General features: G+C 53.3%; 46 protein-coding genes, 2 tRNA genes and 1 other RNA gene (1 of these 49 cut by a window edge). 32 read left to right on the forward strand and 17 right to left on the reverse strand.

Annotated elements, in window-relative coordinates:
- The first annotated feature begins 147 nt into the window (after positions 1-147).
- The 7 genes from Pla144_RS15220 (at position 148) to Pla144_RS15250 (ending at position 5493) form a co-directional block, all read left to right on the forward strand.
- Positions 148-531, forward strand: a complete 384-nt coding sequence (locus tag Pla144_RS15220) for a transposase (protein ID WP_197530716.1) — start codon at positions 148-150, stop codon at positions 529-531.
- 506 nt (positions 532-1037) lie between these two features.
- Positions 1038-1739, forward strand: coding sequence for a zinc ribbon domain-containing protein (locus tag Pla144_RS15225; RefSeq protein WP_146451530.1), 702 nt, complete (start codon positions 1038-1040; stop codon positions 1737-1739).
- A 189-nt stretch (positions 1740-1928) separates the two neighbouring features.
- A complete protein-coding gene (gene greA / locus Pla144_RS15230) occupies positions 1929-2408 on the forward strand; it encodes a transcription elongation factor GreA (protein ID WP_197530717.1) in 480 nt (159 codons plus the stop codon).
- Complete coding sequence (locus tag Pla144_RS15235) at positions 2408-3187, forward strand: TatD family hydrolase (RefSeq protein ID WP_146451531.1); 780 nt, start codon at positions 2408-2410, stop codon at positions 3185-3187. The genes greA and Pla144_RS15235 overlap by 1 nt, the downstream gene beginning before the upstream one ends.
- 194 nt (positions 3188-3381) lie before the next feature.
- Positions 3382-3642 carry a hypothetical protein gene (locus Pla144_RS15240; protein WP_146451532.1) on the forward strand — a complete coding sequence of 87 codons (261 nt, stop codon included), beginning with the start codon at positions 3382-3384 and terminating at the stop codon, positions 3640-3642.
- Between the two features lie 351 nt (positions 3643-3993).
- Positions 3994-4395: a VOC family protein gene (locus Pla144_RS15245; RefSeq protein WP_146451533.1), complete on the forward strand. Its 402-nt coding sequence runs from the start codon at positions 3994-3996 to the stop codon at positions 4393-4395.
- A 36-nt stretch (positions 4396-4431) separates the two neighbouring features.
- Positions 4432-5493, forward strand: coding sequence for a M42 family metallopeptidase (locus tag Pla144_RS15250; protein ID WP_146451534.1), 1062 nt, complete (start codon positions 4432-4434; stop codon positions 5491-5493).
- A gap of 3 nt (positions 5494-5496) precedes the next feature.
- Here the strand turns inward: Pla144_RS15250 and Pla144_RS15255 are convergent, their stop codons facing one another.
- Positions 5497-5928 carry an RrF2 family transcriptional regulator gene (locus tag Pla144_RS15255; protein WP_146451535.1) on the reverse strand — a complete coding sequence of 144 codons (432 nt, stop codon included), beginning with the start codon at positions 5926-5928 and terminating at the stop codon, positions 5497-5499.
- A 130-nt stretch (positions 5929-6058) separates the two neighbouring features.
- Here Pla144_RS15255 and Pla144_RS15260 point away from each other — a divergent pair, with 130 nt between their 5' ends.
- The 4 genes from Pla144_RS15260 (at position 6059) to ric (ending at position 9670) form a co-directional block, all read left to right on the forward strand.
- A complete protein-coding gene (locus Pla144_RS15260) occupies positions 6059-8281 on the forward strand; it encodes a nitric-oxide reductase large subunit (protein WP_146451536.1) in 2223 nt (740 codons plus the stop codon).
- Positions 8281-8616: a cupin domain-containing protein gene (locus Pla144_RS15265; protein WP_146451537.1), complete on the forward strand. Its 336-nt coding sequence runs from the start codon at positions 8281-8283 to the stop codon at positions 8614-8616. The genes Pla144_RS15260 and Pla144_RS15265 overlap by 1 nt, the downstream gene beginning before the upstream one ends.
- 12 nt (positions 8617-8628) lie before the next feature.
- Positions 8629-8871, forward strand: a complete 243-nt coding sequence (locus tag Pla144_RS15270) for a hypothetical protein (protein ID WP_146451538.1) — start codon at positions 8629-8631, stop codon at positions 8869-8871.
- Positions 8872-8944: 73 nt separating this feature from the next.
- Positions 8945-9670 carry an iron-sulfur cluster repair di-iron protein gene (gene ric, locus Pla144_RS15275; RefSeq protein WP_146451539.1) on the forward strand — a complete coding sequence of 242 codons (726 nt, stop codon included), beginning with the start codon at positions 8945-8947 and terminating at the stop codon, positions 9668-9670.
- Positions 9671-9807: 137 nt separating this feature from the next.
- Here the strand turns inward: ric and rsgA are convergent, their stop codons facing one another.
- Together rsgA and Pla144_RS15285 are read right to left on the reverse strand one after the other, a co-directional pair.
- Complete coding sequence (rsgA, locus tag Pla144_RS15280) at positions 9808-10935, reverse strand: ribosome small subunit-dependent GTPase A (protein ID WP_146451540.1); 1128 nt, start codon at positions 10933-10935, stop codon at positions 9808-9810.
- Positions 10936-11028: 93 nt separating this feature from the next.
- Positions 11029-11520 carry an FHA domain-containing protein gene (locus Pla144_RS15285; protein WP_146451541.1) on the reverse strand — a complete coding sequence of 164 codons (492 nt, stop codon included), beginning with the start codon at positions 11518-11520 and terminating at the stop codon, positions 11029-11031.
- A 66-nt stretch (positions 11521-11586) separates the two neighbouring features.
- On the opposite strand from Pla144_RS15285, the gene Pla144_RS15290 reads away from it, so the two are divergent.
- Positions 11587-12693, forward strand: a complete 1107-nt coding sequence (locus Pla144_RS15290; RefSeq protein ID WP_231936380.1) for a TIGR01212 family radical SAM protein — start codon at positions 11587-11589, stop codon at positions 12691-12693.
- Here the strand turns inward: Pla144_RS15290 and Pla144_RS15295 are convergent.
- The 4 genes from Pla144_RS15295 to Pla144_RS15310 form a co-directional block, all read right to left on the reverse strand.
- Positions 12675-12758, reverse strand: a tRNA-Leu gene (locus Pla144_RS15295). The two genes, Pla144_RS15290 and Pla144_RS15295, sit on opposite strands and share 19 nt — an antisense overlap.
- Positions 12759-12837: 79 nt before the next feature.
- Complete coding sequence (locus Pla144_RS15300; protein ID WP_146451542.1) at positions 12838-16344, reverse strand: UvrD-helicase domain-containing protein; 3507 nt, start codon at positions 16342-16344, stop codon at positions 12838-12840.
- Positions 16345-16422: 78 nt separating this feature from the next.
- Complete coding sequence (locus tag Pla144_RS15305; RefSeq protein WP_146451543.1) at positions 16423-16755, reverse strand: transposase; 333 nt, start codon at positions 16753-16755, stop codon at positions 16423-16425.
- 116 nt (positions 16756-16871) lie between these two features.
- Complete coding sequence (locus Pla144_RS15310) at positions 16872-20084, reverse strand: PD-(D/E)XK nuclease family protein (RefSeq protein ID WP_146451544.1); 3213 nt, start codon at positions 20082-20084, stop codon at positions 16872-16874.
- Between the two features lie 375 nt (positions 20085-20459).
- Between Pla144_RS15310 and Pla144_RS15315 the strand changes: the two genes are divergently transcribed.
- The 5 genes from Pla144_RS15315 (at position 20460) to galK (ending at position 25660) form a co-directional block, all read left to right on the forward strand.
- Positions 20460-21761 carry a DUF1559 family PulG-like putative transporter gene (locus Pla144_RS15315; protein WP_146451545.1) on the forward strand — a complete coding sequence of 434 codons (1302 nt, stop codon included), beginning with the start codon at positions 20460-20462 and terminating at the stop codon, positions 21759-21761.
- 134 nt (positions 21762-21895) lie between these two features.
- Positions 21896-22231 carry a rhodanese-like domain-containing protein gene (locus Pla144_RS15320; RefSeq protein ID WP_146451546.1) on the forward strand — a complete coding sequence of 112 codons (336 nt, stop codon included), beginning with the start codon at positions 21896-21898 and terminating at the stop codon, positions 22229-22231.
- Between the two features lie 108 nt (positions 22232-22339).
- Complete coding sequence (locus tag Pla144_RS15325; protein ID WP_146451547.1) at positions 22340-23572, forward strand: CCA tRNA nucleotidyltransferase; 1233 nt, start codon at positions 22340-22342, stop codon at positions 23570-23572.
- A 167-nt stretch (positions 23573-23739) separates the two neighbouring features.
- Positions 23740-24471 (forward strand): 3-keto-disaccharide hydrolase, encoded by a 732-nt coding sequence (locus tag Pla144_RS15330; RefSeq protein ID WP_146451548.1) that lies wholly within the window; start codon positions 23740-23742, stop codon positions 24469-24471.
- The gene (galK, locus tag Pla144_RS15335) at positions 24446-25660 is read left to right on the forward strand and encodes a galactokinase (RefSeq protein ID WP_197530719.1); all 1215 of its coding nucleotides are present in this window, start codon (positions 24446-24448) and stop codon (positions 25658-25660) included. Before Pla144_RS15330 ends, galK begins: the two co-directional genes overlap by 26 nt.
- Here galK and Pla144_RS15340 read toward each other — a convergent pair whose 3' ends face one another.
- From Pla144_RS15340 to Pla144_RS15360, 5 genes are all read right to left on the reverse strand, one after another.
- Positions 25661-27136 carry a TolC family protein gene (locus Pla144_RS15340; RefSeq protein WP_146451550.1) on the reverse strand — a complete coding sequence of 492 codons (1476 nt, stop codon included), beginning with the start codon at positions 27134-27136 and terminating at the stop codon, positions 25661-25663.
- A gap of 63 nt (positions 27137-27199) precedes the next feature.
- Entirely contained in the window at positions 27200-28780 is a 1581-nt protein-coding gene (locus tag Pla144_RS15345) for an adenylate/guanylate cyclase domain-containing protein (RefSeq protein WP_231936381.1), read from the reverse strand.
- 32 nt (positions 28781-28812) lie between these two features.
- Positions 28813-29526, reverse strand: a complete 714-nt coding sequence (locus Pla144_RS15350; RefSeq protein ID WP_146451551.1) for an HAD family hydrolase — start codon at positions 29524-29526, stop codon at positions 28813-28815.
- Positions 29527-29626: 100 nt separating this feature from the next.
- A complete protein-coding gene (locus Pla144_RS15355; RefSeq protein WP_146451552.1) occupies positions 29627-30139 on the reverse strand; it encodes a peptide chain release factor family protein in 513 nt (170 codons plus the stop codon).
- Positions 30140-30607: 468 nt separating this feature from the next.
- Positions 30608-30892, reverse strand: a complete 285-nt coding sequence (locus Pla144_RS15360) for a response regulator transcription factor (protein ID WP_146451553.1) — start codon at positions 30890-30892, stop codon at positions 30608-30610.
- A 287-nt stretch (positions 30893-31179) separates the two neighbouring features.
- Between Pla144_RS15360 and rnpB the strand changes: the two genes are divergently transcribed.
- An RNA gene (gene rnpB, locus Pla144_RS15365) (RNase P RNA component class A) lies at positions 31180-31554 on the forward strand.
- Between the two features lie 114 nt (positions 31555-31668).
- On the opposite strand, the gene Pla144_RS15370 is transcribed toward rnpB, so the two are convergent.
- Together Pla144_RS15370 and Pla144_RS15375 are read right to left on the reverse strand one after the other, a co-directional pair.
- On the reverse strand, positions 31669-32253 hold the full coding sequence (locus Pla144_RS15370) for a hypothetical protein (protein WP_146451554.1): 585 nt from the start codon (positions 32251-32253) through the stop codon (positions 31669-31671).
- A 352-nt stretch (positions 32254-32605) separates the two neighbouring features.
- On the reverse strand, positions 32606-33544 hold the full coding sequence (locus Pla144_RS15375) for a sugar phosphate isomerase/epimerase family protein (RefSeq protein ID WP_146451555.1): 939 nt from the start codon (positions 33542-33544) through the stop codon (positions 32606-32608).
- 223 nt (positions 33545-33767) lie between these two features.
- Between Pla144_RS15375 and icd the strand changes: the two genes are divergently transcribed.
- Positions 33768-35015, forward strand: coding sequence for an NADP-dependent isocitrate dehydrogenase (gene icd, locus Pla144_RS15380; protein ID WP_146451556.1), 1248 nt, complete (start codon positions 33768-33770; stop codon positions 35013-35015).
- A 152-nt stretch (positions 35016-35167) separates the two neighbouring features.
- A complete protein-coding gene (locus tag Pla144_RS15385; protein WP_146451557.1) occupies positions 35168-35581 on the forward strand; it encodes a hypothetical protein in 414 nt (137 codons plus the stop codon).
- Positions 35582-35598: 17 nt separating this feature from the next.
- Here the strand turns inward: Pla144_RS15385 and Pla144_RS15390 are convergent, their stop codons facing one another.
- A complete protein-coding gene (locus tag Pla144_RS15390) occupies positions 35599-36582 on the reverse strand; it encodes a hypothetical protein (protein WP_146451558.1) in 984 nt (327 codons plus the stop codon).
- A gap of 92 nt (positions 36583-36674) precedes the next feature.
- Between Pla144_RS15390 and Pla144_RS15395 the strand changes: the two genes are divergently transcribed.
- A tRNA-Val gene (locus tag Pla144_RS15395) sits at positions 36675-36748 on the forward strand.
- Here Pla144_RS15395 and Pla144_RS15400 read toward each other — a convergent pair.
- A complete protein-coding gene (locus tag Pla144_RS15400; protein ID WP_146451559.1) occupies positions 36749-37096 on the reverse strand; it encodes a hypothetical protein in 348 nt (115 codons plus the stop codon).
- A 480-nt stretch (positions 37097-37576) separates the two neighbouring features.
- Between Pla144_RS15400 and Pla144_RS15405 the strand changes: the two genes are divergently transcribed.
- The 11 genes from Pla144_RS15405 (at position 37577) to Pla144_RS15455 (ending at position 57187) form a co-directional block, all read left to right on the forward strand.
- Positions 37577-38599, forward strand: a complete 1023-nt coding sequence (locus tag Pla144_RS15405; RefSeq protein WP_146451560.1) for an AAA family ATPase — start codon at positions 37577-37579, stop codon at positions 38597-38599.
- Between the two features lie 59 nt (positions 38600-38658).
- On the forward strand, positions 38659-39570 hold the full coding sequence (locus Pla144_RS15410; protein ID WP_146451561.1) for a DUF58 domain-containing protein: 912 nt from the start codon (positions 38659-38661) through the stop codon (positions 39568-39570).
- Positions 39567-41576 carry a BatA domain-containing protein gene (locus Pla144_RS15415; RefSeq protein ID WP_146451562.1) on the forward strand — a complete coding sequence of 670 codons (2010 nt, stop codon included), beginning with the start codon at positions 39567-39569 and terminating at the stop codon, positions 41574-41576. Before Pla144_RS15410 ends, Pla144_RS15415 begins: the two co-directional genes overlap by 4 nt.
- Positions 41573-43768 carry a hypothetical protein gene (locus Pla144_RS15420; RefSeq protein WP_146451563.1) on the forward strand — a complete coding sequence of 732 codons (2196 nt, stop codon included), beginning with the start codon at positions 41573-41575 and terminating at the stop codon, positions 43766-43768. The genes Pla144_RS15415 and Pla144_RS15420 overlap by 4 nt, the downstream gene beginning before the upstream one ends.
- Positions 43769-43847: 79 nt before the next feature.
- A complete protein-coding gene (locus tag Pla144_RS15425; protein WP_146451564.1) occupies positions 43848-47111 on the forward strand; it encodes a hypothetical protein in 3264 nt (1087 codons plus the stop codon).
- Entirely contained in the window at positions 47108-47956 is an 849-nt protein-coding gene (locus tag Pla144_RS15430; RefSeq protein WP_146451565.1) for a hypothetical protein, read from the forward strand. The genes Pla144_RS15425 and Pla144_RS15430 overlap by 4 nt, the downstream gene beginning before the upstream one ends.
- The gene (locus Pla144_RS15435) at positions 47953-48723 is read left to right on the forward strand and encodes a hypothetical protein (RefSeq protein ID WP_146451566.1); all 771 of its coding nucleotides are present in this window, start codon (positions 47953-47955) and stop codon (positions 48721-48723) included. Before Pla144_RS15430 ends, Pla144_RS15435 begins: the two co-directional genes overlap by 4 nt.
- 30 nt (positions 48724-48753) lie before the next feature.
- On the forward strand, positions 48754-49776 hold the full coding sequence (locus Pla144_RS15440; RefSeq protein WP_146451706.1) for a squalene--hopene cyclase: 1023 nt from the start codon (positions 48754-48756) through the stop codon (positions 49774-49776).
- Between the two features lie 19 nt (positions 49777-49795).
- The gene (locus tag Pla144_RS15445) at positions 49796-52735 is read left to right on the forward strand and encodes a TlpA family protein disulfide reductase (protein WP_146451567.1); all 2940 of its coding nucleotides are present in this window, start codon (positions 49796-49798) and stop codon (positions 52733-52735) included.
- A 1115-nt stretch (positions 52736-53850) separates the two neighbouring features.
- The gene (locus Pla144_RS15450; RefSeq protein WP_146451568.1) at positions 53851-54759 is read left to right on the forward strand and encodes a LamG-like jellyroll fold domain-containing protein; all 909 of its coding nucleotides are present in this window, start codon (positions 53851-53853) and stop codon (positions 54757-54759) included.
- Positions 54760-54889: 130 nt separating this feature from the next.
- Positions 54890-57187 carry a metallophosphoesterase gene (locus Pla144_RS15455; protein WP_146451569.1) on the forward strand — a complete coding sequence of 766 codons (2298 nt, stop codon included), beginning with the start codon at positions 54890-54892 and terminating at the stop codon, positions 57185-57187.
- A 4-nt stretch (positions 57188-57191) separates the two neighbouring features.
- Here Pla144_RS15455 and Pla144_RS15460 read toward each other — a convergent pair whose 3' ends face one another.
- A protein-coding gene (locus Pla144_RS15460; protein ID WP_146451570.1) for a metallophosphoesterase crosses the window boundary here: on the reverse strand, positions 57192-57671 show its 3' end. Its footprint extends 1512 nt past the window's final position; 480 of the gene's 1992 nt are visible here — the last part of the coding sequence; its start codon lies off the right edge, out of view — the gene reads right to left on this strand; its stop codon occupies positions 57192-57194.

Consider the following 57671-nt stretch of genomic DNA (forward strand, 5'->3'; position numbering starts at 1 on the left):
TTCAGACATTTCTACGCAAGAAAAGTCCCCGATAGAGTGACTAAAGAAGAACTGCTATATCTCCTCCTTGGGTTTTGTCATCTTAGGACGGAGTAGCCGTAGCGTGCAACGTGACAAAAAGTATCCTTGTGATCTGTTGGACGAGCAATGGCGAAATATCTAGCGACTCTTACCAAACTGGAGCGGGTTAGGACGAGAGCCGCTCTGTCGCCGATGGGTGTTCGACGCGATACTGAACGTCGCCAGGACCGGCTGCCAGTAGCGGCGGATGCCCCACGATTTTCTTCATTGGAAGACAGTTTACATCATCTTCTGGAATTGGCGGAACGAAGAGACTTGGGAGCGTATTCACCGTCAGGCAATAAGCTCACTGATGTCATGGCAATTGTTGACAGCCAATCGGTTTGTTCGGCCGAGGGAGGTGAAGAAAGAGGCTATGATGAAGTCAAGAAAATCACCGGACGCAAGCGGCACATCGCAATCGATACCCTCGGGTTGGTCTTGGTGGTGGTCGTGCATGATGTGGAGTGACAAGATTAATATGTAGCAGAGTGGGAGATGGACAAACCTGGTGAGCAGTTCAATCGACTGAAGGCCATCTTCGGTGATATCGTTTACGGTAGTTCGGGATTGCCAGAATAGGCAAAGGCAACCTTCGGTTTGGTGATGCAATCAGTACTGCGGCCAGTGGGTGTGAAGGGGTTCGTAATGCTATCCAATTGGTAGATCGTCAATAAACTGGATGAGAATTGGTTGTTCCCACTGCACTGAAATCTCTTGGTTCCCGACGCGACTGTCCCAGCATACGAATTGTGCCTGCCCGATAAGAGTTGGGCACGAATAGACGCCAATCTGCGGGATAGCGACCACAATTCGGACATTCTGCAGTCAGTTTCCGTTACTTCCGTGCCTGCTGTTGAGCGAGGAGATTCTCGCTACAATGGAAGCGGGGGTTGTCCCCAGATTATATTTGGCAAATCGATTTCAAGTTGCGGCGAATTGATCGTTGCAGTTTTTCATACTTACGGAGGCCCGCTATGTCGGTATCCGCAACGGTGTTGCGCGAGTTGCATCGGATTCATACTCAGCTTGGCGATTTGAACGAGCGGTTGTCCCGGGGACCGCGGCAGGTGCAGGCTCGCCAGTCGAACGTCACGCTCCAAGAGACGGCTCTCAGCACTGCCCAGGACAAAGTGCTCCAAACCAAAAAAGCGATCGATCAAAAACAACTCGATCTCAAGTCGAGCGAAAACAAGATTTTGGACTGGAAGGTAAAACTCAATACCGCTTCCAGCAACCGTGAGTATCAGACTTTTACGGAGCAAATTGCCGCTGCCGAGATGGCTAACAGTGTGATGGCAGACGAGATTCTGGAAGCTATGGAGAAGGCCGATCAACTTTCTTTGGAAGTCAAAGAAGTGGAGAAGGCGCTTGCTGCCGTGAAGAACGATCTTGCCACATTCCGCGATTCGGTTACTGCAGAGGGCGAATTGATCAAGGGAGACATCTCCCGACTCGAAGCGGAGTTGGCTGAGGTGGAAAAAAAGCTTCCCGCCACACTCAAGGACGAATATCAGCGCGTGATCCGTGGCAAAGGGGCCGATGGAATGTCACCTGTCGAGGACATGGTCTGCCAAGGATGTGGCAAGACAATCACACTTAATATGCAGAACGACTTGCTCCTTTCGAAGCCTATTTTCTGCATAAATTGTGGTTGCTTGCTGTATTTGACCGAGTGAATTCCAAAAAGCCCCGTTCGGTCTTTACATCATGCCAAGGCGGCGCAAAAATAGAGGACAGTGGTGGGTCTTCCGTAAGGGAGGCCCATTTTGTTTGTAAATCCCCCAAAGTTTGCTGGCTAGAACGAAGCCGAAAAGTTTCAACTCAGTTCGCCAGCTAAGAATCCTGTAATTCATGAGAGTGATGGTATGATCGAACGCAACCCCATGACCCGTGGCGGGTACGACAAACTTAAGGCCGAGCTATACGATCTTGAGAATGAACAAATGCCAGTCATCGAACAGCGGATAGCGACTGCACGTGCCGAAGGGGATTTGAGTGAAAACGCGGAGTACCACGGCGCTCGCGAGAGCCAAGGACTCTTACAGGCAAAGATCAATATGCTCCGAGACAAGCTGTCGCGGGCAGATATCGTCGATGTCTCAACTCTTCCCAAGGATCAAGTAGTCTTTGGCGTGACCGTCAAAGTGAAAGACCTCGACTTTGGCGATACCGAGGAATTCACGCTCGTAGGGTCAGGCGACGAAGATTACGACGAAGGCAAGATACTTATTACTAGCCCACTTGCTCAGGGCCTCTTGGGCAAGAAAAAGGGAGACAAGGTCGAGATCGAAGTACCGGCCGGCACGAATCGATTTGAGATTCTTGATTTGCGGTTTGAGGAATAATGTTCTTCGATACGCACACGCATCTCGACCAGGAAGAATTTGACGACATTCGTTCCGAGGTACTGGCGAGGGCGCGCGATGCTGGGGTCACCGAGTTAGTCGCCGTTGGCACAACCGCCACAGCGAGTGAAAAATGTGTTTCACTCTCGCAACAACACGCTGGCGTTTTCGCGGCTGTCGGCATCCAACCCAATTACGTTGCCGATGCGGCTCCCGACGATTGGCAGAAGATCACGCAGCTCGTGAAGGAACCGGGAGTCGTTGCCATTGGTGAGACGGGGCTCGACCGCTACTGGGATTTCGCCCCTTTTGACTTGCAGCAGGATTACTTTGATCGGCATCTGCGGCTGTCTCAGCAACTCGATCTGCCGTTTGTTGTTCATATGCGGGACTGCGATAAAGACATCATGGTGATGCTTCGCGAGGCCCGGCAGCGGGGTCCCTTACGCGGAATCATGCATTCCTTTACTGGCGGAATGGAAATGGCAGCGGAATGTGTCGAGATCGGACTGCACATCAGCTTTGCAGGGATGCTAACGTTTAAGAAGTCTCAAGCCTTGCGTGAGTGTGCTGTCACAGTGCCTGACGAGCGGCTGCTGATTGAAACGGATGCCCCTTACCTATCTCCAGAACCCGTACGCGGCAAGAAGCCCAATGAACCGGCAAATGTCGTCCATACCGCCGAGTGCTTGGCTCGAGTGCGAGGCGTGAGCACGAAGGAACTTGCAGGGATCACAACCAGAAATGCCCGTGAGCTTTTCCGAATCGATTCGAAGTGACACTTAGCGGTAGGTTGTTTCTTGTGTATCCGCGAAGCGAATCTCGTCGGACACGTTGCGACCTCGTTTCAACGGAGGACGCTTGGCTAGCACGGGACCGCTCTGGGCTCCGCTGTAGCTGCCGTACTGATTGCAGGTCGCGCAATTGCTGGAGGGTTCACTTTGCCAGTCACCGTAGTAACTCGGAGTCGGGCATGTGGCACAACTCTGACAACCGCAGAAGAACGTACGCAGACGTCTCAGGAGCGGACAGTCACAAAGTCTTTGATTGGGGTAGCATGACCCACATCCCGACCCACACACGGGCGTGCCGCATCCGCAGGGGACACCGCAAGAAGCTTCGCAGCCACAGCAAGGATCTGGACAACAGCAACTTGGCTCAGGGCAGCAGCAGCCCGGATCGGCCACACCACAGCTTACACAGTCGCAGCAGCCATCCGCACAGCCGCAACTAGGGCAGGCACAGGAAGCCTCTGGTACGCCACAGCACGGATCGCAGCAACTCCCGCAACGCATCCCACTCAGGCACCCACAACAACCAACGTGGCAGGTACAGGCAATTGCAAAAATCAGGCAGAGAAGATTTCTTGGGGACATGGTTACTGCGCTCCAACAAGTGCGTGTTCGAATCATTGATCGCTCAAGTTCCCGCCGAATCCAGCGATCGGTTCCAGGAAACAAGAGGATATTCGTAGTGGTTTATCGTCGAAGAGACTCGCGGTTGGCCAGAAAATCGTTAAAATCGTCAAAGATTACCATTGGTTTGCTAGCAATTCAGGCAGATTTGCTGACCTCGAAAGCACTTCATGACAGCGAAACCCCTCCAACTTGGCCCCATGGATCATGTGGCGTTGCTATCGACCGACCCCGCCAGGGGTGAGCGGTTTTACTGCGACGTACTTGGGTTTCATGCCGTACCACGTCCCTCATTTTCTTTCGATGGCCGCTGGCTCGTGCATGAGGAAGTCGGCGTGATGCTTCATTTGATTCACCGAGCGGATCACAAACCGAGTGGCGAAGGATTTGACACGCTTAATGGGCACTTTGCAATCGGTTGCCCCGATATTGACGGTGCGGTTGCCGTACTCAAGTCGCATGGCGTCGAATTCGTGGAGAAAAAACTACCAGACTATGGCTACCGACAACTGTTTCTCCGAGATCCAGATGGCAATTTATTGGAACTCGGCGAATGGCCTCGTCGGATCTAATCGAAAATTTTAGAACTTTCAGAAAGAAGAAATCGAATGGAAGCCTCTGCTAAACAGTTCTTTCAATTAATCCTGGAAACTCCGAGTCCCTCTGGATACGAGCAACCGGTGCAAAATATTGTCCGGAGTTACGCAGAAGAATTTGCGGATGAGGTCACGACGGATTTACATGGTAACGTCATCGCAGGCTGCAATGTGGGCGCTCCCTTGCGGGTGATGTTTGCCGGGCACGCCGACCAGATCGGACTCCTGGTCACACACATCAACGATCAAGGTTTTATTTATACCAACACGATTGGTGGGTGGGATCCCCAGCAACTCATTGGTCAACGGATGACCATCTATACGAACACTGGCCCAGTGCCAGCGATCATTTCTCGCAAGCCAATTCATCTGCTCGATCAAGAGGAACGTAAGCAGGTAGTAAAACCCAAGGACATGTGGCTAGACATTGGCGCTAAGTCCAAAGAGGAAGCTGCCGAGATTGTCCGCATCGGCGATCCTGTGACTCTTGAGCTTGGCTACCAGGAACTGCGCAATGGTTTGGCTAACTCTCCTGGCATGGACGACAAGACTGGCTTGTGGGTCTGCATGGAAGCGTTGCGGCGAGCAAAAAAACGCGGTCTTGAGGTGGCCCTTTATGCAGTTGCAACCGTGCAAGAAGAGATTGGTCTCCGCGGGGCTCATACGAGTGCCTACGGCGTGAATCCACAGGTGGGCATTGCGGTCGACGTGACGCATGCGACCGACTGTCCCACGATCGACAAGACCCAAGAAGGAGACATCAAGCTCGGCGGAGGCCCCGTCATCTATCGGGGCCCCAACATGAACCCCGTGGTTGTTGACCGTCTGAGAGAAGCATCCGAATACGGCGATATTCCCTGCCAATGGGCTGCTAGTGGTCGTGGCACCGGTACCGATGCAAATGCGATCCAGTTATCACGCGCTGGCGTGGCAGCGGGTTTGGTCAGTGTCCCCAATCGCTACATGCACAGTGCCGTGGAAACAATAGCCCTGGCAGACCTCGATGCTTGCGCCGATCTGCTAGCGACGTTTGCCCACAAGCTCACAGCCGATGCTGACTTTATTCCTCGCTAAGTCTCAAGTGGGTTGTTTGCATTCGCATAGCGGAGGGATGTTGCTCGATTTGTTGAGCAGCGCCGCAACAGTAACTCGCGCAAATGCGGCTTCCACAGTGGCAAACGCATTATCCAACTCGCGGTGTAGCGGACAGAGGCTCGTGTGGGACTCCAAGCCAAGCGGGCAGCTTTCGATCCGCTGGAGGGGGCCAACCGCCTTGATCACATCCAAAATCGTGATTGAAGCTGGATTGCAGTCAAGTTTGTATCCACCACCTGGCCCCGACTGGGATCGCACCAATCCAGCTTTCACCAGGTCTTGCAGTACTTTGTGAAGATATCGTCGAGGAACTTGAATTGACTCGGCAAGTTGGTCGGCGGATTCCGCCTTTTCAGGAGTACGAGCAAGCCAAACGGTAGCTCGTAGGGCATACTCGGCAGTTTTTGGCAACATGTTTTTACCTCCACGCTAATACTACACCTTGACATGGAGAATACAACCCGTAAGCTCATTCTATATGTAGGCATGCAGTATTTATTGGATGCGATAATTCAAAAAATTACATCAATTTACGAGGGTCATTATGAAGCGACTGTGGCTGCTTTTTGGCTTAGTTATGGTGGTCTCCTTTGCAGTGCTCGGGTGGATAGGGGTTCGAATTTATCAAGAAGTCCCGCCGCTGGTAGATAAAGTTGTGACGACGGAGGGCAAGGTTGTCATTGATGAAGGAGAGATTCAAGCAGGACAAAACGTCTGGCAATCGATGGGAGGAATGGAAGTTGGCTCGGTCTGGGGGCATGGAAGTTATGTCGCTCCCGATTGGACGGCTGATTGGCTGCATCGCGAGGCAGTTTTCATCCTTGATCGCTGGGCACAAGACGAATTCAGCACGGATTACGCTGAGCTAGACACAGAGCGACAGGCACAATTGAGCGGGCGGTTGGCGGACCTGATGCGAACCAGCACCTTTGATCCGGCAACCGGAGCGGTTACGGTTGATCCGATTCGAGAGGAGGCCTTCCAGTCAAACCTCCAGCATTATTCCAAGGTATTCTCCGACGGCAATGCGGACTACGCAATCCAAGCGGGTGCCATTACGGATTCTGAAAGACTCAAGCAGTTGTCGGCATTCTTTTTTTGGACCTCCTGGGCAGCTTCGACGAACCGTCCTGACGATCACGTCACTTACACGAACAATTGGCCCTATGAGCCTCTGGTTGGGAATCGACCCACGGGAGATGCCGTGGTCTGGACAGGCGTGAGCATCATCATGCTGTTAGCGGGAATTTCCGCCATGGCGTGGTGGTATGCGTCTCGCCGCAGTGAAGAGGAAGAACCACTGGCACCGGAGACGGACCCACTTGGTCAGTGGGAAGCCACTCCATCCCAACAGGCGACGATCAAATATTTCTGGGTCGTCTCGGCCTTGATTCTGCTGCAGATGTTGCTGGGTGTTATCACCGCACATTATGGAGTAGAAGGCGATGGGTTCTATGGATTCCCTCTCTCTGAATGGCTACCGTACAGTGTGACTCGAACCTGGCATATTCAGATCGGCTTGTTCTGGATCGCCACTGCCTGGCTGGCAGCCGGGCTGTTCATCGGTCCCCTGGTAAGTGAGCAAGAACCCAAGGGGCAGCGATTAGGTGTCAATATTCTATTCCTGGCTTTGCTGCTTGTGGTTGCCGGTTCGCTGACTGGCGAGTGGCTAAGCGTCCAAAACAAGTTGACCGACACCGTGTCCTTCTATTTTGGTCACCAAGGGTACGAGTACGTCGACTTGGGACGCGTGTGGCAACTCGCGCTTTTTGCCGGGTTGCTTTTGTGGCTCTTCTTAATGATTCGAGTTTTGCTTCCCGCGCTGAGAAAAGAAGGCGAGCAAAAACAACTCGTGGCTCTGCTGGCAGTTTCCACCACGGCCATTGCCTTGTTTTATGGAGCAGGCTTGACGTGGGGTCAGCATACTCACCTTTCTATCGTTGAGTACTGGCGCTGGTGGGTTGTTCATCTGTGGGTTGAAGGGTTCTTTGAGGTCTTTGCCACGACCGTCATTGCGTTCATCTTTATGCGACTGCATCTCATTAGACCAGGCATCGCTGCTGCAGCGGCCTTGTTGTCCGCAACCATTTTTCTCTCTGGCGGGATCATCGGCACCTGTCATCACTTGTATTTTTCGGGGACACCGACGGTAGCGCTAGCTTGGGGCTCAGTCTTTAGTGCTTTGGAAGTAGTGCCATTGGTTCTAGTGGGCTTCGATGCTACGGAAGATCTGCGTAGGTCAAAAACGACACCGTGGGTGCGTCACTACAAGTGGCCCATCTACTTTTTCATTTCTGTAGCCTTTTGGAACATGATCGGTGCCGGTCTGTTTGGTTTTATGATCAATCCGCCGATCGCGCTTTACTACATGCAGGGATTGAACACGACACCGCTCCATGGACACGCCGCACTCTTTGGCGTATACGGGATGTTGGGTATCGGTCTGATGCTCATCTGTCTGAGGGTCTTGATCCCAGGGGTTGAGTGGAAAGATGGCTTATTGCGATTCTCGTTTTGGGCGTTGAACGGCGGACTGATGGCGATGTGCGTACTCAGCCTGCTACCGGTCGGGCTAATGCAAACGTCAGCGTCGGTTGAGCATGGCTATTGGTATGCACGCAGCTCAGAGTTTATGCAATCACCATTGATGCAGAATCTACGGTGGATGCGGGTTCCAGGTGATACCTTGTTTTTCCTTGGTGCTGTTGCCCTTGTTGTTTTTGTTGCCGGGCTGAAAACCGGGCATTCCTTTAGGAGGAAATATTGATGGCCATTCCCCATGCAAAATCCGCAGAAGTTGTCGACATCCGTCCTCTGGACACGAAACTTCATACAGCGCAAACGACAACCTTGGTTAAAACCGATTCTCTGGAAGTGATTCGGCTAGTCTTGCCTGCTGGAAAAGAAATAGAACCGCACAGCGTAGTGGGTGAAATCACGGTTCAATGTCTGGAAGGCGACGTCCTCTTTCGCGCGGGAGGATTGGATTGCAAGCTGTCCAGTGGCCATCTGATGTACTTAGCTGGATCGGCCGAGCATTCGGTGCGAGCCATCGAAGATTCGTCGCTTCTAGTGACAATCGTTTTGAAACACGGGCATTAAGAAAGGGCACTTATGTATTATTTGTACGGATCAAAGAAGGGTGCTGAACATCGCCTAGTTGCTACGTTTGGCTCTGAACAACAATTGCTGGCTTATGTTCGCTGGGCGACGTTGAAAGACCTCGGCGAGCATAGCGGCAAGTTCGAACAAGGGAGCGCGCTAGCAAGCTACAGTGCTTGGGAGCATTCCACCGAGCCACAAACCGATGAGGATGCCAGTGGTGTCGTACACAACCCGACGCCGAGCATGTTGTGACACGACTAAAGATTATTGTAAGCATTCGACTTAATTGCGATTCCTCAACACACTAGCCAAAACAGAGCGAATCATGGCAAAAATCAACCTGAGTTCATCTATCGGCAGCTGGGTTGCCCAGCATCCACAAACTTCGCGGGTGTTCGAATCGCTTGAGATAGACTATTGCTGCGGTGGTGGAAAACCGCTAGAACAGGCCTGCTTGGATCGAAAGCTTGATCCTCTACAGGTCCTGGAGAATATCGAGCAGGCCATCAACCAGTTCGATGAGCCCACACGAGACTGGCTCACTACGTCGCTATGTGAACTTTGTGATCACATCGAACAAACGCATCATGCCTACCTCAAGAGCGAACTGCCACGATTGTCTGGATTGATCGCCAAAGTAGTCAACGCCCATGCCGCATCTCATAAGGAGTTGCCAAAACTCCAACAGGTCTTTGCCGAATTGCGCTCCGAACTTGAGCCACATATGTTCAAGGAAGAGCAGGTGCTATTCCCGGCCATTCGATTACTCGAACAGTCGAAAGAGAACCCGGCATTTCCGTTCGGTACAGTTGCTAATCCAATTCGAATGATGGAGCAAGAACATGACAACGCAGGTGACGGCCTGGCTCAAATACGCAAACTGACACTGGAGTATGCCGCTCCCGATGGTGCCTGCAATACCTATCGTGCGATGCTCGATGGACTGCGTGAATTGGAGCTCAACATGCACCAGCATGTCCATAAAGAGAACAACATTCTGTTTCCGAGAGCGATTTGCCTGGAAGAATCACGAGTTGGCGCAGCGAGCTGAACGCAATGTCGTAATAGCTTCCTTGTTGTCTGCTGACGGACAGTGCGCGCGAAGCTCTTTCGCTGCGTTGTCAAAATAAGTTGCACAGGCGAAAAAGGTTCGAGGAGATTTCTCGGTCCTCGCCAATCCGCTAGCGGCTATATCTCGTCCCCTGCGTGAATCTGCAAGTAACTCTCATACCGCCGCACATCGATGGCCCCTTCGGCCACGGCATCCTTTACGGCGCACGGCTCCTCATGGGTGTGCGTGCAGTCGGGGTAACGGCAGTGGCTCACGTAAGGGCGAAGATCGCGGAAGAACCCTGCTAACTCTTCGGGTACCACATCCCACAAGCGAAACTGTCGGATGCCAGGAGTATCGATAACAAATCCTCCCATTGAGAGGGGAATTAACTCGGATGTGGTCGTCGTGTGTTTTCCTTTCTCGGTTTCGGCACTCACTTGCTGAACGCGGAGAGCAAGTCCTGGATCGATGATATTGAGCAGACTCGATTTGCCGACGCCACTCTGGCCTGTCAGAACCGATGATCTTCCTCGCAGTAGTGAGCGAAATTCGGGTATTCCCCAACCTTCGGCGGCTGAAATTTGTAACACTCGGTAGCCGAGCTGGCTGTAGACACCGACGAGTGGTTGCAAATCGCCACGATCGACTAGATCCACTTTGTTGATACAGATTATTGGCTCGATACGGGCTCGCTCGGCAGTTACGAGATAGCGGTCGAGAAGATTCGGTTTCAATCGTGGCTGGGCCGCACTGGTGACAATCAATAATTGATCAACATTCGTTACCAGCACATGCTGACGACCACGACTATTGCGGCTTAAGACGCCAGTGCGCGGCTCAACGCGTTCGATGATTCCCTCGTCAGCGCCTGAAGGTCGCACCCACACGCGATCTCCGGCGGCCACCACATGCCGCTGATCTGTGCTCAGTGTCTTGAGCAGCCGACGGGTCGCACATTGTCGAAGCGTGCCGTCGGCGAATTGCACCATGCTCACTAATCCTTGCACTCGCAGCACGCGCCCATCGAGGCAAACTAATGTGTCCACCGCAGGTGAAATAATGCCTTCCTCATCAATCTCGGCATTAGCAACTGTTCGTTTGCGGGTGAGGTCTCCCTTGCCACTAACGCTTTGTCCCGAGGCAAGATCAACGACCGATTCCTCGTCGCTGGCAAAATCGCGAGTCAGGTCGTTGCTCCGTGTCCGGACATTACGATTCTTACGGAGATCGGCTCGAACCTTACGCTGTTTTTTTTTGCCCATACCAAAGGGAGGTTAGCTACTCGAAAAGAGAAACGCCCAAGGATTGCAGTCCTTGGGCGTTGAAGTGGAAAGTGATTATCGCGCGAAGAGTGCTCATACAGGCCGATCTGGCATCTTGAGTTGCTCTTCGTTTTCGAGAACGTCGTATCTGCGGAATGATCCATCGGCCTTCTTGCCCGCGTACTGCGGGGCCTTCTCCCGAGCATCGGAAGACTTTAGTCCGGCTCGAGAGAGTAACGATTCGGTCATGATTTCGTTGGGCATGTCGTCTGCAGGTGGCGGGCCAATAGCACCCAAGTCCGCAGGGGAATAGAACAACTCATAATCATGCTTTGCCACCGAGAGTGTATCTCCCGGATCAACACGCTTCTCTTGAACCCGAATACCGTTGACCTTCACTCCGTTGCGGCTCTGCATATCGCGGATAAACCAATATCCGCCATTGAGCACCAACCGACAATGGTGGGCCGAGACGTTAGCAAAACGAAGGACAATGTCACAACTTTCGCGGCGGCCAATCAACAACTGTTTTTTCAAGAGAGGGATGGGATCGCCGCCACCGAGCGGAGTTAGTTCACCATACATGAGATTACACTCTTGCGAAAAATTTCTTTTGCCCCAATGATAAACGAATACGCGGGGAGTTTTTTAGTGCACAGAGGGCGAAGCAATTCGCCGAATGCCGACCCTCGTGTCGAAGCCCTGGCCTGTTTGTTAGTCTACCTGGATCACCTTGTGAAGTCAACTAACTTGATACTGGATAGGGATTTACAGCCGACCTGGCGTGCCGCGGGCCTGCGTTATTTTTCCTACAACCATGCATTAACGCAGCGATTTCAGTGTCGTGTCCAGAAAGTCAGTCTCGACGCTGGATTTACCTGTCCCAACGTCGACGGAACCGTGGCCAAGGGGGGCTGTACCTTTTGCGATAACCGAAGCTTCAGCCCGAGCAGACGGCTCCCGAGAGCAGATATCCTCGGACAAATTGACCAGAGTATTCTCCGCATGCGGAATCGGTACAAAAGTTGCAACCACTTTTTGGCCTATTTTCAGCCCGCCACCAACACCTACGCCCCCGTCGAGCGTTTGCGGCCACTATATGAATCTGCACTCAGCCACCCCCAGGTCGTTGGACTTGCCATTGGCACGCGGAGCGACTGTGTTCCAAACGACGTCCTGGACCTGCTTCAAGATTTGGCCAGCCGAACTTACCTCTCGGTCGAGTACGGAATGCAAACAATGCACAATCGTTCGCTCGATTGGATGAATCGAGGCCACGACCACGATTCGTTCCTCGAAGCGGTCGAGAGGAGTCGCGGACGTGGGTTCGAGATTTGTGCCCATGTCATGTTGGGACTCCCTGGCGAGTCGCACGCCGACATGCTGGATACCGCACGGGAGGTTGCCCGCGTGAACATTGATTCTGTGAAGATTCACAACCTGTATTGCGTCAAGAACACCCCCCTGGCCGACCAGGTAGCTGCAGGAGAAGTGCAACTCATCGGCCGCGACGACTACGTGCAAACGGTCGTCGATTTCCTGGAGATACTCCCGCCGACGATTGTCGTTGAGCGGATCAGTGGTGACGCGCCGCCCGATTATTTCATCGGTCCCGATTGGTGCCTCGACAAGTCAGGGGTAAAACGGGCCATCGAAGCAGAATTCGCCCAGCGTGACTCGTGGCAGGGGAAGCAATATGAGAAAAAAATGGTCTGTGATAATGCTTCCAGAGAATCGAGTACCGGTGAGAGGATTTGAACCTCCACGCCCTTGCGGGCACATGGACCTGAACCATGCGCGTCTGCCAATTCCGCCACACCGGCTTAAGCAGTTTACAATCTCAGAAATGCCTTCGCTTGGCAAGGGGAGCCGACGAAAAACGGTCGCTTGCTTGGTTAGGAGTCACCCTTCAACTTCACTATCAAGGGCTTCGACTGCTTGCAAAACCTCTCGGATTAGGTCTGCCTGATTCGCCTCACTTTGGCGCCATTGAGATTCCGCAGGGGGCCGCAAGAAATAGAGCGTGCTTTCCACCGGTTGAACACCCAACGCTTTTTCGCAAGCCATTCCATAAACGAACATCTGTATGGCGTAGGACCGAGCAGCCGCTGGGACATCTGCGGCGGAGACGTTATTGGTCTTGTAGTCCAACAGGTGCCACTCTCCCCCATTATCCTGATAGAGGCAGTCAATGATCCCTTCCAGATAGCGGCCCGTCAGCGAATCGCTCAACAATTGGCCGGGAAGCAGAAACTCCACCTCCCGCAACAGACAGCGAGCCTCGGTCATGCTCTTGTATCGAGGTGACTGCAAGAAACGTGATACCAATTCGATTGCCTCAGACGCCCCCTCTTCGGCGTTGAATTCCAAATGGTTCGGTGCCAGAAAATCGCACAAGTCCTTCACGTCAGAGAATGAGACAGAGTTCCTGTTCTCAGTGATCTGTTCCAACACTTCATGCACTAGCGTGCCGAAGCCGCGAGGGTCTAATAGGGGGGTGGCAAGTTCTAATTCATCGTCCAGCGATTGGGATTGGATCAATCGTTTATGCAGTTTCCCTGATAGTCGCGAGAACGAGAAACTCTTGCGTGCTTTCAAGTCAACTGATATCGGTGCTACTCCGGGAGGTATCATGCCACCCCCAGACTCGGCCAGCTTGAAAGTCTTGTCGACCAACTTGATGAGGTCCGCCCCACGGGCGCGGCTGGCCGGTTTGCGTCCGCTTGTTGGTTCGCTGTTTGTCACACGAATTTCTGGCACCCCAAAGTCAGCGGGCAATTCCGCAAGACAATTTCCTGTTGAGATATCAAATCGCTTCGCAAGGAACTTCAACCAGTCGCTCTTGGGTTTGTCGAGGTCCTTGACGCTGCTCGACAAGAAGAGATAGTCGGCCGCTCGAGTACATGCCACGTAGAGCAAGCGAAGCCTTTCCGCGTTGTCTTCGAATTGCTCAGCCAGTTGATGCAGGTCCCTGCCGACACACGAATCATCGGTAGAGGAAACAAGTGGGCCGAGTCTTAGGTCAAAAACGGGCACCGAACTGCCCCCACGCTGTTGCCGTTCTAGATCGGGAATAACCACCACGGGAAACTCCAGCCCCTTGGCGTTATGGATCGTCATGATCCGAATGACGTCTCCTTCGGCAGTCGTCGAGGCCGCGGGTTCCTTGGGGTCACGGGTGACAAACTGTGTTAATTGCGTAACGAATCCAGCAAGATCACCTGGACTGAGTTTGTCGAGCGTGCGAGCTTGTTCGACCAGTTTGTGCAAATTGGCCAGCTTGCGCTCGCCCAGGAATTCACTTCGTAGCACGGCATCATAGCCAGTCAGCTCGATTGCCAAGCCAAGCAATTCAGCCACGAGTAAATTGTCCTTACGGCTGCGAAGTACTTCGAGAGTGGTCCTGGCGTGTACGACCTTGGCGTGCTCTTGGAGTGAAATCTCGTGGGGAAGTTCCTTAGCAGTCAATCCGGCGTGGAGAGATCCGCACTTCGTTGCGAGCCAATACAGCGTTTCATCTTCCACTGCAAAGATTGGACTCCGCATCGCACCTGCCAAACTCAGTTCATCTGCCTCGCTGCACACGCAACGCAGCAGATGCAGTATGTCGAATATTTCCTGCTGGGCGTAGAAGGCGTGTCCACCTGCCAAATAATAGTCCAGGCCCTGCTCGCGGAGCGCTTCCTCGTAGACCTGCACATCGCTCAAGGCCCGCAAGAGGATAGCGACATCTCCTTGCCGGACGGGGCGGAGCGAGTCTTTATTATTCTCTCTCTGCACGACGAGCGCCTGGCCTGAGTCGATCATCTCTGCCAGTCGCCGAGCAATAAAGCGGGCCTCACGGTAGCGCTCACGCTGGACTCCGCGCAGCTGTGCTGGGATCGAGTCGTCATGCCCAGCATCTGTAGGCGCCCAGAGAAATTCGACAGAGGGTGTAGGAGTAAGTTGAGGGCGACTCGGGCGCAGCGGTTTATACGCTTCTTCAAAGGCATCAAAGAATAGTGCATTCACGAAATCGAGGATGGCACCCTGACTGCGGAAATTTGTTGTAAGAGACAATCTACTTCCCTCAGGAAGTGACTCCCCCAATTGCTGGGAAACTATTGGTTGTGCTCCCCGAAATCGATAGATCGATTGTTTCGCATCGCCGACGACAAACAGTCCCTGCTCAGCCCACTGCTGGCCGCACAAGGCCTTCACAATAGCCACCTGCACAGGGTCAGTGTCCTGAAACTCATCGACCAGAAGCAGCTTGGTACTCTTGGCCAGTTCTCTCTGCTGGAGGGCGTATTCAGGTGCAGTCAACATCCGATGTGCTTTTTGCATCAAGTCGTCGTAGTCCAACACATTGCGGTCTTGCTTGGCCTGTTCGTAGCAGTGAGCAACATCGGCAGAAAGTTTTAACAACTCGAGTCCCGCTTGGGCTGTGTCTTGCAACTGCTCCTCGTTCCATGGCTTGAAAAGGATGGACTTCTTAATTATGTCGTCGCGAACTTTTTTACAGGTATCTCTAAACGAATTGAAATCCTCTTCGGATGCCCAATTCTTCTTCTTTGCGGCATTTCCCTGAACCCTCGCTAGCTGGATCAACTCTTCGAGCAACCTGACAGGATCGTCGCTATCGGGTAATTCCTGTAGGAGCACAAGTATCCGACCGCAATGTGCATGCAATTCATCCGCAGCAAAATCTCCTTTCACACAGATGGTCTGCAATTGCTGCACCGGTTCGGATGCGAGGATTTCCCGAGCTGCCTGTGGGAAGGTTTCCTGGTGATAGTACTCCCTCCACGTGGCAATCAGTTTGGCAGGTGTCGAGTCATGCCAGCCTTCATAGACTTCGCTCAGATTTTCACCAACAAGATTTAGCAGGTATTCACGCAGTTTTTCCAGACCGAACCGGGTGGCCAACTGAATTACCGCTTCATCGCGCTCCAACAGCAACTGTCGCAGGCGGTCATCGAGTGTACGTAATCGCAGGAGATCAGCACTTGCCGCGTCGAGTTGTTCGAAGCGTGGATCAAGATGGGCCTCGACGGCGTGATTTCGCAACAGTGCGCCGCAAAAAGAGTGAATTGTGCTGATGCGGGCCGAGTCAAGAATTCGCAAGAGCCGCCGCCAGGCCTGCTGTTCCTCGGGATCACTTGCCTGGGAAAGTCGTTCGTAGCAACTTCGCCGAACCCTATCGCGCATTTCCCTTGCGGCAGCGTCGGTAAATGTGATCGCGACCAGCTCGTCGAGTTCCGCTGTCGGCTGCAGCTGACGCGGATCGAGATAGGAGAGAAAACGCTCCGTCAGCACAAACGTCTTACCACAACCGGCACCAGCAGCCAGCGCGACCGAACGCTCATGCGCGGCCAATGCCTCGGCTTGCTCGTCGGTGAACTTTGCGTGGGGCACGGTGACGGTCATTGATTTCTATATCCCATATGTCTTTTGGCCGAAGGCCATATACACCGTAGCCTGGGGCATCGGCCCAGGAGAATGTTGTCACAATACACCGTTTGGCCAACGGCCATATTCACTCTCTCTCTTAATCTGTTCCACGAACTTAACGGGTGAATGCATTTTTCCCATATCGAATAAGATGTGAACATGGTCAGCTACGCTTCCTACAACCACATAGGGCGAATCGAGTCTACGAACAGTTGTCGCGAGGTATCCGTGAACTGAGGAACGGATTCCCTCGTCCAAAAAGGTCTCGCGATTTTTCGTACTAAATATCAAATGGGCATAGAGTCTTGTGAAAGACTGTGGCATTTGGAATTCTCCGCAGCAGCGAAAAACTTGGGTAGCAGTGAATATGGCCGTTGGCCAAATCATGATTGTTAGATTAATTCCTGGGGCGATGCCCCAGGCTACGGTAATGAAGGCCTTCGGCCAAATGTGGTTGAATCCATAAAGTGGTCGGTTCTACAAATGTCCTCATCTTCTTCAAGTCATCCTTGCTCTCCTGGATTCCACACTTTTTCCAAACTACGGATCTGCGCTATGCGACAGATTTTGCTGAAATCGCATGTCTCCGTACATCTCTTGTCCTCGTTGTACACAGGGAAATCTCCGGCTCGTACGCCTTGCACTACTTCTTCAATCCGACTGAAAATTGCGGATTGAAGTGCATCCCATCCCTCGGTGGCTTCCAAACCGGATTCTGTCGTTCTGTAGAGTTGCAACGCATCGCGAGCGCCGCCGAATCCCTTTTTTTTGATATTCCAGTAGCCGGTGGCTAGTGGGACCGCCTGCTGGTCGGCCAACAAGAGTTTCTCTGCCGCTATTGCGTAGAGTGGCAACTGCAACTGGCGCCCCGCTTCCATTTCCGCCGGTTTGAGAGTCACTCCCTGGCCCGACTTGTAGTCGATGATCGTGAACACGGTCACACCGCGGACCTGACCAACGTCGATCCTGTCAATCTGTCCGGTGAGGCGAATCTGCTCGTTGCCCAGGTCCAGCGAAAAGGGGACGCTTTGTGAAAGGGGATCTCGAAACTCATCTCCTTTGTCGCGCCTGAGGGGGCCAAAGCTGACTTCGAAATGGGTTGGCCGCAATGGCTCGTCAAACGAGTGCCACTGCTTGCGATACTGCAATTCCTGCTCAGCGTATTGGGGGGCCCACGAGAGAACTACCCTCCGATCAAGTTCCCTCAAGGCATCGTTCAATCCACTGAGCGGGGTTTCAGCGATGAGCCGCTCCAGTGCAGCGGCAAAGCGAGTGACCAATTCCGCTTCGCTTAAGTCATCGTCTAAACCACCCGCCTGCTGGTGCACAGCTGCCAGTACTTGGTGCAATAAGCTGCCACGCCGCAGATGATCACTTCTCAGTGTGATCTCTTCAAGGGGTTCGAGCCCTAAAAGCTTTCCAGCGAAAAATTGAAATGGGCAAGTCGCATACTTTTCGAGTGAGCTGGGGCTCCAGTTATATTCTTCATTGAAACGTTTGCCCAATGCGGCACGGACCGCCTCGCTGGCAAGCATCCCTTCGTAAGGGCCAAACGTATCGCGCTGACTCCGCGAGCCAACGCTGTGGACTCCTTGCAAAATCGCGGCACCTACGTTCTGCGAAACCAACCCCGCGAGCCATTTGGGTTCGCCATCCAGGGCTGCTTCAACTGCCCCGATCCGCCAGTCACTGCGGCTCACTGGGATTTGTCCTTTGTTGGCGAACATGCCCAAGGGCATTTCCATCTTGGGAATCGAATTGTCCGAAAAGCAACGTTCCAACTCTGTCAGAAAAGGGCTGGGTGAAAGGGCTTGGCCCTTCTCGTCAAGTGCCGGGTAGCTGAGAGTGAGGCTCTCGCTAGAGCGCGTCACCATTTCGTAGAACAAGAGCATCGCGTCGCCGGCCTGTTCCTCAGAGGTAGGCGTTCTACTGTTCGTCTCGGCGGAGAAATGTCCCAATTCCTGTTGGTTGTACAGTCGCGTGGCACTTTCAGCGTTTGAATAGGCCTGCTCGCTAAGCCCGGCCAAAAACAAGTGACGTACCGCGAGATTCCGTGCGTTGGCAGCCGAAAAAAATCGCACCCGTCCGGCTGCATCGTGTTTCGCTGGGAGAGGGACTTCGCTAGAAACCAATTCCACAAGGCGCATTACTTGAGCGCTGGTCAACTCTTCGCTAGCGACACCGAGTTGCTCGTCTCTACTGCTTGTTGTGATCAATGCGCGTCGCAGCTTGGGCCAATGAGGCTCCGCAATGCCGAACGACTCAACCAACTGCTCCAGGTGGTCAATCCACTCCCTCAGGGGAGCCCTGAGGGGCAATATTGCTAGTTTCTGTTCCAAGGATTCTAGGATTGGCAATGCGACCTTCACATCTGGAGATAACTTCGACTTCAAGTCGTCGGCGCTGGCCCACAAGCGCACTTGGTCCAAGAGCAATGTACGCCCAGCGGGTAGTTGGGCGCGACGGATACAACGCTCAACAGGGAGTCGCCAATCGTTAGTTGATCCATCCGTGATCCAGCCAGTCGAGCGATTCCCCACCAGATCCAACAACAGATCAAAAGGCCAATCCTGCTCATGCAGGCGGAGCAATTTGACCAAGGATCGCACCTGAGGAGTGTCCTTGAGCTTCCTGTGATTCTCCAAATCGAACGGCAAACCGAAGTCTTCGCACACTTGTGCTATTCGCGGGGCGACTTCGTCCAGATTGCGAAACACAACTGCGATCTCTTCAGGTTTCGCTTCGCTCGTGAAGAGCAGCATCTTGATCCGTCGGGCAATCTCTTGAATCTCGCCCTGAACGCTGTTGGCTGCCAGTATCGAAATGCCAGCCGCTTGGTTAGCGGTCGTTTGGTTATCCCGAAAGAGCTGACGCTCGAGGTGAGCAAGGGCAGGGGAGTCGAATCGACTCGGCCCCACGAACTCACTCTCAACGGCGGGCATCGATTGCAGTAATCGTGTTCGGGTGTCGTTCGTCCGACCGAAGAGGAGTCCCCGCCCCGACGTAGGAGAAGTTTCTCCGTCCTCGCCCAACAAGGAGATGAACAAGCGATCCGAGCGTTCTGCTAACAAACGCAAAATATCATGCTGTGCAGAGGTAAAATCCGTAAACCCATCCACCACGACCAGACCCCACTTCGTGTCGGTCTCGTTTTTCATTTCATCTCTAGCAGCCCAAAAACGTCCTTCTGCGTCATACAAATCTTGTGCAATGAGGAATTGCTGATAGGCAGAATAGATCGCACCGAGATCGCGGTCCCGGTCGGAGCGCGCACGTTGACGAAATTGCTCGGCCCAGATGTCACGCCGCTTGAGCTCGCCGATGAACTGGGCTACCTGTTGGATGAAGCCAGTTGTCTCGGCTGCAGCCGAGTAGTAGCCCAGCTTCTTCTTGGCAGCGAGGTCGGCTACCAACTGCTGCAGGATTCGTAGTTTGTCCCAAGTTCCAATCGGCCCGATACGGCGGCCACTTTGAGCGATCACCTGCTCTGCAAACTTGGCAAAAGTGGCCACCTGAGGATTCAGCAGGGCCGAAACTGTGGTCGAAGCAATTTGGTCGCGAACCTGCTCCAGGGTCGCATGACTGGGGCCGATCCAGATCGCTCCCGGCTGGCGACATTCGCGACGCCATTCGTCGAGAAAGCGCACGTATTGCCGTACCAAAAGGGTGGTTTTTCCCCCTTGTGCGGGCCCAAGGACTAGCTTGACGTTGCTCATGCGACTTCTTGGCCGTCCCGTAGCGGAGGCTTCCAGCCACCGTCCTCATGAATTGGCGGCTGGAAGCCGCACCGCTACGATACCCACATTTCCCCAAAATCACCGGTGAATGAAAACGGAACTAATTGACAGCATAAGTGTAAATAGCGTAAACTATTAGGGTATCGAAGTCCCAGGGCAGATGGGAGGCACCTCGCTTGGTTTTCGATGACATTGTTGTTTCTCTTGATGTCATAAGTTTCAAGCCAGGTTCTTTCTTGTCTTATCGAGGCGGATAGCCCATCGGCTCGGGATCGCCCACTTTATTTTTCGTGGGCCATTGATTCGGGTGTTTTATTTTTTTCTTTTTTCTCATTCCTTTTTTTAGGAGGCATCATGATGGATGCGAAATGTAAGAGACGAGGCTTTACGCTCGTCGAGTTGCTGGTGGTGATTGCCATCATCGGCGTTTTGGTAGCACTGTTGCTGCCTGCGGTTCAGGCAGCCCGCGAAGCGGCACGGCGGAATTCGTGTCTCAACAACATCAAGCAGCTCTCGCTGGCAATCCACAACTATGCGGATAAGAAGAGCGAAGAGTTCCCCTTGGCTTCGACTGCTTTCTTCCGCAGCAATACGATCACTGCCCCCAAGGCTGGTACGACGCAGGACCACTACAGTTGGTTATTTCAGATCTTGCCAGACATGGAACAAAACACCCTCTACACTCGGGTTCGCGAAGCGACACTTCCTACGGGTCCGACATTGGGAATTCCAGTCACTGGTGCGAAAGGTTCGGCCCAACTCAAGGCAGGCCCCTTCGGTACTAACGAGGCTCAAAGTGTGAATGTTTTGGGTAGGGCGCCCACTGCAGGCGAATCGGCTTATGCTTATCAACAGAAGATCGAAGCTATGATGTGCCCGAGCTATCCTGGCAGCGATGAAGCCAAGACTGGTACTTATACTGGTATGAATAAGGTAGCTGTCGGTACATACGTCGCTATTCCTTCGACTCATTACAACACAGATGGAACTGGCCAGGCTATGGACACTGGTGGCGCCACAGGAACGTTGTTTGACAGTATGTCGGGTGCTAACAAGTTTAAGCAGTTGGCCGGCAATGGTGTCCTGGCTTTTGCCCAGAACACAATCACCACGGCTCCCGAGAGTAATGCTGTCAGTATCTATGAAGTGAGAAGGCGTCCCAAGGGGGTGACCTTTGCGGGCATTCGCGATGGTACGGCCAACACGATCTTGTTTGCAGAGTCTCGTGAAGAGAATTATGCATCCTGGATCAGTGGCTTGTCGGCGTATGTAGTTGCTGTAGATCCCGGCACCAATCAGCAGATCCAGAAGATCCAACCGACCGCTGGGTCCAATACGCCAGCTCAGTTGGGATGGCCTGTAGGCACCACTGGTCGCACTGCCTTGAATGTTGGCACTAGCGTCAAGAGTAAGGGTGGTATTGCTGCCACCGGTACTAATGCTCCTCAAGAGGCGGGCGATGTCTACTTCAAGACTAATTATCCCCACAATCGAGGTGTCGCCTACCGGATTTTTGGCCCTAGTAGCGGTCATCCTGGCACGGTGCAGCATGCCTATGCCGATGCCCATGGCAAGAGTATCAACGAAGACGTTGATGCGAATGTCTATGTGCGTTTGGTTACTCGGGCTGGTGGCGAAGTCGTGGAACTGCCGTAGGGCTTACCACTTTCGTTGATTTTTACAACGCCATGGTGCGAACCTTTCGCACCATGGCGTTTTTCTTGATTTCCCGCCAACGCCCAAGGATGGCAATCCCTGTGCGTTCGGTTTGAGAGTACAAGCAGCGACCCATGGCAACACTCCCCCCTGAGATCTCCTGTGCAGAACTTCAGTCGCTCCGAGAGTCGGGCTCTGATCATCTGCTGGTCGATTGCCGCGAGGCCGATGAGCACGCTCTCGTCGCACTCCCCGGGGCGACGCTCTTGCCCATGAGTCAATTGGTCGAACGCGTCAGCGAAATCGAAGGCCACAAGCAATCCCACTTGGTTGTTTACTGTCACCTGGGAGTCCGCAGCCAGCGGGTGTCCCAATTCTTGCGCGAGCAAGGATTTACAAAGGTGCAGTCGCTCGCAGGAGGCATCGACGGGTGGGCCGAAGCGATCGATCCCCAAATGGTTCGATACTAAGATATTGTTTGAACATGAGCTAACAGAGATAACAGAGATTGGATATGTTTTTCTAGTATTGGTTGCTTATGCTCTTCAAAAATCATTTTATAAGTTTGCTGCACCCCAATGTCTCGTCCCTCCAGTCAACGTGATTTTGCCTTGCAAATTGTCGAGCGGCTCCACCAAGCTGGGTACGAGGCGATGTGGGCCGGGGGGTGTGTGCGGGACCAATTGCTGGGGCTTGTGCCAAAAGACTACGACATTGCCACCAACGCGCGGCCCGCAGAGATTCAGGCTCTCTTTGGCAAGCGTAAGACCCTGGCCATTGGGGCGGCGTTTGGAGTGATCGGCATTCTCGCAGGTCGTGGCCGCGAACCGGTGGAGGTGGCTACTTTTCGCTCTGATGGGGCTTATCTTGATGGTCGTCACCCCCAGTCGGTTGTTTTCACGACGGCCGAACAGGATGCCCAGCGCCGCGATTTTACCATCAACGGATTGTTCTACGATCCGCTTGCTGACGAGGTAATTGACTACGTCAACGGGCAGGCTGACCTAGCCGCGGGTATCATCCGCGCAATTGGCAATCCACGTGACCGGTTTGCCGAAGACAAGTTACGGATGCTGCGTGCCGTGCGATTTGCAACGACATTCAACTTTGAGATCGAAGTAGAAACACTCGCCGCAATTCGGCAAATGGCAGCTGAGGTGACCGTGGTGAGTGCCGAACGAATCGGTGCAGAGCTAGAGAGGATTCTCATCCATCCCCGCCGGAGTGTGGGGGTCCAACTTTTAGAGCAGAGCGGCCTTTTGCGACCCTTATTACCTGAGTTAACAAGTTATGGGGAGGATAACCCTCACGCGTGGCATGAGATCCTTGATGTGCTTGACAGGCTCGATACGGAAAACCTCTCAACAGCTCTCGCAGCATTGCTTCACAAGGTGTGTAATCCCCATCAGGTGGCCGCTTGTGCCCGAAGATTTCGCTGGACGAACAAACAGATAGAACTGTCGGTCTGGTTAGTGAGAACACTGGAAATGGTTAGCGAAGCAGTTTCCCTTCCCTGGCCACAATTGCAGCGCGTACTGGTTCATGAGGGGGCAAATGAATTAATCAGGTTGGGAACAGCCGTCTTCGGTGCGAAGGACGCTGGGGTTCAACACTGTATTGCAAAACTAGCATTGCCTGAGAGTCAACTCAATCCACCCCCACTACTGAATGGCGACGATCTTGTAAGCCATGGCCTGGAGCCAGGCCCTCATTTTGCCTCTCTACTGACAGCAGTCCGCGATGCCCAGTTAGAAAGCCGCATTACAAATGTTGATCAGGCGTGGGCACTAATCCAGAAACTCAAGCCCTGACCGCTTTTGTTAGCCGCGACGCGCCGACGAGTCCTGCTCGTCCAAGCGGAGCGCGTCGGCCAAGCCAACGCGTTTATCTCCTTACGCAGGGAAGTGAGACCTGCTAAAATCGCAGAAATTCCGCTTCTCACTTCGTCCACTTTATTGATTGTAATTGGGGTATTATCATGTCGTTCCCACGATACCATTGGCATCAACATGCCGTTCTGGCCGTCACCTTGCTCGTCCTGGCGAATTCACCAGCCTTGGCTGCGGATAACCAACTTACCCCTGCCGAGGAAGCAGCCGGTTGGCAACTCTTGTTCGATGGTGAGAGCCTTGCAAACTGGAAGAACAATAATGGAGCGCCGATCGCGGACGGTGCAGTTCAAGATGGCACAATCAATACCCATAGTATTGGTGGCTACATTTTGGTCTACGATCAAGAGTTCAGCGACTTTGAAGTTTCTTGTGACGTCAAAATGCCTCCGGGTGAGTGCAACTCTGGACTGTTTGTACGAATCGAAGATTTGGCCGACCCTGTTTTCACTGGCCTGGAAGTGCAAGTATTCTCTCCTCCTGGATTGGGTTTGCATGATTTTGGAGCGATTTACGATCTGGTCCCACCCGCGACTATCGCCACTCGCGAACCCGGCGAGTGGAATAATCTGCTGGTTCGTTGTGAAGGTCCCATGATTTCTGTTTCTGTAAACGGCCAACTTGTAAACGAATTAAATTGCGACGAACTCGACCAACCGGGCCTGCGAGCTGATGGGTCCGAGCATAAGTTTCGACGTGCCATTAAGGATTTTGCTCGGAGTGGGTACTTCGGACTACAAGACCACGAGAGCGACGTGTGGTTCAAGAATATCAAATTACGGGAACTCCAAGCCGATGAGCAAGACAAATCCAACGAATGAGCTATCTCTGGCGGAGCTCGCTCAGCGTGCTGCGTCGACGTTCCATGAGCGATTCGGCCGGCCTGCGACCGTTGTGGTGGCTGCCCCCGGTCGGGTGAACATTATTGGGGAGCATACGGACTACAACGACGGCTTTGTCTTGCCGATGGCGATCGACCGCTACACCGTCTTGGCTGGCGACGCGTGCAAAGAGGGCCGAAGTCCGCGCGCCGCCCGTATTTTTAGCTCAACGATGAACGAAGAAGAGGCGATCTGCCTGGCCGGCGAGCATTCTCCGCCTCTCCCCACGTGGGCGAAGTATATTCGCGGCGTGTTCGACGCTGCAGCAGAGCACGGATTGGTGCCCCCAGCGTTTGATGCCGTGATCGATTCCACGGTTCCGCTCGGAAGCGGGTTATCAAGCAGTGCTGCGTTGGAAGTTGCCACTGCTACTTTTCTGGAGGAACTTGCTGACTGCAAGCTCGACCCCAAGACCAAGGGGCTACTATGCCAACAGGCCGAGCATCGGGGGGCTGGCGTTCCTTGCGGCATCATGGACCAGTTCAGCAGCGTACTCTGCGAGGCTGGACATCTCATGTTGCTCGATTGCCGCAATCAAGAAACGAAGATGGTTCCGCTTACCGATCCGAGCGTGACCGTATTGATTACGAACACCAACGTGAAGCATGAGCTCACGGGAGGAGAATATGCCGAACGTCGTCAGCAATGTGAAGCGGCGGCCAAGATACTCCAGGTATCCTCTCTCCGCGAGGCGACCGCCGCCGATTTGGAACGTAGTCGAGACAATTTGGACGATGTTCATTATCGTCGTGCCAGGCATGTGATTAGCGAGATCGAACGGACTACGCGGGCAGCCGAGGCAATTGCGGCTGGTGATTGGAAGAATGTTGGTGCCCTCATGTACGGAAGCCATGATTCGCTTCGCGACGACTACGAAGTTAGTTGTGAGGAACTCGATGTACTTGTGGAAGCGGCCCGAGAGCTCGGTACCGATTCAGGCGTAATCGGTTCTCGAATGACCGGGGGCGGATTCGGGGGATCAACGGTCACCCTAGTGAGAACGGAGCGTGCAAACGACATCGCCGAGGAAATCTGCAAAAAGTATCGGGATCAGACAGGCATCGAAGCAACGGCATTCGTCACTCCCCCTGCGCGGGGAGCGCACGTAATTAAATCACTCGGTCGATGACTATTCGCAGCGGGATGACGGTTTAGAGCAGCCACTGCGGCAGGTACTGGATTGGCTGCCAAAACCTAATCCTCCCTCACACCGCATGCAAGCCCCATTGCAGCATCCTTCGAGACACAGTTTTGGCACATAGCCACACTCATTGGCAAGCATCCCTTTTGCTTTTTTGAGTTCAACCTGAGCAAGTTTTAATCCAATAACTTGCTCAATGAGCTCGGTCTCTGCTTGATCGATTTCGATACGAAGACTGCTGAGCTGGAATACTGCAACATCATTCACCTCACGAGTCTTTGTGAGGTCTTCCAGCTTTTGACGTAGATCGAGAACCGTTTGCTGTGCAATCACAACACGGTGCTGCTGGAGACCGATTTTATAAACTGCATTCTTAATCTCTGCCGTCGCCTTGTCTTCTGTATCATCGTAGAAAATAGCAAGCTGGCGGCAGCGAACGGGAACTTCATGCTCATTGCATTTGCAACATCGCAGAGCGTGGATAATACCACTACGGGGCTCAGCCGAGCCAACCGTGGAATCGGCGTAGTGTAATACGGCACGAGCAACGGGGAGGGTTACCTTTTCCAGGTTACACAGCAACAGCTCCAGACCCTGCAAGTCTTGACGATTTTGCAGTCCCATCGCAAGTTCTAATTCGGCATCGACCGGTGTCATGTCTGGATACCATTCTATCGCTGGCCAATAGAAGGCGTGCTCATTGATGGGGCAACCAATCAACTGATGCAGTTGGCCATTGAGCTGAAGTCTCAGATACTCCATTTGCGTGAGTCGATCTTCCATTTGGTTGATCTGCTTGAGAATCGTCGTGCGATCGATTCCCTCAGGGAGTTCGATGCCCGATTCACGCATGTTTTGCACTCGTGCGAGTGTCTTCTCTGATTCTTTCGAGGCGTGTTGTAGGTAGTGGTGCTGGGCTTCGAGGCCGGCGAGTTGATAATATGCTGTAAGTGCCACGGCCGCCGATTCGTTGCGAAGCTGACAGGCATGAATCGAGAGAAGATCACGGTCAAGACAGAAATTCTCTTGAACGGATTTGGTATCACACTCGATGATTACCGTAGCCCAATGGCTTTCGAGCTCGACCATATTGGCTACGGCATTGTTTGTAGCCGCGTTGCATTGGCAAGTTGCTGCGTCAAGTAATTGATAGGTCTCCGTGGGGGCTGGCAGGGGCAACAACTCTCCAGCACGGGGAATCTCAGCGGCAAGGTCAGGGGGAGCCTGGTTGCAGTCACACAGGTCGTGGATGCAAGGCGCATGAGGAGTTCGAGGAACCCCGCACTTGGCGCAAGGGCACGCACACCCGGCGAGTACCGCAGCAAGCGGAAAAATCACGATGATAGCAAGAATCCGGAGTTGCATGATAACCAGCGCAGGAGGTTCAATCGGACCACTGCGATAGTTATCGAGAGACGCTTGTAGCGCAGGCAACAGTCGCCCTATTTTTTCCGCAAAGACCACTTAGGTAATCCGTAGCGGTTGCAAGCATCATGCGGAACAGGCCAGGAATTCGGCGACAAGGGCCTATTCTTCGGCAATTCCAAAGACTTGAACTGGAACTCCCTTACCTTTTACTGCTTGGGGCGGCAGGGGGAGGCACGGAGTTTCTGCTGGAAGAAGATTCTTGGTATTCCCCGTAATGAGCAGCCGATGCCCCAAGATTTTGGTTAGAGATTCCACTCGGGACGCCACATTCACGGTGTCACCGATAGCAGTGTACTCCTGCCGTTTGGGCGATCCAATGCTTCCGACAATCGCAGGCCCGGTATTTATGCCCACCCCAATCTGGAGGCCTGGCCAGCCAGCCAATTCCAGTTCGCTCGTGACATCTCCCAGACAGCAAAACAATTGCTGGGCTGCGGTCACTGCCTGCAGGGCGTGATTGGTCGGCTGGACACCAATTCCGAAGAGGGCCATAAAGCCATCGCCTAGAAATTTATTCACCATTCCACCGTGGTTTTCGATGGTCTCAACCGCACCACGAAAAAAGATATTTAGGGCAGCTACCACTTCCTGTGGAGAATGTTTCGAAGAATGCTCAGTAAAATTCCGCACGTCGACAAACATGACGGTAATTTCTTGTTCATTGCCAACGAGTCCTTCCCCTTGCTGCAAGATCTGTCGAGCCGCCTCCTGGCCAACGTGGCGACCAAAGGTTTCCTGAAGTCGTTCCCGCTCCTGCAAGCCTTCAACCATCCCATTGAAACCATCGATCAATGGGCCAAAATCGTCGGCCCTCTGCAAGTTCACCCGAACGTCGAGATCTCCCTCTGAGACGCGAAGCGAGGCATCTTTTAGTTGGCGCACAGGGACCGCTACCAGTTTGCCAAGCATCCAAGCTGTCGTGAGACCAAAGGCAATCGCCACCAGGCCGACTGCGATACCAAATCCAGGAGTCTGATGACTAGCATCAGGCACAACCAACAGCAGCACCAACGAGACAATGGGACTCACCACGGCAGACAATGCCCACAGTATTCCCCGTGCAGTGATATTTAACGGAACTGCACCAGGAACATGAGCAGGGCTCGTTTGCTGGAAGAACACAGGATAAAGCGTCCGTTGACTGACCAACTCGACAGCAAAAAAACTATGTGTGATGGCGATCAATGAGGCGGTTACGAAAGAAGTCACCAAATTCCAGACCACAGCCGGGGAAAGCTTGCCAGGCACCGTAGCCAATGCCGCCGGGAATACTGGAATACACACCAACCAGCTGACTCCGGCTACGATCAGAATCCACCACGGTAGATTGATGACGGTACGCTGAGCAGCGGACAGGGCTACCTGATCAACTTGTTCTCCTCTGAGCATGGCACGATGAATGTTCCGTAGCCAAATTAATGGCGCAGCCCAACAAGCAACGGCGACCGGATAGACAAACAGATTAAACAGTTGCCAACAGAGATCAAATCGTTCACGCTGAGCTTCGGTGAGGATTGGCCAAATCTGCTGTTGGTTATAGAGGATGTTGAATGCACTGCCGATCAGATTCGCCACTATTGGCGAAATGCCGACCAACAAAAGACCATGCCGTTCAGCAAAGGACCAATCTTTGCGATTCGTTAGACTGTCGCATGCTATCGAAGTTGGCGTGGGCTGCACAGTTTATCCTTGCGAGTTTTACTGCGATTAACTCAAGCAACGGCCGCATTGATTTGCAGTAAGAAATCATCGACTTCCGTGAGATCATTTAGCAACAAGTCAGGCTTGGTCGCTAAGAGCTGCTCGCGGGACGCGCCTCCAGTAAGCACCGCGATAGCACAAGCGCCAATACTACGGGCACACTCGACGTCCGCTGGAGTGTCGCCGATTACAAAGACAAGTTCTGTATCGCTGCTTCGCTCTTGAGAATTGCCTGTCCGATGTTGAGCGACATGGGATTGGGCAGCCGCGAGAGCGGCCGCTGCGATATCGTTCCGGTTTGTGCAGTGATCGCCATAACCTCCGAAAGCGAATCGCTGCCAGAGTTGGTAGTGCGATAGCTTGGCACGCGCTCCTGCTGCAATGTTTCCGGTCAGAAGTCCTGTTGCCACATGCTCCGATTTTTCCAACTCATCAAGCAGTTCGACGACACCCGGCAAGATGGTCCCCTGACACAAAGGAAGCATCTCGACTAGACGAGGCACCATGGCTTCGATAAATCGATTCCAGTTGTCACTGTTAACGGCAACTCCATGAGCCTCCATGAGATCTTCAACTATGGCGCGATCGCTGCGACCAGCGAAACGTACTTCGCTAGATATCTTCTCGATGCCAAACAGCGAGCTAAACGTCTCTGCAAATGCTCTCTGTCCCGCTCCACCAGTTTGAATCAATGTGCCGTCTATATCGAACAGAACCGTAACCATAGCTTGCCTTGAGCGAGGAATTTGTACGCGGGACGATTTCTTCGCATTGTAAGGCAGGGGCTTCGATCTGACGAGGCGATACGATTGCTTTGGACTGGACTTAGCGAAGATCTAGCAAACCCCGTCCATTCCTGTGTCGATTCACTGAAAGCAGAGCTGCCGGCTCCAATTTGAGAAGTTTCACCAGTTGTGAACTAGAGATGCCAAGCGAAACCGCTGAGGCTGGGAGATCGAATTCTTGGAAAGCCAATGTATCCAATGCTTCGGCAAGAAGTGCGGGAAAATCCTCATGGGCTACATTCACAGCGAGCCTGTTCCCAACAACCCGACTCTTCCACAGCTGGCTAGGCATGGAATCACTGGAATACACCAAAGTAGAAGTGCGCACTTGGAGGGCCAGTTGAACGCGCAGGCGCTGAATGGCCGTCTCTCGATTCAGCGATTGGCTGCGCCGTTCGGATGCCTCGGCTCGAATTCGCGTAGGACAATGTTCGACTACGACCGCAGTCTCAACCTTATTGCGATGTTGGCCGCCGGGTCCTGATCGCCTCGTCCTGCGAAACTCGCATTCTTTCAGCAAAGTTTCGATCGGAAGTTGTGCAGGATGAGGCATGAACCCATGATAATCAACACGGCAGAGGCCGCGTTTGATTTCGCATTGAGCTTACTTGCTTTCATAAGGAGCACCCGACACAGAACGAAGTATGTCGAGGGTGCAATAGAGTACGAATCCGCCACAAGCAAAGAGTAAGACTGGGCTAAGCATTAGAAGTCTCCTTAATAGCTAGAAGAATGGTTATTTCCGTCCACCACCTGAGATGCGTCTCAAGCATCTCATGCGAAATTAGTGCGAATTTGATGCCAAACAGATCTAAGCGGCATTTCCTCCCAAAACTGGATGACTAATTTGCCTAACCGGCAAATCTTTACAGGAATGGGCTGTTTTCAACGCGCAGCACTACAAAGGTTTTGCAGCATCTACAACTAAAGGGGCGGAATTGCAGAAATTTCGACCGATCGAAACACCGCCAAGATAGCGTAAATTTCTCGCCCCAGTTGCGGAAAGCAGCGCGTGCAAATCCTAGTTCCAACCGTCGTTGCTACGGCCGCTTTTGCGCTTTTCTGAACGGGTCAGCTTATCTTCCAAAGGGCTGATCTTGTACTTGATGGCAAGCCGAGTCAGCAAAGTCGCCTTGTCAGTTCCCAACGTCTTCATCGCAGCGGCTTTATGATTGTCTACCGTGCTAACTGCCAAATCCAGGATGTAGGCGATTTCTTCCACAATACACCCTAAACTAACCAATCGCACTACCTCCAATTGACGCGGAGTCAATGCGGCGATCCGATCTTTCATTTTGCTCGACATTTTTTCTGTTCTCTGTTTTCGGACTTAATACAAAGTAAATAAACCACTCTTGATAGCATCGCAGCTTGTTCGCCTAAAGTGAATACCTCAATCCGGGGGGGGCAAACAATTGGCGAATACCTTCCTCTCACTTCATTCTAGTGAGAAAAGGCGAGAGGTCAAAACCTATCAGTCCTTGGACTATTCGGAAGTCGATTGAGCCAGTGATATCCTGCGATGACCGCCAATATGACAAATTGTCCGGGTCCTACGCCGCGCAGAATTTACACGCTATGATAGTTATTCCTGGAGAGGACCGGGTGGCCGCCGGTTCGCCTAGCGCGAACGGGAGGAAAGTCCGGGCACCAGAGGATAGGGTGGTGGGTAACGCCCACCGGTCGCGAGACTAGGGAAAGTGCCACAGAAAAGATACCGCCGATGGGAGCTCTCGGCTTCACAGGTAAGGGTGAAATGGTGCGGTAAGAGCGCACCAGCAGATGGGGTGACCCGTTTGGCTTGGTAAACCCCACCCGGTGCAAGGCCAAACAGGAAGCAGAGTCGGTCCGACTCGTTACGACTTCCGGGTAGGCCGCTGGAGGTCACGGGCAACCGTGGTCGTAGAGGAATGGCCACCAATCCGCCAAGGCGGATCACAGAACCCGGCTTATTGGTCCTCTCTGGATTTTACGAAGAAAACCGCCCCGACCGATAGACTCGGCCGGGGCGGTTTCTGAATGTGCCCATTAGACCTTTGTGCTGCAACGCTGCAAGCGTAAGAGTATTTCGTAAGTTTCTGGTTAGAAACGGGGTTGCACCGGCTTGAAAGGCATCGGAATCGTTTGCGGCTGGTGATTGTTCGCCGTTGGCTGATACCCGGACTGTGGAATCTGCGGCTGCTGCGACGTACCACCAAGGTGAACATTATTGTTGACCACTGGACGGGGCTGACTGGTCTGTGCAGCGGCTTGAGGTGTTTCCTTGGAATTGCCAGACCGCTCATTGGGGATCATTTCCTCGCCAATGACCTGCAATAGCTTGGAAATACACAGCTTATTCATGCTGGTACGCAGGTCATGCGCCTCCGTCCGGAGATACTCGTGCATGCTTTTGGGCAACCGTACGGTAATCACGCGGGTTGGTTCGGTCTCGGGATCTGCAGAATTTCTCTTTTCACGAAGCTTGACCAGCATCTTTTGAATACGATCAAACTCGTCCGTTTGCTCAAACTTGGTGAGCTCTTCAAAGGAAGGGAATCGAGTACGAACAATACCATCGATACCGAGAACTTCGCGAAAGAATGTCACCCAATCTGGTTCTTGACGATAAAGATTGTCGGCGACTTGCAAAACTTCCCGATAGGTTTCTTGAGCTTGGGCTAGCACGATAAGTGTCTCCTTACGCTTTCTTGCAGGGTTTCCGTGTGAATGGCCGCTGCGGCCTCCGTGTTTGCTCCCAGTATCAGCTAGCGATCAAATGAATCACGTAGACCCTTGCACTGCTTGCACTTACGTCGATTCCGGTGGGCTGCCTATTTTAGGGCAGTCCCTGCATCACGGGCGTTTTGCCGGTCTGCTTAATAAATAGGCACCACTGGACTTCCGCTTTTGTCAGGTGTCCACTTCGCGGGAGTACTTTCAGTATTGCGAATAAATCATGGAATCATGCTCAAAACCCATGAAAAAAGGCGGCCTTAGGGCCGCCCGGGAAAAGTATCGTTTTTTTCTAATTTTTCGCTCAAGTTATTTGATCACGGACCCGCTCGAGCAATCGCTTGGTCAACAAGACCCCTTCGACTTCGGATTCTGGCTTTGCCCCTTCCCACTCGATACCGACATAACCGTGGTAGCCGGCATCCGTTACGATCTTCATCATCTGCAGGTAATCGATTTCAGACTCATTTCCGTCTTCATCAAAGATATGCGACTTCGCACTCACCGCCTTGGCATACGGCATCAATTCCTCGACACCTTTATATTTGTCGTACCACACCCCTGGGCTGGTCTGAAAATTGCCAAAATCCGGGAGTGTGCCGCAATTTGGCAGGTTTACCGATCGAATGACTCCCGCAAGCCAAGTCCCGTCCGAGGAGAGTCCGCCATGATTCTCGACGATCACGTTGATATCCTGTGGGGCGGCGTATTCGCTTAGTTTTCGCAGTCCATCGGCTGCTAGCTTGGCCTGTTCTTCCGGCGAGCCCTGGGAGCGAGCGTTTACACGGATCGAATGACACCCCATCTGTTTCGCCGCATCAACCCACTCATGGTGCTTGGCAACTGCTAGCTGTCGTTTGGCGGCATCAGGGTTCCCCAAATCCCCCTCACCATTGGGGATATCGCACATAATCAGCAGGCCCTTTACCCCCGCATCCTCGCTTTTCTGGTGCATTTCGTCCATGTAGGCCAAGTCCTGGGCCTTGTCGGCAAAGGGCCCCATCCAATACTCGACGGCGTCCACGTCGAAATGTTCCTTGCAGAATGGTCCGAAATCTCGCGGATCGAGCTCACCCTTCCCGATCATCTTGTGCAACGAGTATTCAGCAACGGATATCTTAAAGGGCATGGAGGATTCCTCTGCGGCATGCAAAAGTGAAGTTGATAATCCCCCGAAAGCGGCTCCCGCCCCGACCAGGGACACTGTGGACAAGAAATCACGACGATTAGATGAATGGGGCATAGATAAATTCCTTTGAATGATTCGGAATAGAAACGATCAGAATTGGCAATGTAGTGGAGTATATGAGTCTATCAAATCATAAACAACTAGCTTTGAGGCTTAAGGGGTAGCTGAGCCCATTGACGGGTTGGTAGGATTGGGCCGAAAATCGGCGTCTACTTGCCAGGGTTGTCCGACAGTCGGAAAGGGCCCGTATTCGCACGATATCAGAGAAAGTGAAATAATGACCGCAGACAAATCGGGCCAAACGATTAAGAAAGACGGAGATTGCCTCATAGTCCCCGACCAACCGATTATCCCTTTCATCGAAGGAGATGGCATCGGCCCCGATATCTGGCGGGCCAGTCAGCGGGTTTTCGATGCAGCCGTCGAAAAAGCCTTTGATGGAAACCGCCGAATCGAGTGGAAAGAGGTCCTGGCGGGCGAGAAGGCATTCAATTCCGTCGGGAGTTGGCTACCGGACGAGACACTTGATGCATTCCGCACTCTGCTGGTAGGTATAAAAGGCCCACTCACGACCCCTGTGGGTGGCGGAATCAGGTCATTGAACGTTGCCCTTCGCCAAATTCTGGACCTTTATGTCTGTCTCCGGCCTGTCCAGTACTTCACGGGTGTTCCGTCTCCCGTGAAAGCACCGGAGAAGACCGACATGGTCATCTTCCGTGAGAACACCGAGGACATCTATGCTGGGATCGAGTTCCAAGCAGGTAGCGATGATTGCCGGCAGTTCTGCAAGATATTCTCCGAGGCCTTCCCCGAGCGCTGGAAGAAAGTTCGTTTCCCTGATTCGGTTGGCATCGGCATCAAGCCTGTAAGCAAGGAAGGCACGACCCGTCTCGTTCAGGCCGCGATTCAATATGCCATCGCTAACGGGCGCCGCTCCGTTACTCTGGTCCACAAAGGCAACATCATGAAGTTCACTGAAGGTGGCTTCCGTGATTGGGGCTACGAATGCGCGCAAGTTCATTTCGGCGCCAAAGAGGTAGATGGCGGTCCCTGGTGCCAAATCCCTGAAGGCAAGCCGGGTGCTGGAATCGTAATTAAGGATGTGATCGCCGATGCAATGCTGCAGCAGATCCTCACTCGCCCAGAAGACTACGACGTGATCGCCACTCTCAATCTCAACGGAGATTATATCAGCGATGCGCTCGCCGCCTGCGTCGGTGGCATAGGCATCGCACCGGGGGGAAATGTTAACTACCAAACGGGACACGCCATTTTCGAGGCAACTCACGGCACAGCCCCCAAATACGCCGGACAAGATAAGGTGAACCCTGGCTCGGTGATCCTCTCCGGAGAGATGATGTTCCGCTATCTCGGCTGGACCGAAGCGGCAGACCTCATCATCCGTGGCCTCAACGGAGCGATCAGCGCCAAAACAGTCACCTACGATTTCGAGAGACTAATGGACGGGGCCACACTCCTGAAGTGCAGTGAGTTTGGCGATGCGGTAGTAAAGCACATGGCCTAGCCTCTCCGAACCACGCGAACTGAATGTTAATAGTAAATGAAGTCATTCCTTGACAACCCCCCACCAGCGATTTCTACTACTTAATCACACTACAGCGACCTATTTGTTACCCAAGAGATTCTTGCCACCCCCGATTAAGAGGTTTGCATCCCATGCACTATCGCCTTGTTTTGAGTATGTTGGCCCTTTTGTTTACAGCCAGTGTTGTGCAGCCCGCCCAGGCTGTTCTGCAATTTCAAAAAGAATTTGTCAATCTTTACGTCGGTGATGACAAGGAGAGCGATTGGGCTCTCGAGGTAAAAGCAGCCAAGTGTTGGGTCTGTCATCAAGGTAAACTTCGTAAGCATCACAATCCTTATGGCCAGCTCTTGGTGCCTTTGCTCGATAAGAAGAAAGATGCCAAGAATCCAGAGAAGATTGTCGAGGCTCTCAAGAAAGTGGCCGACATGCACTCCGTCGAAGGAGATGACAAGAGCCCAACTTTTGGCGAGTTAATAAAGTCAGGCAAGCTACCGGGCGGTTCTCTCGATGATTGCAAGAAGGAACCCGAAACAACCGAGGAATAATCCTACACCGTCTTCGCCTAGCACTCGGCTTCAAACGAGCCAAACACAGACAATCGATCAGCCCCGTGGATATTCACGGGGCTGATCGTGTTTAGAGCTTTCGGGACTGCAGGCCGTGACCAGCGAAGTGCGCAAGTCATCAACAAGATGACTACCAGCACAAGCCAACCCGCTCCGCGAAGAGTTTTTCGTTCGTAATCTCCCAGCACAATACTGACCAGCCTTTGAAGAAGAAGCAGAGTTCCAGAAAGTGCAGCCACAAAAACTAGCGTAGCCGCTAGGCTATCACCCATCAATGCGCCGCGAGTCGCAACTGAAGTGCTAGCCAAAAGCCAGATCCCAACCGGGATCTGCAGCAGAGTTGAGAGCAATGCTACAAGCCCCGCCTTACGAATTGTTTTGCTCTGCTGAGGCGATAAATCTGCAGTCTCCGCGGTGATCATGGACAGTGTAGCAATCGCTGCCACAGCCAAGGAAGATAGACCAAAGTGAAACGACAATGCCAACACATGTCCCTGCGTCATCAAACTGAGAAGGGTTGGACGATCAAGGACAGCCTCTGCTGTCCATTGAGGGTTTGCTGCAAGTTGCCCAATGATTGCCATCAATGGGGGGAAATGGTACAGCAAGTTGGTCGCCGACAAGAGGGCCAGCAATTTCCCCAACCATGATCTGTGCCGAAGAAAATTCCAATCCAGCGCCAGCGGCAGCAGGCAAACCAGCGAGAACACCAACTCAGCAGCAGCAAAGCAGTACGCCCGCACCGGAAACCTGGCCAGAGCCTGAGACAAACCCTCACCGGGAATGATCATCCAGAGCAAAACTCCAGTTACCATCCCCAGCAGCAAAGCCACCACTGACCACCGCATCATCCGCAGTCGCGATATGGTTTCCGACTCTCCACCACCTTTGAGCCACAGATAGCAGAGCGGCCCAGCACTAGCCAGATTCATGGATAACAGATGAATCGCCAGAATCAACGCTGCAATGAGTTCGATCACTAATTCACTTCTCTTCTGCCAGCCAATCACAGGCCCTAGACAACCCCCCACCGCAAAAGATACCATCGATGGGTTGCCAAATGATAGGTCAAGGGCGATTAGCTCAGTTGGTTAGAGCGCCACGCTTACAACGTGGATGTCGGGGGTTCGAGTCCCTCATCGCCCACTAATGCAAAATAATTAGTATAAAAAAAGGGGGGTAAACAGCGGTAATAGCAGAAGCGGAAGTTTCGCCTTCCCCCTCAATTCCACCCGTTACCGCTGGTTTCTGCTTGCACTGTTCTGTGGCCTTGGCAAAGTCGGCATCGGTCACTCGCCAATTATGCTCTTTGGCGATCCGTTCAGAGTAACCACTCCACTCGGCGGCGACGTGGGCAGGATATTCAGAAGCAAATTCAGTCGCCCAGCTTGCACTCAGATTCTGGAATAGCTTCGGCCAAGGTGTCAGCCCAGCTCGCTTGATGATCTTTATCAGTCTGTCGCGATGATTGGCATTCCGATGACGTGCTATCACGTACTGCTCCCCTCATTAGCTGGATCGAAGTAAGCCAAATCGAGATTCTCTCGCAATTCGGGGTACATTGGAATCACTCGCGTTTCTTTCTCTTCGTGGTGGGCCGTCTTCACTCACCGTACTGTGATGCGTTCGTTGTCCCAGTCCAACACCGACCAAATCAAAGCAAGCGTCTCCAAGCGGCAGCGTAAGCCCGAACTGGACTCCTCGAAGAACCGCTTGAGCTTCTCTCTTGATATATTTTCCGAATAATGAGCACTACCAGGCTCCCCTCCATAGGACCTGCCGAATGCTCTTCAGACTCTTCCAGTTAGCGACAGAACGGGACCATAGTTCAACCTTTTTGAGAAAAAGAGTCCGCTAAACTTGAGCACAATAATCTGTTGAAATGCATTGATTTTGCCAATTCGACACACAATACTTAACTTGCCCCGGCGAATACCCTGTGGCTAGCTCATCGCGGAAACAGAGGAGATTAATATGTCGCAAGCGGAGATTTTACAGACTGGCGAGACTCTGGAGGATCGTGATGTTCAAGCAATTGATCAATTGCGGGAGCTTTACTCTCGGTTGAGGAAAGAGTTGGGCCGAGTGATCGTCGGCCAGCATGGCGTGATCGAACAGATGGCAATCTGCCTCTTTGCCCGAGGACATGCACTCTTGATGGGAGTGCCGGGACTGGCCAAGACGCTGCTGGTGAGCAAGCTGGCCGAAACGATGTCCTTGGATTTTAGCCGCATTCAATTTACACCTGACTTGATGCCAATGGACATCACTGGCACGGACATCCTCCAAGATCAACAGGGCGGCCGCCGCGAATTCGAGTTTGTGCATGGACCCATCTTTGCCAATATTGTCTTAGCGGATGAAATTAATCGCGCCCCGCCAAAGACGCAGGCCGCACTCCTGGAGGCGATGCAAGAGCGGCGGGTAACAGTCATCGGGAAGCAATTCATTTTGCCCCCGCCATTTCTAGTTTTGGCGACGCAGAATCCTGTCGAACAAGAAGGAACATATCCATTGCCGGAAGCGCAGTTGGACCGATTCATGTTCCTGATCGAATTGGACTACCCCTCAGAGTCTGAAGAAATTGAAATCGCACGTACGACCACAGGCGAGGAGCTTCCTGAGTTGAATCATCTACTGCACGCTGAAGAGGTAATCGCTCATCAGCAACTTGTTCGTCGGATTCCTGCGCCTGATCACATTTACTCTTATGCAGCCCAGTTAGTTCGCAAGACGCGCCCATCGGATCCCTCTGCTCCCGAATGGCTCAAGCCGCTAGTAGCATGGGGTGCCGGTCCACGTGCTGTGCAGAACCTAATCCTAGCTGGGCGCGCTCGCGCAGCGCTGCTTGGCAGTTATATGGTAAGGCTGGAAGATGTACAGGAAGTTGCACTTCCGGTTCTTACACATCGATTGATCACGACCTTTGCTGCACAAGCCGAGGGGGTTGGGCCTAAAGACATCATCGCTAGGTTGCTTTCCGAGTCTGTTGAGTAGAGTCGGATGTCGACTGTCACCTCGAGGGCAGTTTTTGATGATTTGGCCCTGGAATTTATATGAGTTCCGAACACAAAATCCGCAGCTTTTTGGAACCCGCCGTGTTGTCTCGACTGGGGAGTGTTCCCTTCCTGGCTAGGCGGCCCATGTTAGGGAAAGTGTCAGGACGCCACGCAAGCCCTCACCGAGGCGCGAGTGTCGAGTTTGCTGAGTATCGCAAATATGTCCCAGGAGACGATCTACGGCGTCTCGACTGGCGAGCCTATGGTCGCAGTGACCGGCACTATGTGAAAGAGTTCGAAGCTGACACCAATCTGCGGTGTTGCTTGGTGGTCGACACAAGCGGCTCGATGGGATTCGGCTCGACTGGTGTCAGTAAACTGGCCTATGCCAAGAAATTAGCTGGAGCGCTGGCATATCTGGCAGTCCAGCAAGGAGACGCTGCAGGTTTGGCTTGTGTGGCAAAAGGCGTGGTGAGATCATTGCCACCTCGCCGCAATCCGGCCCACTTGGCAGAGCTATTTGACCAAATTGAGCAAGTCGAATCAGCGGGGCCCACGCAGTTGGTCGGCACGCTTCACGAACTGGCCGAGACGACCGCTCAAAGAGCCCTTTTCATCGTAATCTCCGACCTGTTCGTCGATCCGAAAGAATTGAAGGAGTGCTTTGAACACTTTCGTTTTCGCAAACACGATCTGACCTTGTTTCATTTGCTCGACCCCCAAGAACTTCAGTTTTCCTTCCAACGGCCGATGCGATTTCTCGATATGGAGGGAGGCACCGCTGTCTTTGCAGAGCCCAATGAGATTGCCGACCGCTACCATACTGCCTTGGGCCGTTACTTGGAACTGGTAAAGCAAGTCTCCATCGAAACGGCGGTTGACTATCACCGAGTAAGTATGGCAGATGACTACGAGCGAACCCTGACGCATTTTCTGGTTGGTCGCACTCGCAGTGGAGGAGTGCGATGAGCTTTCTCGAACCGTGGATGCTGGCCGCGCTCCCCTTGGCGGCCTTGCCGATCCTGATTCACTTGATCAACCAGCGCCGTTTCCAAACGCTTGACTGGGGAGCGATGCGGTTCCTGCTCGAAGCCAATCGCATGTCCCGCGGTTACGCTCGCATTCGTCAATGGCTGATTCTGGCCCTACGAACTCTGGCAATCGTGGGGTTGGTGCTGGCGGTAAGTCGTCCGCTGGCGAGTGGTCGGTTGGGTCTGGCTGCCGGAGGTCGAGCCGACACCACGATTATTCTCGTGGATCGATCTCCCAGCATGCAACAGCGCGGTAAGCAGGTCGCCAGTTCAAAGCTCCAGCGCGGAGTGGATCAAATTGCAAGTGCCTTGGAATCGGTCGGCTCTTCGCGTTGGGTACTGATCGATAGCGTGAGCCTCACTCCTCAGGAATTGGAAGCCCCCAAACGTTTACGAACAGCCCCACAAACAGGCTCGGCGAGCGCCGCCGCAGATTTGCCAGCACTATTGCGCGCCGCCCATGACTACATGCAAGCAAACCATGCTGGCCAGACCGAGATTTGGATCTGCTCAGATCTCCGCGCAAACGATTGGGACGCCGAAGGGGGCGAGTGGAGCATCCTGCGTGACAGTTTTCAGGAATTCCCCCAAGGAGTGCGGTTCCATCTGCTAGCCTACCCTGAGGCCGCCCCCGCAAATTTGGCTCTACGAGTGACCAAAGTCGAGCGACAAAAGACCCGTCAGGGAAGCGAGGTGCTCCTTTCGCTGACCATCACACGTAGCGGGGATGACAACACGATTCGTGTGCCCGTCCAGTTTGAAATCGACGGTGCTCGGAGCGAGCTGAGCGTCGAACTATCCGGATTGGAGAGCACGGTTGAAAACCACCCCTTGCCGCTCACTTCCGAGAGAGTCCAAGGTTGGGGCATTGTCTCACTTCCCGCCGATGCCAACCCGGCAGATAACCAGTTTTACTTTGTATACTCCGATCCCCCCATCCGACGCACAGCAATCGTTGCTGAAAATCCGGCGCTTGTTCGCCCTTTGCAATTGGCAGCTTCCATCGCGGCAGCGCCGGGGGTCGAGAGCGAAGCAGTCGTGCTGGGACCCGACCAAATAGCCACTTTGCCTTGGGAAGAAAATTCCCTGGTGCTGTGGCAAGCCCCTCTCCCTTCCGGCAGGATCGCGGCTGCTTTGCAATCATTCGTTGAACATGGTGGATCAGTGGTTTTCTTCCCGCCTGCCAATCCAACCGATGCGAATTTGTTTGACGTCGAATGGCAGGCATGGACAGAACCAGCCGAACCGTTAGCGGTCGCCAATTGGCGAGGTGATCAGGACTTGCTCTCCCGCACACTCGACGGGGCGGCACTTCCCGTTGGCGAATTGGCAATTTACCGCTATTGCACACCGAAAGGTGAAACAACACCGCTGGCCACGTTTCCCGATGGCGCTCCCTTGTGGGCACGCCGCGATATTGGCAGCGGAGCCGCCTACTTTTGTGCTACCACCGTCTTGCCTGGAGACTCGACCTTAGCATCGGACGGCATAGTGCTATATGCCGCCGTCCAAAGAGCGATCGCAGGAGGTGCTGAGCGACTCGTCGCTACGCAGCAGCGCGTGGCTGGTGTTGGCTCAATGGATACGAGCAAGTGGCAGAAACTAGCTGGTGATTCCGAAGCCCTCTCCACCGAAGCCGCGTTCCAGGCGGGGGTCTATTCATTGGACGAACGCTTGGTCGCCGTCAATCGCAGTACATCTGAAGATGCCGCGGCAGTGCTCGCCGACGAACGAGTGGATGGCCTGTTCGAGGGGCTTGAGTACGACCGCGTCGCCGACCGTGTCGATTCCTTGGCAGGATTAACTCGTGAAATCTGGCGGCTGTTTCTCATCGGGATGATCGTAGCTCTGGTCGGGGAAGCCGCGCTCTGTCTCCCCAAGCGACGACCGGCAACAGCGAATTTAGCCTCGAGTGATCTGGCAAAGGGGCGGGCAGTGGCATGAACAGCACCGGCCATTTCACCCTAATGTGGACTCCTTGGAGTATCGCCTTCACGCTCTTGGCTTTCATGGCGACTGCCGTGATCGGTGTCATCTCCTGGCGCAGAAGTGGCATGAGACCTTCTATCGCAACCTTGGAATTCTTGCGACTGGCAATCGTGCTTTTCGCCGGACTTCTCTTGAATCAACCCGAATGGATCGAGGAGTTTGTGCCCACAGACAAACCAGCGATTGTGGTCTTGTGGGACGACTCGGCTAGTATGGAGACTCGCGACGTACTTGACGAGCAAGATAACGGCACGCCCATTACACGCCGTACTGCAGTTGCCCCGCTCGTGAGCCAGTCGGCCTGGTCGCAGCTCAGCGAGCGGTATGAGGTGGTGATTCTCCCTTTTGCGTCCCCGAAGTCGGGTCTTGGCACAAATTTGTATCAACCCATTGTCGATGCGATCGACCAGTCCGCGCGACTTGCGGGGGTAGTGCTCGCTTCCGACGGAGATTGGAACGAGGGTCCACCCCCGGTGGACGCGGCCACTCGTATGCGAATGAAAGAGATTCCCCTGATGACCCTCACGGTGGGTTCGCGGGAGCGGCTTCCTGATGTGGAACTGGTGAGTCTCGATGCACCTACGTTTGGCGTAGCTGGTAAGAGCGTGCGTATTCCATTCACCATTGACAGTTCGCTCCCCCGTGAGCAACTTGCCACGGTGATACTCAAAACTGGCGATGGGGACGAAATCACCAAAGAAGTTCGCATCGCTGCCAATGGTCGCACCACAGATGCGGTGATCTGGAAGCCAAATGAAATTGGCGACACAACGGTGTCTCTCGAGATTCCTCGCCAGCCGAACGAAGTACTCCCGGACAACAATCAACTCACGGCACCGATCTCGATTCGTGAGGAAAAGCTCCGGGTCTTGATCATCGAGTCGTATCCTCGATGGGAATATCGCTACCTGCGAAACGCCCTTTCGCGCGATTCGGGTGTCGATGTTTCGTGCCTGCTGTTCCATCCGGGGCTGAGCAAACCCGGCGGTGGAAACAAAGACTACATCAAGGAATTCCCCACCGGACTCGACGAACTGGCAAAGTACGATGTGGTCTTCTTGGGGGACGTCGGCTGCGAAGAGGGACAGCTTACTGATGAGCAGTGCCGACTGCTGCGTGGACTGGTCGAGCAACAGGCGAGCGGGTTAGTGTTTATGCCGGGTTGGCAAGGACGGCAGTTTACATTGCTGGATACTCGACTCAAGGACCTCTACCCTGTCGTCTTGGATGATTCGCAGCCCGGCGGTTGGGGATCGCGACTTCCCAATCAGTTTGAACTCACCGAATCAGGACGCCGCAGTTTGTTGACACGATTAGCCGACGTGCAACAGGATAACGCAGAAGTGTGGGACGCGCTGCCGGGGTTTCAGTGGTATGCCCCAGTACTACGGGCCAAGGCGGGGAGCGAGGTGCTCTGTGTCCATCGGGATGCCTCGAACCAATACGGAAGACTCCCTCTGCTAGTGACTCAAACTTTCGGCACGGGCAAAGTCCTCTTCATGGGGACCGATGGTGCCTGGCGTTGGCGTAAGGGAGTGGAAGACAAGTACCACTACCGCTTCTGGGGTCAGGTGGTGCGCTGGATGGCCTATCAGCGCAACATGGCCGAAGGGGAAACAATGCGGCTCTATTATTCCCCGGACCAGCCGCCTCTCCGGCATACGATTACCTTCAACGCCAACGTAATGGACACGTCCGGTGAACCGCTCTCACAGGGAACCGTGTCAGCCCGCATTTCTGCCCCCTCGGGAAAATCGCATACGGTGCGATTCACTTCCCGTAGTGACGAGTGGGGAGCCTTCACGGCTCAATTTACCACCGCAGAGCCGGGAACACACCGTCTCGTGCTCTCCTGCCAGGAAACTGGTGCGGTCTTTGAAACCACGTTTTTTGTCCAAGGAGCCGCCATCGAGCCTGTAGGCCGACCGGCATTGCCAGAGGTAATGGCCGAGCTTGCCCGTGTCACTGGAGGCCAGTCACTCACGAAGGTCGATCCGAGTGAAATCATCGAGTATTTTGCCACTTTGCCGGAACCCCCGCCCGCCGTTCGTCGCCTACAAATCTGGCGACATCCGTTGACTCTGGGGACGATGGTTTGCCTGCTGGGGGCATTTTGGATAGCTCGCAAAGCCGTGGGGCTGGTATAACTATAAGGGCGCTAACGTTCTGATCGGACCACACTTTACAAACAGGGTTCTTTTTAGGATTCACATTTGGGGGACGAACATGAGCCGTATCGAAAGCAATAATCGAGTGGGGATGCCTCGTTCTCTAGAAACCCAACTGCTGGCTTTCCGCCGCCATGTATGGACCAGCAAAATGCTCGAAGCAGGGGGCATTGCACTAAGCGCATTGCTGGGTGCGTATCTTTGCGTGTTTCTCTTAGACCGCATGTTCGATGTGCCTGCGCCTATACGAGCTCTACTGACACTCTTGGCAGCGGTCGGCTGTGGGTTTATCCCGTTCTACCTACATCGTTGGGTCTGGCTACGTCGCAGAAACGATCAATTGGCTCGCCTACTGGCCCGCAAGTTGCCGACCTTGGGGGATCAGTTACTGGGGGTCATCGAACTGGCAGACAACACTGCCGAGCAGCAGCGCTCACCGGCACTCTGCCTTGCCGCCATCCAGCAAGGCGCCCAAACTGCTGGGGAACGCGACCTCTCGGTTGGCGCTCCTCCAGCTAGGCTCAAGTTTTGGGGTGCACTCGCTGCAAGTGGTGCGGCAGGGGCACTCCTGCTCGCTCTTCTGTTTCCGGCTGCGGCTGGAAATGCCTGGCACCGATTTCTCGTGCCTTGGAAAACGGTCCCCCGCTATACGTTCACCAATGTTGAGCCTCAACCAAGCACGCTGATTGTCGCCCACGGCGAGCCGTTCTCTGTCGCATGGCAACTACGTGACGAAACAAAGTGGAGGCCGGCCGAGGCTAGCTTTCAATTCGGCTCACAGCCTCCTGTGACCAGCACGCGCACTGACTCGGCTTACACCTGGACAGGACCTCCATTGATTCAACCAGGAACCTTGCTAGTCAAAATCGGCGATTGGTCGCAAACAGTGCGCATCGAGCCAAAGCTGCGGCCTGAACTGACTGCACTGACTGCCGAAGTGAAACTGCCTGACTATCTCAAGCAAAAAACCCCGCTCGAGCGGGATGTTCGTGGGGGAACGCTCTCCGTTGTCGAGGGGAGCCACGCATCGGTCTCAGCCACTGCGAATCGTCCGTTGGCCGCCGCCGTCATCGAGGGGGGAAAGGGGACTTTCTCTGGCGGAAATGTAAGCATCGAGCCGTTTGAAGTTTCGTCGCTGCAGGAGATACACATCAGTTGGCAAGACGAACATGGACTGAAGGGCAAAGAGCCGTTCTCGCTGAAGATTACTCCGGAAGAAGATCAACCTCCCAACGTCATGGGCGAAAACCTGCCCCGCCGCAAGGTCGTACTCGACAGCGAACAATTGGCGTTTCAAGCGATTGCCCGCGATGACTTTGGCGTTCGCGAAGTAGGCATGGAATGGGAGGGGCTGTTCGATGATTACCCCGGCGGCCCGGCCCATGGCGAGAGGCTAATCGCACCGGGTGACCCGAGTGAGCGAGCGCTGGATGCCGCGGGTACCTTTACGGCCAAGTCGCTGGGGATTCCCCCGCAGCCAATCAGCTTACGTCTCTTTGCGACCGACTATTTTCCAAATCGTGAGCGCGTTTATTCTCCGCCGTACGTCTTGTTCGTACTCAACGCCGAAGATCACGCGATCTGGATCACCGAGCAGCTTTCGCGGTGGCACCGTCAGTCGCTTGAAGTCCGCGACCGCGAAATGCGGTTGTACGAAACCAACAAACAACTCCGCGAGCTACCGATCGCAGAACTCGATCTTCCCGAGAACCGGCGTCAGATCGAAAAGCAGGCCTCAGCGGAACGGGCCAACGGTCGTCGCTTGACAGGGCTGGCCAAGAGCGGCATGGATCTACTGAAGCAGGCGGCCCGTAACCCCGAGATCGGCGTCGGCCATCTCGATCGTTGGGCCGAGATGCTTACGATCCTTGAGGATATTGCGGCCAACCGTATGCCTTCTGTGGCAGATTTGCTCGGCGATGCCGCCAAGTCTCAGATCGCATCGACGGCTGTCTCCGGACCGAGCAGTCCCCAAGCCGGCATCTCCCGCACAGCGGGGGGTGGACCCTCCGGCGAACAGAAACCGTCGGACAAGAAAACAGCCGCCGTTCCGCGCGTGACCGACATGGAGTCTTCCCAGCATCCCGCTAACGACAAAGAACAAACTGCCGGGGGCAAGAAGAAACCTTCCTCCCCATCGTTGCGACTACCAGTCACAACCCTGCTGGGCAAAGGAGATGGCAAGAAACCCTCCGATGCTCCGGCCAACGAGCAAGTCGACGAGGCAGTCCGCCAGCAGCGTGATCTGCTCGCTGAGTTCGAAAAAGTGGCCAATGAACTCAACACGGTCCTCGCCAATCTGGAAGGGAGTACGTTGGTGAAACGTCTCAAGGCCGCCTCGCGCGAGCAATACAAAATCGCAGGGGGCATTAGCGACGAGATTGAAGAGGGTTTTGGTGTACCCCAAACCTCCTTGACAGCTCCGGTGAAAAAAAGCCTCACCAATCTGGCGACAAAGGAAGACGAGAGCGGCTTCAAAGTCTCGCTCATCATGGACGACTTGCAAGCCTACTTTGAACGCCGCCGCATGGTCCGTTTCAAGACAGTGCTGGACGACATGCGCGAGGAGGACGTACTGGGAAATCTCCGTCGGCTGGCCGACGAAATCCCTGCCGAACGGGGCATGTCCATCGCACAGTGTGAATATTGGTCGGATGTGATGGATCGCTGGGCCGAAGATTTGGTCGATCCCGCTTGCTCAGGCGCCTGCCCCGGCTCTCGCTCCAAGGGGAGCTTGCCGCCCTCCATTGTCTTGGAAGTGCTGAAGATTCTTGAAGGGGAAGTAAATCTCCGTGAAGAAACTCGCGTTGCTGAACAAGCAAGACCGGGATTGGAAGCGGAGCCCTACAAAATCGAGGCCGAACGACTTTCCGCCACACAGCAGGATCTCGGTGAGCGGATTTTGCTGGTCAACGAACGGATTCGGGAACTCCCCGACGGCGAAGCGGAATTCGCCAAGGAACTCGCCCTCTTGAGTCGTGTCAACGAAGTCATGGTCGAGGCGACGGGAATTCTCTCGAAACCCGATACGGGGTCGGAAGCGATTGCTGCTGAAACCGAGGCGATCGAGTTACTACTCCAATCGAAGAGAATCAATCCCAACGGCGGAGGTGGCGGGGGAGCCAACCCCGGCGGAGGGGGCGGAGGGGACACCAAAGACAACGCCCTTGCTTTGCTGGGAGCCGGGCTGAACGAGAAAGAAGTCCGCGAGGATCGTGCCCCTGCCCAAGCTGTGGGCGATTCGGGCAAGTCTTTGCCGGAAGAATTCCGCGCGGGACTGGATCGATACTTTAGCGAACTAGAGAACGGAGCGGGAGGATGAGAAGACTCACTTTCGTGACGTTCTTAGCGCTAGTGATAGCGTCTGCGAGTAAGGCACAACAATTTGATGTCTTTATTCAAGGTCAGGCGCCAGCGGACATGGCCGACGAGGACGTCCGCTTTCACATGTGGCGGAGCAAAATGGAACCTGTCGTACGGGCCGAATTCTCGCTCGCCAATCGGGTTTGCGATTTGAAAGCTGATCAGCGAAAAAAGATGGCCGCCGCCTTGGGTTCTCTTCTGGACTCCGAGTCAGAAAAAGCCGCTCAAATAAAGCCTCCCAAAAACGTACCAAATGTACGTGGCGGTCGAGTAGTGATGGCCCAAGCTCAGCAGGGAGGTATAAAACGTGATGCACTGATCGTGCAGGTCCAGCACGTGATTGAGCCCATGCTCGACGATAAACAGCAACTCTCATATCAACAGGAATTGCTCTCACGGAGCAATTTCCGCCGAGAAACAATTGTTGACAATATCGTTTCAACACTTGATAAACGTTTGGTGCTTTCAAGCGAACAGGCTGTAGCAGTTCGCGAGGCACTACTCTCTGATGATTGGGTTGATAAATCCCCCCCTCCATTGCATGCTTTTCTGCAAAGCGCCCAATATATCCCCCAAATTCCCGACAAGTGTGTGATGCCTCATCTGAGTAAGTCCCAACTCACTATCTACAAAGGCATACAAAAAGTTAGCTGGGGACAAAACGACTGGGAAGACAACTTCGGCTTTGGCCAGGCACTCAAGCCGATAGACGATGTTGAGTTGCCTCCCGCTGTCGAGCAAATACCCGCAAAGGAAGAAAAACAACCGGACGAAACCGGCGAGGAAGAACCAGACTCCCCATGACTGCACATCTGCTAATAGTCTGTGTATTTCAGTTGGCACTTGCCTGGATCGTTGCGCCAGCCCCTGCGCTAGCGCAAGAATTCAAAATGACCGAGGAGCAGTTCAATTCCTGGCTGACCAACGGCAGGGAAAACCCTAAAGATCGACTTCAAGCGCAACTGCAAGTGGAGTTATCGCTGGTAGATCTCTCCTGCGAACTGGAACCCAAGCAGAAAGAAAAGCTCACACTCGCCGCAGAGCGAGATATTGCTCGCTTTGAAGACCAGGTCGGTCAGATTCGAGAGGAAGTCGTTGGTAAAACGTTAGACCAGAATAAGATCGGAGAGGTCTATCAGAGGATTCAACCGCTCAATCAGCAGCTTCAAAATGGATTCTTCGGCCCCACTTCTTTATTTGCAAAAGTCCTGCCTCGAGCATTGACTGCTGCCCAACAGGAAACCATCGCACAACTGAAATCCGAGCAATACCACCGCCGCTACGAAGCGATTCTCAGACTATATGTCGTAGGTCTGGAAAAATCTCTCCCCATGACGGAAGCCCAGCGACAGGGGCTGCTAAGAATATTGATTGAATCGACTCGTCCTCCCTCTGCATTTGGACAATACGACTGGTACTACACAGCCAGCCAAGTATCGCAGGTACCACAAGATATATTTGAACCATTGTTTGACAAAGCACAGCTTGAGGTCATTCAGCAAGCCCGTCAACAAGGTGAGGGCTGGATCGACTGGGTCGAGAATCAAGGAATCACTCCCGTAGAGGAATAGCTGCCGATGAATTTACGACTATACTTGGCAATGGTTTCTTGGTGCGCTCCTCTCGTTGCAATCGCAACGGCTCTAGGGCAATTTCCCACGGAACAATTTGGCGAAGTAGTTCCCCGTGATATTCGTGAAATGTACGACCGGGGTTTGGTGTACCTGGCCGGGTCCCAATCCGAGACGGGAACTTGGACCGGAGGGCAGAGTGGTCCCGGTATCGACGGTATGTGCGTGATGACTTTCCTTGCTAGTGGCGAGGACCCCAATTTCGGTCAGTACAGCGGAAACGTCCGCAAGGCACTCCGCTCCATGATTCAAGCCCAGAACGCTCAGACCGGCTACTTTGGCAACAGTATGTACCACCACGGATTTGCCATGCTTGCGATGGCAGAAGCGTACGGGACAGTCGACGATCGACAACTCTGGCCGGCCGAGCAAGGTTCTCAGCGACGCTCGATTGGCGCATCCTTGGAACTCGCCGTCCGGGCCGCGATAACCTCCCAAAAGAAAAACTCCTACGGTGGTTGGCGCTATTCGCCCGATTCCGATGATGCCGATACCTCGGTCTCGGGAGCAGTGTTGGTTGGTCTCCTGGCAGCGCGCAACGCGGGGATCGAAGTTCCCGACGAATCTATCGACCGGGCAATCTCCTACTACAAGTCGATGACCTCCGATTCAGGTCAGGTCGCCTACGCAGGAGGCATGGGAGGTTTCGACGAATCGATCGCGAGGATCTCGATCGGCAACCTGGTTTACGCCATAGCGCGCCGCAAAGAATTGCCACAATACAAAGCTACACTCAGTTACTTGACCGAGCGAATCGAACAGACAGGCCAGGATCACTATCGAGAGTACGCCCGCTACTACCAGGCCCAAGCCCTCTTCCAGGGTGATGTTGAAGCATGGGAAAAATGGAACAAGCTGCTCGTACGCCAACTCAAAGAGACCCAAAAAAGCGACGGGAGTTTTCCCGGACAATTTGGAACGGCTGCTGACACAGCGATGTCCCTATTAGCACTTGCGCTCAACTATCGCTTCCTCCCCATCTACGAGCGATGACTTTTTTGGGAATCTAGGAATGAAGAACTATTCGCACTCGCCTGTTTGCAAATTGCTCATCGCCGCAACATGGCTGATGGGGTTCAACTCCTTATGCACTGCTTCCACTGGCGAGCATTCACCGCAACTCCAATTGGCTAATGGTGATTTTCTTGCCGGAATGCTTCTCGACTCGAGCGCAAGTGACGTACTCGTCTGGCAATCGACGGCGTTCACCGAGGCGTTTCCATTTCCTGCAGTCGTTGTAGCCGCTGCCCATTTTCCGGGGGCAACCACACCGGCCGAAGTGTCAGGTGATTTTGCTGCCGAGTTAGTGGGGGGGAACCTGGTCATTGGCAAAATGTTGGACATCACATCGGAAGAACTCGTGATCGACTCGTCATCGTTAGGCAAGTGCCGTATCGCAAAAAACCGCATTCGGAGATTGGTGCGTTGGGGTGAGGGTTCCGGGATCACGTATCTGGGTCCGCATGGCCTAGAGGGTTGGACTCCGAAGACTGGCCAATGGGAAGAGGTTACAGGCCATCTGGTCACTAACAAACGCGGCACGGTATTGCTGTCCGAGTGCAAAATCCCCGCGCAAGCGTGCTTGGAAGTAGAGATTTCCTGGCAGAGCAAGCCCGATTTTCAGCTGGCGATCGGTGTGGGGGAAAATCTTGCACTAGAGTCCTTCCAAAACTTGGTAGAGGGTTTCAATAATTTTGCGTTTCGTGGTGGTCAACGACGAAAACCCAAGCCCGAACCCACATCGTTTCCATTGTTGGAATTTGAAACCTACAACTCCAAGTTGCGAATGGTTGCCGAGCGAAAAAAAGAAGCTGACATTGCTCCCGTAGCCGACTTCAACGAAGGGGCCGGCCGAGTGCAGCTTCAGGTCTATGTCGATTCCAAAAAGGGGAACTTTGCTGCGTATGATAGGGAAGGCAAATTCCTTGGCGAGGTCCACGTCTTCCCAGAAACGGACTCCAGGGTCCGTGAAGGAATCTCTCTCACAAATCGAACCGGCGACGTACGGCTCGAACGACTCGTCGTACGCAACTGGAATGGCCTGGAGCCTCCACACGTAGAGACGGACCAAGAATACGTCCAAACATTGGATGGCTCATTAGCTGTCGTCGATTCAATGCGCTTCGACGCGGACCTTGCGGAATTTGTCGTCGAAGCAAAAAAAGTTGAACCAGTCAATGGGCGAGCATCTGATGAGGAAGCAACCAACCTCCAACCGAAGGAGCCAAAGCAGAAACCCCTGCGAATTCCCTCAGCGAATGTGGTCGAAATCTCATTCCCGTCAAAAGGCAAACTTTCGGGTCGCCCGCTTTCGTTTTTGCTCACGAGCGGTGAACGTCTCACAGCTTCTTTAGGATCTATTGCGGATGGAAAGGTGACTCTCATCTGTCCTGGCTTTGAATCTCCCGTCATCTTGGAGTTAGCAAATATCAGATCCATCGTGGGACCTGCCCAGACTCCCGCCACAGCTGAGTCGGAACAACCGATCGGCCGATTGGAATCCGACGGTATCTCTTGCCATGGCGTTGTGACCAGCGTCACAACGATTGACCAGACACCAACTCTTTCGTTTCGCCCCAAATTGAGCGAGACAAGTGTTCCCTTATTGCCCAAGCTTTCAGCAAAAATCGTCTACCGTGATCCGCCAGTGAAATCACCAAAGCCAATGGTCAGAAGAGAAAATGTCCAAAAGCGGAAGAATCTAGCAGAACAATTGATGGATGTTTTTACCGGTAAATCGAACTTGCCTGCCGTGCAAGCTAGCAATCGTCGAAACGAAGACCAGCTGCTCTGGCTTCGCGAGGGGGATCGAATCCCATGTCACTTGGATAGGCTTGACGAAGAGGGCATCGTCTTCCATACGTCGTTGGTCGAGGCGACTTCCTTGCCGCACAAGCATCTCAAAGTGTGGGAAAAGCGTGTTGGCCATCCTGCCCCGCGAATCGATGCTGCAAAGCAGGAACGGCTATTAACCTTGCCTCGGATGCAGCGTAGCAATCCTCCGCTGCACCTGATCGAGTCGGTCCAAGGGGATTTGCTCCGCGCGAGACTACTCTCAATGGACGATAAAAATGCGATCGCCGAAGTCCGTCTCAACACTAAGACGCTGGCCAGCAGTAGAATTCGACGTATTATTTGGCTGCATCCAGAGTCAAGCCCAACAGCAGATGAGAGCACCACAAGCAATACTGAGCCTTACTTTGGGGCTGAGGCATTTCCCACTGGAAGCGTTCAGGCGATCTGCAGAGATGGTGTACGTCTTACCTATCTTCCTAAGCAGGTAGCTGACTCTGTGCTTAGCGGAACTAGCAGATTACTTGGAGATTGCCGTGTCAAATTAGGTGAAGTCGATCACCTACTATTGGGTGCAGCAATTGCCGACTCTGCGGAAGAACTTCCCTTCCAAGACTGGAAACTTTCACCCGCCACCGATCCCCTGTTCGTGCAAGAAGATGGCCAACCAGGTGATCCTATGAACCCAGGTGCCCAATCCCCCCTGATTGGACTGGAAGCTCCAGATTTCCATCTCAAAACTCTCAGCGGAGATGTATTTCGCCTCGGCGACCGCCGTGGCCACCTCGTCGTTCTTGATTTCTGGGCCAGTTGGTGTGGTCCCTGTGTGCAAGGGATGCCACTCATCGAAAATGCTGTCAGGCAGTTTGTGCCAGAGCAAGTTGAATTGATCGCAGTGAATCTTCAGGAGGACGCACAGACCATTGAAGCAGCTCTCGAACGCATGCAAATCTCTCCCCAAGTCTTGCTTGACATCGATGGAGCAGCAGCTGGCAAGTATGCCGTGACCGCAATCCCCCAAACTGTAGTGATAAACGCTGAAGGGAAAATAGCCGCTGTATTTATTGGCGGGGGACGTGCGGCTGCAGCGGAGATGCAAAACGTTCTACAGCAATTGCTGGGTGATGAACCCCTAGAGAACGATAAACCTGCCGGGTAAAATCTTATTTGTAGTGGTTTACGATTTTTAACGAAGTTCATTCCGTTCGCAAAGTTGCTTGCGATTCATGCATTCCTCTGCTCGTCGTGATGTGGTGTGCAAAATTGGTTGCTTTCTTGAACCTATGAACTATTAGTGCTCCTGCTTAATGACAAGCCCGGGCTTTAATCCGAGTGCGACCCAGGTATTTAACCTAGAGTTGCCTGATTAGTCTGGTAAGGACTCCTAAGGTGAGTTCGGCTCACTCGGCACAGCGTTCGTTCCCGAGCCTGCTTTGCTCGTGATCGCCGGCATAGCTTTTTTAGGGTTGGGCGCTACTGGTCACAGTATGGGTCGAAGCCTAAGATTGCCGCAAAAAGATGCAGTTTCCGATAATTAACCAGCGATGTCGGATTGATAAAGTGGCAAGGTGGCAGTTATTGCAGGAACGCTTCTACCCCGACCCCGAGTAGGTGCGGATTATCGTCTGATACTATCAAAATGGACCTAACATGAGTGAAGTGGGTCCGCATTCGTTTGCAATCGAGCACCACCGAAGGTAGTCAGTTATTACCAGTCACGATTTTCTGGACATTACCCAATCTATCCGTGAGTATTAGCAAACCCTGGCAAACTATGTTAACCGGTCAGCCGATGCCGCGAAAATCCTCCTGAAGCAGGAGATTGCCATCGTGTTGGTCGAATTGCGCCGTAAGGAGGCACGCTCAAGTGTACCTGTATGAAGTGATCTTCCGACTGGCAGCCTGCAGACTTCAGAAGCGTCCAACTGAGTTGGGGGGATGTCAGGTCCAAAGACCCACGATGGATAATGAATGACTATTGAAACCACATAGTTTCTTCTGAACGAACTTGTTAATTTTCACTATATTTAGAAGGAATTATTCAATTGACTGCTGTTTTCTCTTCTAAGACAATGCATAAAGGAGACAGAATCTACTCATCGATTGCAAGCTTGTCAGCTTGATTGCCATTCTGAGGCGTCGACCTCTAAGAGGTGGTAATTGCCATGCACTATATTGAAGCTACCAACGCTCACCCGTGGAGGGGACTTCTTCGTTGAGGAGTCAATTGTTTAAGGTTCGATTTTTCTTTTGCTCTTTTTGGAGGGATGACTAATGAGACGAAATGGTTTGCTTTTCTCTAGCATTTGTGCAGTGTTTTGCTTCGTCGAAAACGTACAAGCCTCTAACCTTGTCAATCTGGATTTCAGTGTTAAGAACACCCCATATACAGTATCAGACTATACCGATCTTAGTGGGAATGGCCATCACGGCGACGAATCTGGCACATGGTGGAACTTCGATGGTGACACCATTGTGAATGCTGACTTATGGGATGATGTCGGTGGCGCTCGCGGTGGAGTATTTGCTCACCGGAGTACCCATGAACAGTTCTATGAAACGCAGGTCCGAGTTGGCAACGCCGAAAACAATCGGGTCATCCTGGACAGTACGCCTTCCATTGCGGCAGGCGCAGGGATAACGTTAGCCTTGTGGGTCAATCCGGAAATCGATCACGTCGAGTATGGCAATATCGTGGGTGGAGATGCCAAGTTTGCTCATTTAATCGCCTTAGGTGGATATGGTGTGGCACCAATCGTTACGATTGAATTGGACGCCAGTAAACGCGTTCATGGCTATATCGAAGGTACTGGCGGAGCCCAGGTGGAAGTAACGGGAGTCGGCTCGGTTCCGGCCAATACCTGGACCCACGTTGCCATTACCTATGACCGTGTCAATGATGTGGCAACCACCTACATCAATGGTTTTCCTGACAATACCATCGGCATTGGTGGTGTTGACGATGGCGCCATTTCCTACAGCAGTAGCAGTCTTGGCGGTGGCTTTTACAATTCTGGCCATCACGATAGCTTTCTTGGCATGATGGACAATGTGATGGTTTTTGACGAGGCATTGTCCCAGTCACAAATTGCTGTATTGGTCCCTGAACCGTCGACCCTACTGCTGTTTGGACTGGCCAGTTTGACAGTTGTTTTCAGACGAAGCAAAACTAGGATCGACTGAGGCAACTCACTCCGAAGTGGTTCTACGAATTCCCCTTTCCTTGGCACTGAGAGGGGGGGACTCTCTCGTAGATTTAAAGCCGCATAGTGGACTGTATCAATACTGACCCGTGCAATACCTGGTGAACAAAATGAAGTCATCTTTCTCTGACAATGCTCGGCATTGGCAAATCGCGCTGGCTTGTATTGTGGCTCTGTTTCAGGTGCTGGGCACTGTCCAAGCTACCTGTGCGGAGGCATTGCCGATACAGCCGGGATCATGGACGTTGGCTGTGTTGCCAGACACACAGGACTACACAGAGTTCAATCTATCGCATTTCACTACCCAGACGCAGTGGCTGGCTGATCATGCTGTTTCTCATAACATTAAGTTTGTGCTCCATGAAGGCGATGTAACTGAGCACAATAATACAACCCAGTGGGATCGGGGGCTTACATCGTTGAATATTCTCAATGGTGTTGTCCCCTACGCGATTGCTCCCGGGAATCATGACTATGGCCCGAGTGGTTTTTCCGCGAATAGAAGCACTTTATTTAACGATCCCGGCTATTTTGGTACAGGATCACCCTATGCCAACCAAGCTACTGTCGGCGGTTTCTTCGAAGCAGGCAAGACCGACAATTCCTACCACACTTTTAACGCGGGAGGACAGGACTGGCTAGTGCTGGCCATGGAATGGGCTCCACGAGACAGCGTGCTGGCTTGGGCCAACCAAGTTGTTGAGGATCATCCGAACCATCAAGCCATGATGGTGACACATGCCTACATGTATTACGACGAAACTCGATACGACTGGGCTACAAAGGGGGCGAGCCAGCAGTGGAATCCTCACTCCTATCCTTTGGAAAACAATCCAGGCGAGACAGTGAACGATGGTCAAGAAATCTGGGACGACCTCGTATCACAGCATGACAACTTCAAATTTACTTTCAGTGGCCACGTCCTCGGCGATGGCACGGGGTTCCTCAGCAGTACGGGCAGCGAAGGTAACGTCGTGCACCAGATGCTAGCGAATTACCAGTTCAAAACCCAGGGCGGAAACGGCGACATGCGACTTCTAGAGTTCCTGCCGGATGGCGAGACGGTCGTAGTGCGAACTTATTCGCCAGTCCTGGATCGCTACGACTCTAAATACGACCAGCAGTTTACACTCAACTTGAATGAGTTACACGAACCCTTAGCGCCACCTATCTATCAGCATGCAGTTGCGGCCAATCTGCTGGTCGGTGGTGCGACAACGAATGGAGACAATTCCGTGGGTCCGGTCACCGTGCCACAGAGTTCTCTTCCCGGTGTTGGTACATTGCAGCTCAATCGGGGCGACTACGAGATTTCCGTAGGCGGAAACGGCTTGGAGTATCCACGAGGCATCTTGCTCGCAACGGTAACGCAGAATCTTCGAGATGGACTGCGAGCATCAGTGGAAGCGGGACGAAACAGCTACAGCGATGGCTTAATGGCATTGTCTCTGATGCAGGCTGGCGCGGCTGGAGGCACCGAAGTAAATTTCAACTCCTCCGTAGCCTGGTTTGATTTCGGCGCTGGCTGGCAAGGTGCCCATGTAAATGCAAATGGCACATTGGCTGCCAACGCGTTTCATGGCGTTGACCAATCCATGCTCACCAAGAATGGTTCTGGAAGATACACCCTCGATCTTGGTGTAGATTCTCAAACGGATGGTCTCTTATTTGCTATTGGCAACAACAACAGCAATATCGTCGTCCAAACGGCACCATTCTCCGATGGGAGCGGATGGGACCTGCGGGTTCAGAATAATGGCACCAACTTCTCTGGCACAGGACTTGATCGCGATTTCAGTTTTCTCTATCTACCATACGACACCGAGGGACTCATTGGCGGGCTCTACGAGGGAGCGAGTGATTCGCACATTTCATCTGCTGGCACCTTCGCCATGACACGACTTTCAGTGGGCCAGTATGAATTGACGATTCCCAATGAGTCTCCCGAAACGGGCATGCTGATACTTACCGTCAGCGATAGTTACTTCAATGGTACTATCACAGCGCCGAACGACAACCTTCTAACTTATGAGCCAACCCTCTCGGGAAGCTTCTTAATTAACTCATTAGACATGCCGGGAATCACGCTGGAAGACTCCAGTTTCTCCTGGGCCTTCATCAGTTTTGACGATCCGATCACTCCCTCGACTTCGAACACCGCCGACTTCAACGGTGACGGAACTGTTGACGGTGCTGATTTTCTGATCTGGCAACGTGGCGTGAATTCCTCAGGCGGATTAGCCAACGGTGATGCAGATAACAGCGGCTACGTGGATGGCGATGACCTGGGCATTTGGCAAACTCAATACGGAACCAAGGGTTTGACGCCTCCGCTGTCAGTGATTCCAGAACCTACGACGCTACTTCTGGTGGTCATAGGATTGCTGATCCCTCACTTTATTCGGTGACACCTTATTTCACGCGCCGAGACCAGACGCCCATTAAACTTGCAAAACCCGCCAGCATTAAAAGTGTCGAGGATTCGGGTACCATAGTCGTACCTGTGGCAAGTAATGATGCCGCTAAGCCATAGTTTGTATCCCAAGCAAGCAAGTCCTCGGCGCTGAGTTCATTGGGTGAACCGCCGCGCTGCCAGACGAGAAAGTCATTGCCGTCGACGTCACCGTCTTCGTCGAAGTCGCCTGCGATGGGTTGAGAAATAGGAGACAACTCAATAGTAAAGAACTCGTCTGAAGCATAACTCCATTGGTCTAAGTACGGCGAGTAAGACTTAACCGTTACTGTATGCCCGTCCGCTGAAAACTCCAAGAAACGGATCCAACCTTCTCCACCGGTGGTTCTGTTCTGCTGGTCCACCAATAACTGATAAACATCGTTTCCGTTGTCTGCCTGCTCCAGTTGGTAAGGGAAACCATCCAACTCGTCGAACTG

Source organism: Bythopirellula polymerisocia (genome assembly GCF_007860015.1).
GTDB classification, from domain to species: Bacteria; Planctomycetota; Planctomycetia; order Pirellulales; family Lacipirellulaceae; genus Bythopirellula; species Bythopirellula polymerisocia.

Bases quoted from the DNA above. Each gene is read 5' to 3' on its own strand.
- rsgA (WP_146451540.1), bottom strand. From the start codon at position 10,935: ATGGGCAAAAAAAAACAGCGTAAGGTTCGAGCCGATCTCCGTAAGAAT.
- Pla144_RS15455 (WP_146451569.1), top strand. From the start codon at position 54,890: ATGAAGTCATCTTTCTCTGACAATGCTCGGCATTGGCAAATCGCGCTG.
- ric (WP_146451539.1), top strand. From the start codon at position 8,945: ATGGCAAAAATCAACCTGAGTTCATCTATCGGCAGCTGGGTTGCCCAG.
- Pla144_RS15360 (WP_146451553.1), bottom strand. From the start codon at position 30,892: ATGTCGAGCAAAATGAAAGATCGGATCGCCGCATTGACTCCGCGTCAA.
- greA (WP_197530717.1), top strand. From the start codon at position 1,929: ATGATCGAACGCAACCCCATGACCCGTGGCGGGTACGACAAACTTAAG.
- Pla144_RS15440 (WP_146451706.1), top strand. From the start codon at position 48,754: ATGGTTTCTTGGTGCGCTCCTCTCGTTGCAATCGCAACGGCTCTAGGG.
- Pla144_RS15305 (WP_146451543.1), bottom strand. From the start codon at position 16,755: ATGATTTGGCCAACGGCCATATTCACTGCTACCCAAGTTTTTCGCTGC.
- Pla144_RS15300 (WP_146451542.1), bottom strand. From the start codon at position 16,344: ATGACCGTCACCGTGCCCCACGCAAAGTTCACCGACGAGCAAGCCGAG.
- Pla144_RS15235 (WP_146451531.1), top strand. From the start codon at position 2,408: ATGTTCTTCGATACGCACACGCATCTCGACCAGGAAGAATTTGACGAC.
- Pla144_RS15265 (WP_146451537.1), top strand. From the start codon at position 8,281: ATGGCCATTCCCCATGCAAAATCCGCAGAAGTTGTCGACATCCGTCCT.
- galK (WP_197530719.1), top strand. From the start codon at position 24,446: ATGAGCAAGACAAATCCAACGAATGAGCTATCTCTGGCGGAGCTCGCT.
- Pla144_RS15270 (WP_146451538.1), top strand. From the start codon at position 8,629: ATGTATTATTTGTACGGATCAAAGAAGGGTGCTGAACATCGCCTAGTT.
- Pla144_RS15220 (WP_197530716.1), top strand. From the start codon at position 148: ATGGCGAAATATCTAGCGACTCTTACCAAACTGGAGCGGGTTAGGACG.
- Pla144_RS15255 (WP_146451535.1), bottom strand. From the start codon at position 5,928: ATGTTGCCAAAAACTGCCGAGTATGCCCTACGAGCTACCGTTTGGCTT.
- Pla144_RS15325 (WP_146451547.1), top strand. From the start codon at position 22,340: ATGTCTCGTCCCTCCAGTCAACGTGATTTTGCCTTGCAAATTGTCGAG.
- Pla144_RS15225 (WP_146451530.1), top strand. From the start codon at position 1,038: ATGTCGGTATCCGCAACGGTGTTGCGCGAGTTGCATCGGATTCATACT.
- icd (WP_146451556.1), top strand. From the start codon at position 33,768: ATGACCGCAGACAAATCGGGCCAAACGATTAAGAAAGACGGAGATTGC.
- Pla144_RS15430 (WP_146451565.1), top strand. From the start codon at position 47,108: ATGAGAAGACTCACTTTCGTGACGTTCTTAGCGCTAGTGATAGCGTCT.
- Pla144_RS15240 (WP_146451532.1), top strand. From the start codon at position 3,382: ATGTGGCACAACTCTGACAACCGCAGAAGAACGTACGCAGACGTCTCA.
- Pla144_RS15355 (WP_146451552.1), bottom strand. From the start codon at position 30,139: ATGCCTCATCCTGCACAACTTCCGATCGAAACTTTGCTGAAAGAATGC.
- Pla144_RS15350 (WP_146451551.1), bottom strand. From the start codon at position 29,526: ATGGTTACGGTTCTGTTCGATATAGACGGCACATTGATTCAAACTGGT.
- Pla144_RS15420 (WP_146451563.1), top strand. From the start codon at position 41,573: ATGAACAGCACCGGCCATTTCACCCTAATGTGGACTCCTTGGAGTATC.
- Pla144_RS15410 (WP_146451561.1), top strand. From the start codon at position 38,659: ATGAGTTCCGAACACAAAATCCGCAGCTTTTTGGAACCCGCCGTGTTG.
- Pla144_RS15425 (WP_146451564.1), top strand. From the start codon at position 43,848: ATGAGCCGTATCGAAAGCAATAATCGAGTGGGGATGCCTCGTTCTCTA.
- Pla144_RS15450 (WP_146451568.1), top strand. From the start codon at position 53,851: ATGAGACGAAATGGTTTGCTTTTCTCTAGCATTTGTGCAGTGTTTTGC.
- Pla144_RS15445 (WP_146451567.1), top strand. From the start codon at position 49,796: ATGAAGAACTATTCGCACTCGCCTGTTTGCAAATTGCTCATCGCCGCA.
- Pla144_RS15320 (WP_146451546.1), top strand. From the start codon at position 21,896: ATGGCAACACTCCCCCCTGAGATCTCCTGTGCAGAACTTCAGTCGCTC.
- Pla144_RS15315 (WP_146451545.1), top strand. From the start codon at position 20,460: ATGATGGATGCGAAATGTAAGAGACGAGGCTTTACGCTCGTCGAGTTG.
- Pla144_RS15330 (WP_146451548.1), top strand. From the start codon at position 23,740: ATGTCGTTCCCACGATACCATTGGCATCAACATGCCGTTCTGGCCGTC.
- Pla144_RS15405 (WP_146451560.1), top strand. From the start codon at position 37,577: ATGTCGCAAGCGGAGATTTTACAGACTGGCGAGACTCTGGAGGATCGT.
- Pla144_RS15385 (WP_146451557.1), top strand. From the start codon at position 35,168: ATGCACTATCGCCTTGTTTTGAGTATGTTGGCCCTTTTGTTTACAGCC.
- Pla144_RS15250 (WP_146451534.1), top strand. From the start codon at position 4,432: ATGGAAGCCTCTGCTAAACAGTTCTTTCAATTAATCCTGGAAACTCCG.
- Pla144_RS15435 (WP_146451566.1), top strand. From the start codon at position 47,953: ATGACTGCACATCTGCTAATAGTCTGTGTATTTCAGTTGGCACTTGCC.
- Pla144_RS15415 (WP_146451562.1), top strand. From the start codon at position 39,567: ATGAGCTTTCTCGAACCGTGGATGCTGGCCGCGCTCCCCTTGGCGGCC.
- Pla144_RS15245 (WP_146451533.1), top strand. From the start codon at position 3,994: ATGACAGCGAAACCCCTCCAACTTGGCCCCATGGATCATGTGGCGTTG.
- Pla144_RS15260 (WP_146451536.1), top strand. From the start codon at position 6,059: ATGAAGCGACTGTGGCTGCTTTTTGGCTTAGTTATGGTGGTCTCCTTT.
- Pla144_RS15310 (WP_146451544.1), bottom strand. From the start codon at position 20,084: ATGAGCAACGTCAAGCTAGTCCTTGGGCCCGCACAAGGGGGAAAAACC.
- Pla144_RS15285 (WP_146451541.1), bottom strand. From the start codon at position 11,520: ATGTATGGTGAACTAACTCCGCTCGGTGGCGGCGATCCCATCCCTCTC.
- Pla144_RS15375 (WP_146451555.1), bottom strand. From the start codon at position 33,544: ATGCCCCATTCATCTAATCGTCGTGATTTCTTGTCCACAGTGTCCCTG.